This window comes from Mycobacterium sp. 852013-51886_SCH5428379, from assembly GCF_001665575.1.
GTDB lineage: Bacteria > Actinomycetota > Actinomycetes > Mycobacteriales > Mycobacteriaceae > Mycobacterium.
This window is the reverse complement of sequence record NZ_LZSU01000023.1, coordinates 1-55,626: the sequence shown is the minus strand read 5'-3', so window position 1 is coordinate 55,626 and position 55,626 is coordinate 1. Positions and strand designations below refer to the sequence as shown.

General features: G+C 69.2%; 59 protein-coding genes (1 of these 59 only partly in view). 35 read left to right on the top strand and 24 right to left on the bottom strand.

The window, feature by feature from the left end:
• On the top strand, window positions 1-492 hold the 3' portion of the coding sequence (locus A5757_RS11660) for a glycosyltransferase (RefSeq protein WP_066833576.1). Its footprint begins 744 nt before the window's first position; the window shows 492 of its 1,236 coding nt (coding positions 745-1,236); the start codon falls outside the window, past its left edge; its stop codon occupies window positions 490-492.
• A 5-nt stretch (window positions 493-497) separates the two neighbouring features.
• Here A5757_RS11660 and A5757_RS11655 read toward each other — a convergent pair whose 3' ends face one another.
• Window positions 498-1,379: a glycosyltransferase family 2 protein gene (locus tag A5757_RS11655; RefSeq protein ID WP_066833467.1), complete on the bottom strand. Its 882-nt coding sequence runs from the start codon at window positions 1,377-1,379 to the stop codon at window positions 498-500.
• A gap of 122 nt (window positions 1,380-1,501) precedes the next feature.
• Between A5757_RS11655 and A5757_RS11650 the strand changes: the two genes are divergently transcribed.
• From A5757_RS11650 to A5757_RS11620, 7 genes are read left to right on the top strand one after another with little or no spacing between them, the layout of a single operon-like run.
• Entirely contained in the window at window positions 1,502-3,160 is a 1,659-nt protein-coding gene (locus A5757_RS11650) for a carbamoyltransferase C-terminal domain-containing protein (protein ID WP_066833464.1), read from the top strand.
• The gene (locus tag A5757_RS11645; protein WP_082929423.1) at window positions 3,157-4,662 is read left to right on the top strand and encodes an HAD-IIIA family hydrolase; all 1,506 of its coding nucleotides are present in this window, start codon (window positions 3,157-3,159) and stop codon (window positions 4,660-4,662) included. The genes A5757_RS11650 and A5757_RS11645 overlap by 4 nt, the downstream gene beginning before the upstream one ends.
• A complete protein-coding gene (locus A5757_RS11640) occupies window positions 4,659-5,672 on the top strand; it encodes a glycosyltransferase family 9 protein (protein WP_066833461.1) in 1,014 nt (337 codons plus the stop codon). Before A5757_RS11645 ends, A5757_RS11640 begins: the two co-directional genes overlap by 4 nt.
• A gap of 4 nt (window positions 5,673-5,676) precedes the next feature.
• On the top strand, window positions 5,677-6,243 hold the full coding sequence (locus A5757_RS11635; RefSeq protein WP_066833457.1) for an SIS domain-containing protein: 567 nt from the start codon (window positions 5,677-5,679) through the stop codon (window positions 6,241-6,243).
• Complete coding sequence (locus tag A5757_RS11630; RefSeq protein ID WP_066833454.1) at window positions 6,236-7,645, top strand: PfkB family carbohydrate kinase; 1,410 nt, start codon at window positions 6,236-6,238, stop codon at window positions 7,643-7,645. Before A5757_RS11635 ends, A5757_RS11630 begins: the two co-directional genes overlap by 8 nt.
• Window positions 7,642-8,340, top strand: a complete 699-nt coding sequence (locus A5757_RS11625) for an SDR family oxidoreductase (RefSeq protein ID WP_066833451.1) — start codon at window positions 7,642-7,644, stop codon at window positions 8,338-8,340. The genes A5757_RS11630 and A5757_RS11625 overlap by 4 nt, the downstream gene beginning before the upstream one ends.
• Window positions 8,341-8,345: 5 nt before the next feature.
• On the top strand, window positions 8,346-9,266 hold the full coding sequence (locus A5757_RS11620) for a glycosyltransferase family 9 protein (protein ID WP_066833566.1): 921 nt from the start codon (window positions 8,346-8,348) through the stop codon (window positions 9,264-9,266).
• A 35-nt stretch (window positions 9,267-9,301) separates the two neighbouring features.
• Here A5757_RS11620 and A5757_RS11615 read toward each other — a convergent pair whose 3' ends face one another.
• Window positions 9,302-10,321: a DNA topoisomerase IB gene (locus A5757_RS11615; protein ID WP_066833448.1), complete on the bottom strand. Its 1,020-nt coding sequence runs from the start codon at window positions 10,319-10,321 to the stop codon at window positions 9,302-9,304.
• Window positions 10,322-10,538: 217 nt separating this feature from the next.
• On the opposite strand from A5757_RS11615, the gene A5757_RS11610 reads away from it, so the two are divergent.
• Together A5757_RS11610 and A5757_RS11605 are read left to right on the top strand one after the other, a co-directional pair.
• Window positions 10,539-10,973 (top strand): ATP-binding protein, encoded by a 435-nt coding sequence (locus tag A5757_RS11610; RefSeq protein ID WP_066833445.1) that lies wholly within the window; start codon window positions 10,539-10,541, stop codon window positions 10,971-10,973.
• Entirely contained in the window at window positions 10,970-11,761 is a 792-nt protein-coding gene (locus A5757_RS11605; RefSeq protein WP_066833442.1) for an RNA polymerase sigma factor SigF, read from the top strand. Before A5757_RS11610 ends, A5757_RS11605 begins: the two co-directional genes overlap by 4 nt.
• Window positions 11,762-11,773: 12 nt before the next feature.
• Here A5757_RS11605 and pucL read toward each other — a convergent pair whose 3' ends face one another.
• The 3 genes from pucL to uraD are packed head-to-tail and all read right to left on the bottom strand — an operon-like array spanning window position 11,774 to window position 13,475.
• Window positions 11,774-12,673: a factor-independent urate hydroxylase gene (gene pucL / locus A5757_RS11600; RefSeq protein ID WP_066833439.1), complete on the bottom strand. Its 900-nt coding sequence runs from the start codon at window positions 12,671-12,673 to the stop codon at window positions 11,774-11,776.
• A 2-nt stretch (window positions 12,674-12,675) separates the two neighbouring features.
• Window positions 12,676-12,999 (bottom strand): hydroxyisourate hydrolase, encoded by a 324-nt coding sequence (uraH, locus tag A5757_RS11595; protein ID WP_066833436.1) that lies wholly within the window; start codon window positions 12,997-12,999, stop codon window positions 12,676-12,678.
• Window positions 12,996-13,475, bottom strand: coding sequence for a 2-oxo-4-hydroxy-4-carboxy-5-ureidoimidazoline decarboxylase (uraD, locus tag A5757_RS11590; RefSeq protein ID WP_082929424.1), 480 nt, complete (start codon window positions 13,473-13,475; stop codon window positions 12,996-12,998). Before uraD ends, uraH begins: the two co-directional genes overlap by 4 nt.
• A 90-nt stretch (window positions 13,476-13,565) precedes the next feature.
• Between uraD and A5757_RS11585 the strand changes: the two genes are divergently transcribed.
• Window positions 13,566-14,114: an NTP transferase domain-containing protein gene (locus A5757_RS11585; protein ID WP_066833433.1), complete on the top strand. Its 549-nt coding sequence runs from the start codon at window positions 13,566-13,568 to the stop codon at window positions 14,112-14,114.
• A gap of 3 nt (window positions 14,115-14,117) precedes the next feature.
• Here the strand turns inward: A5757_RS11585 and A5757_RS11580 are convergent, their stop codons facing one another.
• Both A5757_RS11580 and A5757_RS11575 read right to left on the bottom strand, forming a co-directional pair.
• A complete protein-coding gene (locus A5757_RS11580) occupies window positions 14,118-14,447 on the bottom strand; it encodes a hypothetical protein (RefSeq protein WP_066833430.1) in 330 nt (109 codons plus the stop codon).
• Between the two features lie 85 nt (window positions 14,448-14,532).
• Window positions 14,533-14,880, bottom strand: a complete 348-nt coding sequence (locus A5757_RS11575) for a hypothetical protein (protein ID WP_066833546.1) — start codon at window positions 14,878-14,880, stop codon at window positions 14,533-14,535.
• An 84-nt stretch (window positions 14,881-14,964) separates the two neighbouring features.
• On the opposite strand from A5757_RS11575, the gene A5757_RS11570 reads away from it, so the two are divergent.
• Complete coding sequence (locus A5757_RS11570) at window positions 14,965-15,789, top strand: alpha/beta fold hydrolase (RefSeq protein ID WP_066833427.1); 825 nt, start codon at window positions 14,965-14,967, stop codon at window positions 15,787-15,789.
• 5 nt (window positions 15,790-15,794) lie between these two features.
• On the opposite strand, the gene A5757_RS11565 is transcribed toward A5757_RS11570, so the two are convergent.
• Entirely contained in the window at window positions 15,795-16,505 is a 711-nt protein-coding gene (locus A5757_RS11565; protein WP_066833424.1) for a GntR family transcriptional regulator, read from the bottom strand.
• Entirely contained in the window at window positions 16,502-17,023 is a 522-nt protein-coding gene (locus A5757_RS11560; RefSeq protein WP_066833421.1) for an HD family phosphohydrolase, read from the bottom strand. Before A5757_RS11560 ends, A5757_RS11565 begins: the two co-directional genes overlap by 4 nt.
• A 109-nt stretch (window positions 17,024-17,132) precedes the next feature.
• On the opposite strand from A5757_RS11560, the gene A5757_RS11555 reads away from it, so the two are divergent.
• From A5757_RS11555 to A5757_RS11530, 6 genes are all read left to right on the top strand, one after another.
• Entirely contained in the window at window positions 17,133-18,248 is a 1,116-nt protein-coding gene (locus A5757_RS11555; RefSeq protein ID WP_066833418.1) for a TIGR03364 family FAD-dependent oxidoreductase, read from the top strand.
• A 101-nt stretch (window positions 18,249-18,349) separates the two neighbouring features.
• Window positions 18,350-19,021, top strand: a complete 672-nt coding sequence (locus A5757_RS11550; protein ID WP_066833415.1) for a phosphonatase-like hydrolase — start codon at window positions 18,350-18,352, stop codon at window positions 19,019-19,021.
• A 32-nt stretch (window positions 19,022-19,053) separates the two neighbouring features.
• Window positions 19,054-20,031 carry a phosphate/phosphite/phosphonate ABC transporter substrate-binding protein gene (locus A5757_RS11545; RefSeq protein WP_066833413.1) on the top strand — a complete coding sequence of 326 codons (978 nt, stop codon included), beginning with the start codon at window positions 19,054-19,056 and terminating at the stop codon, window positions 20,029-20,031.
• 3 nt (window positions 20,032-20,034) lie between these two features.
• The gene (locus tag A5757_RS11540; RefSeq protein ID WP_066833411.1) at window positions 20,035-20,859 is read left to right on the top strand and encodes a phosphonate ABC transporter ATP-binding protein; all 825 of its coding nucleotides are present in this window, start codon (window positions 20,035-20,037) and stop codon (window positions 20,857-20,859) included.
• Window positions 20,860-20,936: 77 nt separating this feature from the next.
• On the top strand, window positions 20,937-22,457 hold the full coding sequence (phnE, locus tag A5757_RS11535; protein WP_156618327.1) for a phosphonate ABC transporter, permease protein PhnE: 1,521 nt from the start codon (window positions 20,937-20,939) through the stop codon (window positions 22,455-22,457).
• Window positions 22,433-23,446 carry a zinc-binding dehydrogenase gene (locus tag A5757_RS11530; RefSeq protein ID WP_066833407.1) on the top strand — a complete coding sequence of 338 codons (1,014 nt, stop codon included), beginning with the start codon at window positions 22,433-22,435 and terminating at the stop codon, window positions 23,444-23,446. Before phnE ends, A5757_RS11530 begins: the two co-directional genes overlap by 25 nt.
• A gap of 699 nt (window positions 23,447-24,145) precedes the next feature.
• Here A5757_RS11530 and A5757_RS11525 read toward each other — a convergent pair.
• The 6 genes from A5757_RS11525 to A5757_RS11500 all read right to left on the bottom strand — a co-directional run bounded on the left by A5757_RS11525 (window position 24,146) and on the right by A5757_RS11500 (window position 30,030).
• A complete protein-coding gene (locus A5757_RS11525; RefSeq protein ID WP_066833404.1) occupies window positions 24,146-25,945 on the bottom strand; it encodes an acetyl/propionyl/methylcrotonyl-CoA carboxylase subunit alpha in 1,800 nt (599 codons plus the stop codon).
• Window positions 25,946-26,071: 126 nt separating this feature from the next.
• Complete coding sequence (locus A5757_RS11520; RefSeq protein WP_066833402.1) at window positions 26,072-26,500, bottom strand: SufE family protein; 429 nt, start codon at window positions 26,498-26,500, stop codon at window positions 26,072-26,074.
• Complete coding sequence (locus A5757_RS11515) at window positions 26,497-27,393, bottom strand: sulfurtransferase (RefSeq protein WP_066833397.1); 897 nt, start codon at window positions 27,391-27,393, stop codon at window positions 26,497-26,499. Before A5757_RS11515 ends, A5757_RS11520 begins: the two co-directional genes overlap by 4 nt.
• A 22-nt stretch (window positions 27,394-27,415) precedes the next feature.
• A complete protein-coding gene (locus A5757_RS11510; protein ID WP_082929421.1) occupies window positions 27,416-28,057 on the bottom strand; it encodes a nucleoside triphosphate pyrophosphatase in 642 nt (213 codons plus the stop codon).
• Between the two features lie 28 nt (window positions 28,058-28,085).
• Entirely contained in the window at window positions 28,086-28,364 is a 279-nt protein-coding gene (locus tag A5757_RS11505) for an acyl-CoA carboxylase epsilon subunit (protein WP_066833394.1), read from the bottom strand.
• Between the two features lie 37 nt (window positions 28,365-28,401).
• Window positions 28,402-30,030 carry an acyl-CoA carboxylase subunit beta gene (locus A5757_RS11500; protein WP_066833392.1) on the bottom strand — a complete coding sequence of 543 codons (1,629 nt, stop codon included), beginning with the start codon at window positions 30,028-30,030 and terminating at the stop codon, window positions 28,402-28,404.
• A 123-nt stretch (window positions 30,031-30,153) separates the two neighbouring features.
• Between A5757_RS11500 and A5757_RS11495 the strand changes: the two genes are divergently transcribed.
• Window positions 30,154-30,672, top strand: a complete 519-nt coding sequence (locus tag A5757_RS11495) for a PH domain-containing protein (RefSeq protein WP_066833390.1) — start codon at window positions 30,154-30,156, stop codon at window positions 30,670-30,672.
• Here the strand turns inward: A5757_RS11495 and A5757_RS11490 are convergent.
• Window positions 30,627-31,316 (bottom strand): GtrA family protein, encoded by a 690-nt coding sequence (locus tag A5757_RS11490; RefSeq protein WP_066833389.1) that lies wholly within the window; start codon window positions 31,314-31,316, stop codon window positions 30,627-30,629. The genes A5757_RS11495 and A5757_RS11490 overlap by 46 nt on opposite strands.
• A 93-nt stretch (window positions 31,317-31,409) precedes the next feature.
• On the opposite strand from A5757_RS11490, the gene A5757_RS11485 reads away from it, so the two are divergent.
• The 4 genes from A5757_RS11485 to A5757_RS11470 are packed head-to-tail and all read left to right on the top strand — an operon-like array spanning window position 31,410 to window position 35,132.
• Window positions 31,410-32,600: a 5-(carboxyamino)imidazole ribonucleotide synthase gene (locus A5757_RS11485; protein WP_255360362.1), complete on the top strand. Its 1,191-nt coding sequence runs from the start codon at window positions 31,410-31,412 to the stop codon at window positions 32,598-32,600.
• A gap of 5 nt (window positions 32,601-32,605) precedes the next feature.
• Window positions 32,606-33,124 (top strand): 5-(carboxyamino)imidazole ribonucleotide mutase, encoded by a 519-nt coding sequence (purE, locus tag A5757_RS11480; protein WP_066833540.1) that lies wholly within the window; start codon window positions 32,606-32,608, stop codon window positions 33,122-33,124.
• Window positions 33,125-33,153: 29 nt separating this feature from the next.
• Entirely contained in the window at window positions 33,154-34,320 is a 1,167-nt protein-coding gene (locus tag A5757_RS11475) for an acyl-CoA dehydrogenase (protein WP_066833383.1), read from the top strand.
• Window positions 34,320-35,132 carry a biotin--[acetyl-CoA-carboxylase] ligase gene (locus A5757_RS11470; RefSeq protein WP_066833381.1) on the top strand — a complete coding sequence of 271 codons (813 nt, stop codon included), beginning with the start codon at window positions 34,320-34,322 and terminating at the stop codon, window positions 35,130-35,132. The genes A5757_RS11475 and A5757_RS11470 overlap by 1 nt, the downstream gene beginning before the upstream one ends.
• A gap of 6 nt (window positions 35,133-35,138) precedes the next feature.
• Here the strand turns inward: A5757_RS11470 and A5757_RS11465 are convergent, their stop codons facing one another.
• Window positions 35,139-35,864 (bottom strand): TIGR03089 family protein, encoded by a 726-nt coding sequence (locus A5757_RS11465; RefSeq protein WP_066833378.1) that lies wholly within the window; start codon window positions 35,862-35,864, stop codon window positions 35,139-35,141.
• Window positions 35,852-37,324 carry an LCP family protein gene (locus tag A5757_RS11460; RefSeq protein ID WP_066833375.1) on the bottom strand — a complete coding sequence of 491 codons (1,473 nt, stop codon included), beginning with the start codon at window positions 37,322-37,324 and terminating at the stop codon, window positions 35,852-35,854. The genes A5757_RS11465 and A5757_RS11460 overlap by 13 nt, the downstream gene beginning before the upstream one ends.
• A 90-nt stretch (window positions 37,325-37,414) precedes the next feature.
• Between A5757_RS11460 and A5757_RS11455 the strand changes: the two genes are divergently transcribed.
• Both A5757_RS11455 and A5757_RS11450 read left to right on the top strand, forming a co-directional pair.
• Entirely contained in the window at window positions 37,415-38,308 is an 894-nt protein-coding gene (locus A5757_RS11455; RefSeq protein ID WP_066833371.1) for a glycosyltransferase family 2 protein, read from the top strand.
• A 2-nt stretch (window positions 38,309-38,310) separates the two neighbouring features.
• Complete coding sequence (locus tag A5757_RS11450) at window positions 38,311-39,390, top strand: sugar phosphate nucleotidyltransferase (RefSeq protein ID WP_066833369.1); 1,080 nt, start codon at window positions 38,311-38,313, stop codon at window positions 39,388-39,390.
• Here the strand turns inward: A5757_RS11450 and A5757_RS11445 are convergent.
• The 3 genes from A5757_RS11445 to cofD form a co-directional block, all read right to left on the bottom strand.
• Entirely contained in the window at window positions 39,372-39,950 is a 579-nt protein-coding gene (locus A5757_RS11445) for an NUDIX hydrolase (RefSeq protein ID WP_066833366.1), read from the bottom strand. The two genes, A5757_RS11450 and A5757_RS11445, sit on opposite strands and share 19 nt — an antisense overlap.
• On the bottom strand, window positions 39,947-41,284 hold the full coding sequence (locus A5757_RS11440; RefSeq protein WP_197497320.1) for a coenzyme F420-0:L-glutamate ligase: 1,338 nt from the start codon (window positions 41,282-41,284) through the stop codon (window positions 39,947-39,949). The genes A5757_RS11445 and A5757_RS11440 overlap by 4 nt, the downstream gene beginning before the upstream one ends.
• Window positions 41,285-41,346: 62 nt before the next feature.
• Window positions 41,347-42,342 carry a 2-phospho-L-lactate transferase gene (cofD, locus tag A5757_RS11435; protein ID WP_066833534.1) on the bottom strand — a complete coding sequence of 332 codons (996 nt, stop codon included), beginning with the start codon at window positions 42,340-42,342 and terminating at the stop codon, window positions 41,347-41,349.
• Between the two features lie 472 nt (window positions 42,343-42,814).
• Here cofD and A5757_RS23425 point away from each other — a divergent pair, with 472 nt between their 5' ends.
• Complete coding sequence (locus tag A5757_RS23425; protein WP_197497319.1) at window positions 42,815-43,054, top strand: WhiB family transcriptional regulator; 240 nt, start codon at window positions 42,815-42,817, stop codon at window positions 43,052-43,054.
• A gap of 71 nt (window positions 43,055-43,125) precedes the next feature.
• On the opposite strand, the gene A5757_RS11425 is transcribed toward A5757_RS23425, so the two are convergent.
• Window positions 43,126-43,548 (bottom strand): metallopeptidase family protein, encoded by a 423-nt coding sequence (locus A5757_RS11425; protein WP_066833360.1) that lies wholly within the window; start codon window positions 43,546-43,548, stop codon window positions 43,126-43,128.
• Between the two features lie 132 nt (window positions 43,549-43,680).
• Here A5757_RS11425 and A5757_RS11420 point away from each other — a divergent pair, with 132 nt between their 5' ends.
• From A5757_RS11420 to manA, 4 genes are all read left to right on the top strand, one after another.
• Window positions 43,681-44,112, top strand: a complete 432-nt coding sequence (locus A5757_RS11420; protein WP_156618325.1) for a DUF3499 domain-containing protein — start codon at window positions 43,681-43,683, stop codon at window positions 44,110-44,112.
• 84 nt (window positions 44,113-44,196) lie between these two features.
• Window positions 44,197-45,582, top strand: a complete 1,386-nt coding sequence (locus tag A5757_RS11415) for a phosphomannomutase/phosphoglucomutase (RefSeq protein ID WP_066833348.1) — start codon at window positions 44,197-44,199, stop codon at window positions 45,580-45,582.
• Entirely contained in the window at window positions 45,582-46,688 is a 1,107-nt protein-coding gene (locus A5757_RS11410; protein ID WP_066833345.1) for a TobH protein, read from the top strand. Before A5757_RS11415 ends, A5757_RS11410 begins: the two co-directional genes overlap by 1 nt.
• 4 nt (window positions 46,689-46,692) lie before the next feature.
• Window positions 46,693-47,919, top strand: coding sequence for a mannose-6-phosphate isomerase, class I (gene manA / locus A5757_RS11405; protein ID WP_066833342.1), 1,227 nt, complete (start codon window positions 46,693-46,695; stop codon window positions 47,917-47,919).
• On the opposite strand, the gene A5757_RS11400 is transcribed toward manA, so the two are convergent.
• The gene (locus A5757_RS11400; protein ID WP_066833339.1) at window positions 47,903-49,297 is read right to left on the bottom strand and encodes an NAD(P)/FAD-dependent oxidoreductase; all 1,395 of its coding nucleotides are present in this window, start codon (window positions 49,295-49,297) and stop codon (window positions 47,903-47,905) included. The genes manA and A5757_RS11400 overlap by 17 nt on opposite strands.
• A gap of 78 nt (window positions 49,298-49,375) precedes the next feature.
• Between A5757_RS11400 and A5757_RS11395 the strand changes: the two genes are divergently transcribed.
• The 5 genes from A5757_RS11395 to ahcY all read left to right on the top strand — a co-directional run bounded on the left by A5757_RS11395 (window position 49,376) and on the right by ahcY (window position 54,647).
• Window positions 49,376-50,845 (top strand): APC family permease, encoded by a 1,470-nt coding sequence (locus A5757_RS11395; RefSeq protein WP_066833336.1) that lies wholly within the window; start codon window positions 49,376-49,378, stop codon window positions 50,843-50,845.
• 80 nt (window positions 50,846-50,925) lie between these two features.
• Window positions 50,926-52,140 carry an alkane 1-monooxygenase gene (locus tag A5757_RS11390; protein ID WP_231983957.1) on the top strand — a complete coding sequence of 405 codons (1,215 nt, stop codon included), beginning with the start codon at window positions 50,926-50,928 and terminating at the stop codon, window positions 52,138-52,140.
• Window positions 52,141-52,166: 26 nt separating this feature from the next.
• Window positions 52,167-52,349 (top strand): rubredoxin, encoded by a 183-nt coding sequence (locus A5757_RS11385; RefSeq protein ID WP_066833332.1) that lies wholly within the window; start codon window positions 52,167-52,169, stop codon window positions 52,347-52,349.
• A gap of 56 nt (window positions 52,350-52,405) precedes the next feature.
• Entirely contained in the window at window positions 52,406-53,041 is a 636-nt protein-coding gene (locus A5757_RS11380; protein WP_231983959.1) for a TetR family transcriptional regulator, read from the top strand.
• Between the two features lie 124 nt (window positions 53,042-53,165).
• A complete protein-coding gene (gene ahcY, locus A5757_RS11375) occupies window positions 53,166-54,647 on the top strand; it encodes an adenosylhomocysteinase (RefSeq protein ID WP_066833329.1) in 1,482 nt (493 codons plus the stop codon).
• 98 nt (window positions 54,648-54,745) lie between these two features.
• On the opposite strand, the gene A5757_RS11370 is transcribed toward ahcY, so the two are convergent.
• Window positions 54,746-55,426 carry a DUF899 domain-containing protein gene (locus A5757_RS11370; RefSeq protein WP_066833326.1) on the bottom strand — a complete coding sequence of 227 codons (681 nt, stop codon included), beginning with the start codon at window positions 55,424-55,426 and terminating at the stop codon, window positions 54,746-54,748.
• Window positions 55,427-55,626 lie beyond the last annotated feature (200 nt).

The following is a 55,626-nucleotide window of genomic DNA, read 5'->3' as shown; positions in this document are numbered from 1 at the left end:
TCCGTCGTGGAGGCCGATCCGGAGGCGCGGCGGCTACGGGCTCTCGCCGAGGAGCTCGGCGTCTCCGACCGTCTGGTGTTGCGCGGCGCCGTGGCGCGGGCGGACATGCCCGCACTGCTGCGCTCGGCCGACGTGGTCGCCTGCACACCGTGGTACGAGCCGTTCGGCATCGTCCCGCTGGAGGCCATGGCGTGCGGTGTCCCGGTCGTGGCAGCCGCCGTCGGCGGCATGCTCGACACGGTCGTGCACGACGTGACCGGCCGCCTGGTCACCGCGAAGCGGTCCGGCGAGGTCGCTGACGCGGTCAACATGCTGCTGCAGGACGCGTTCTTGCGCCAGAGCCTCGGCGCGGCCGGACGCGACCGCGCACGTGCCCGCTACTCGTGGGATCGGGTTGCGGCGGACACCCAGCGCATCTACGACCGGCTGGTCGCCACCCGATTCGAACAGCCGGCGCGGGCGGTTCACGCCACGACCGCGTCGTCGCGATGAGTTCCTCACGCGGACTCGAGTACGCCCAGCGCGCGTTCGACGTGCGAGGGGAGCCGGCGGCGCCCGGCCGCCACGGCGGGCAGCCGGAGCACGGCTTCCCCTGCGGCCCTGGCATGTTCGACATCCCGGACAGCGCCCGTGAGCAGGGCGCCCGTGGCGCGCAGGCAGTGCGCGGCCGGCCGGCGCAGCCAGGTGGTCAACACGTCGTTGCGCATCACCCGCGCCGCCTGGGTGGCCGTGGCGGCGCGCACCTGGGACGGCTGGTGGACGGCGACCAGGGCCGGCAGATAGCAGAGGTCCCAGCCGAACGCAGCCATGTCGACGGCGAGCAACATCTCCTCACCGCGGAAGTGCAGGATCTCCGAGAATCCGCCCGCCGCGGCGAACGCCGCCCTGCGCACCATCGCCGCGCACGACATGAAGCCGAGGATGGACGGTCCCGGCAGATGCGGCCGGCGCCCGAGCGGACTGTCTGCCAGCATCGCGGAGAAGACGTCCTCCTCATCGCGCGGCAGCACGAGGGTGCGGGCGGCCAGGAGACCGACCGAGGGATGGGCGTCGAACGTCTCCTCGGCGAGCTGCGGGGCGTCGGGTTGCCACCACGAATCGTCATCGCAGAACGCGATATACGGTGTCCGACTCGCCGCGACACCCGCGTTGCGGCCCGCGGCGCCGCGGTTGGTGTCGAGTTCTACGACGTGCACGCGGTCCGCTGCGTGGGAAGCGATGCGGTTGACGACCGCGACCGAATCGTCGCGGGAGGCGTTGTCGACGACCACCACCGGACAGTCGGTGGTGTCGAGCAGACGCTCGACCACACCGGCGAGTTCGGGGGCGCGATCTCGGCTGGCGATGACGAACGTCGTCCTCGGATTCCGTTGTCCCATGGTGGTCGTCCGTACCCGGGTGCCCGCCGCGCAAACAGCGTTTGCCGGATCGGCCGGGGGTTCCGGCGGCGTGACGCCAGAGTCGTTGCCCTGCAGTCACACTCGATACCCGAGGACTTCTGATGCGCATACTGGGAATCAACGCCGTCTTCCACGATCCCGCCGCCGCGCTGGTGGTCGACGGACAGATCGTGGCGGCCGCCGAGGAGGAACGGTTCTCCCGCCGGAAGCACGGTAAGCAGGCGGTCCCGTTCTCCACCTGGGAGCTTCCGGTGCAGGCGGCCCGCTGGTGTCTGGAGCAGGCGGGGCTGACGCCGGCCGACCTGGACGCCGTCGGGTACTCCTACGACCCGCGGCTGATGGACGCGACGACCGAGGGTATGGCTGGTCTGGACCGGGACTGGGAGTATCTGCGCACCCTCTACGCCGAACGGGCGCCCCGATTTCTGCAGAGTTCGCTGCCCGGGCTCGACCCGGGCATCGTGCGTCACGTCCGCCACCACGTCGCGCACGCCGCGTCGACCGGGCTGGCCTCACCGCGTCCCGACTGTGCGGTGCTGACGGTCGACGGCCGCGGGGAACGCACCTCGATGCTGGCAGGCACCTACCACGACCACAAGCTGGATGTTCTTGCCACCCAATCCCTTCCGCATTCGCTCGGTCTGTTCTACGAGGAGCTGACCGAACACCTCGGCTTCGCGAGGTCGAGCGACGAATACAAGGTGATGGCGATGGCGTCCTACGGCACGCCCCGCTACCTCGACCGATTTCGGGAACTCGTCTACGCCACCGGTGACGGCGGTTTCCGCACCGAACCGGTGGACTGGGAATCGTTCACCCCGAAGCGCAAGGCGGGCGCGGGCAAAGGCCACGCGCTGGACCGGCCAGACCCCGGGCACGCCGATCTGGCCTGCAGCGTGCAGGCGGTGGTCGAGGAGGTGCTGCTCGACCTGGTCGGTTGGTTGCGCGGTCGGACCGACACCGACAGCCTCTGCCTGGCCGGGGGAGTCGCACTGAACTGCGTCGCCAACTCGAAGATCTTCGCGGGCGGCGGATTCGACCGGGTGTGGGTGCAGCCGGCAGCGGGGGACTCCGGCACCGCGTTGGGCGCCGCGCTGTCCCTGGCCGGAGAAGCCGGCGAGCCGATCGTGCCGATGCCGTCGGCGGCGCTGGGCCGCGGCTGGTCCGACGACGAGATCGAGTCTGTGTTGCGAGAGGCGGCGGTGCCGTTCGAACGGCCCGCCGACTTCGCTGCGGCGGTGGGCGACGCGCTGGCCGACGACAAGCTGATCGGCTGGTTCCAGGGCCGCTCTGAGTTCGGCCCCCGCGCGTTGGGCAACCGCTCGCTGCTGGCCGACCCGCGCCGCATCGACAACCTCGAACGACTCAACAACGTCAAGGGCCGCGAACAGTTCCGGCCGGTCGCCCCGATGGTGCTCGCCGAACGGGCGGCCGAGATCTTCTCCGGTGGACCGATTCCCAGCCCGTACATGCTGTTCGTCCATGAGGTCGCCGAGCAGTGGCGGTCCCGGATTCCCGCCGTCACGCACGTCGACAACACCGCACGCATCCAGACCGTCGACCGCGCGCAGCTGCCGCTGCTGCACGCGACCATCAGCCGCTTCGCACAACGCACCGGCGTGCCGGTGGTGGTCAACACCAGCTTCAACACCGCCGGCCGACCGATGGTCGACAGCCCACGCGATGCGCTCGAGTGTTTCGGGAGCAGCCCGATCGACGTGCTGGCGATCGGTCCATTCCTGATCCGGAGGCCCGCGTGAGCGAGTCCCCAACCCCCGACTACACGATCGTCATTCCGACAATCGGGCGTCCGTCGATGCACCGACTGCTCGCCGAGATCGCCGGCCAGGACGGCCCGAAACCCGCCTCGGTGCTCGTCGTCGACGACCGCGCTCACCCCGAGCCACCCCTGATGACCGATGAGCCGTTATCGATCACGGTGTTGCGCAGCGGGGGCCGCGGACCCGCCGCCGCCCGCAACGTGGGGTGGCGCGCGGCAACCACGCGGTGGGTTGCGTTCCTCGACGACGACGTCCTGCCACAATCGGACTGGCGCTACCGGCTCGCCGACGACCTCGCCGTCGCGGAGGCCGAGGGCGCGGCCGGATCTCAGGCGGTCCTCGAGGTGCCCGCCAGCCCCGGGCGACGGGCGACCGACGACGAGAAGCGCACGCGGCGGCTCGCCGACGCCCGGTGGATCACCGCCGACATGGCCTACCTGCGCGCCGCCCTCGTCGAGGTCGGCGGGTTCGACGAACGGTTCCCGCGTGCGTACCGCGAGGATTCCGACATCGCTCTGCGGATCACAATGCGCGGCAACGTGATTACGCAGGGCACGCGCCGCTCGACCCATCCGGTCGCCGAGGCGACGCTGATGAGCAGCGTGCGCGCGCAGAAAGGCAACCGGGACAACGCACTCGTGCGCCGCAAGTTCGGCCGCGGCTGGCGCGCCGCCATCGGCGAAGGTCGCGGCCGGCTGCCCGCCCATACCGCGACCACGGCCGCTGTGGTCACTGCAGCGGTGTCGGCGGCCGCGGGCCGGCGAGGTGTCGCGCTGCGGGCCGCCGGGGTGTGGGCGGCGCTCACCGCCGAGTTCGCCGTCCGGCGTTTCCTGGCCGGCCCGCGGACAGCGGCAGAGGCAGGACGGATCCTGCTCACCAGCGCGCTGATCCCGCCGACCGCGGTGTACCACCGCCTGTACGGCGAATGGACGTTCCGCACCGCCCGTCGTGATCCACCGCTGGCGGTGCTGTTGGATCGCGACGACACGATCATCGTGAATTCGCCCTATCTCAACGATCCGGCCGGGGTGCGGCCGATGCCGGGTGCGGTCACCGCGCTGACCCGGTTGCGGAAGCGGGGGCTGCTACTGGCGGTGGTCACCAATCAATCCGGGGTGGCGAAGGATCTGATCACCGAAGACCAACTGGCAGCGGTGAATGCGCGGGTGGACACAGAACTCGGGCCGTTCGACACCTGGCAGATCTGCGTCCACGACGCCGGGGACGGCTGCGGTTGCCGGAAGCCGGCCCCCGGACTGGTGCAGGCTGCCGCCGACGCACTCGGTGTACCTCCCGAGCGGTGCGTGCTGATCGGCGACATCGGCGCGGACGTAAACGCGGCGCTGTCGGCCGGCGCCGAAGCCATCCTGGTCCCGACGAACCATACGCTGGCCGCGGAGGTCTCGGAGGCCCGCGAGCGTGCGCGGGTGGCAGAGACGTTCGAGGATGCGGTGGACCTCGTGCTGGGGAGATCCCGATGAGCAGGGCACTGGTGGCGCGGCTCGACAGCGCGGGGGACGTGCTGATCACCGGGCCCGCGGTGCGCGCGGTCGCCGCCGGGCACGACGAGGTGACGTTCCTGGCCGGACCCCGGGGCCGGGCCGCCGCCGAACTGTTACCGGGCGTCGACGAGATCGTGGAATGGCAGGCGCCGTGGGTGGATTTCGACTCGCCGGGGCTCACCGCGGGCCACGTCGATGACCTCGTCAAGCAACTCCGCGATCTGCGTCCCGACCGGGCGTTCATCTTCACGTCGTTTCACCAGTCGCCGCTACCGCTCGCGCTGATCTGCCGGATGGCGTCCGTGCCCTGGATCGGCGCGATCTGCGAGGACTATCCGGGCACGCTGCTGGACCTGCGCCACCACGTCGAACCCGGTGTGCCCGAACCGGAACGTGCTCTGTCGCTGGCGCTCGCCGGTGACTGCGAGCTCCCCGCCGGCGACGACGGGTCGCTGCGGGTGCGTCCGGCGCCGCCGCTGCCCGGTGACGTCGCCGCCCTCCTCGGCGCCGCTCCGTATGTGGTGTTCCACCCCGGTGCGGCGGTTCCCGCGCGACGGCCCAGCGCCGAGCGCGGCGCGGGCATGGTGGCCGCGCTGACGGCGGCCGGACACCGTGTCGTCGTCACCGGCGACGCGGCAGAGCAAGACCTGACCCGGGCGGTGGCCGGCGACGTCGCACTCGATCTGGGCGGGCGCACCGATCTGCCGACGCTCGCCGCCCTGTTCGAGCGCGCGCAGGCCGTCGTCGTGCCCAACACCGGCCCCGCTCATCTCGCCGCCGCTGTCGGCGCCCCGGTGGTCTCCCTGTTCGCGCCCGTCGTCCCCGCATCGCAGTGGAGCCCGTACGGCCGCACGGTCATCCGGCTGGGCGATCAGGACGCCGCCTGCCGGCTCACCCGCGCCCGGACCTGCCCGGTACCTGGCCACCCCTGTCTGGACGACATCACCGACACCGAACTGCTGGCCGCGGTCGAAGAGATTCGGAGATAGACCCATGATCGAGACCCACATCTCAGCACTGGCACACGCGCTCGAGCGCATCGGTGACGAGACACCCCGGCTGACAGCCTGGGGCAGACACCTCGCAGGCGTGCTCGGCTCGGGAGGCCGGCTGCTGGCGTGCGGCAACGGCGGCAGCGCGGCCGAGGCCCAGCACCTCACCGCCGAACTCGTCGGCAGATTCAAAGACGAACGTGTGCCGCTGTCGGCGATCTCGCTGCACGCGGACACCTCCGCGCTGACCGCGATCGCCAACGACTACGGCGTCGACGAGATGTTCGCCCGCGGCGTCCGGGCCCACGGCCGCCCCGGCGACGTGTTGATCGCGCTGTCTACCAGCGGCACCAGCCCCAACGTGCTGGCGGCGGTCAAGGCCGGTCACGAGATGTCCATGACGTCCTGGGCATTGACCGGTCCGGCGCCGAATCCGTTGGCGGCCATGTGCGACGACGCGATCTGCGTGGAGGCCGGCACCACGGCCACCGTGCAGGAGATCCACCTGCTGTGCGTGCACGCCCTGTGCATCGCGCTCGACGAGGTGCTCGGGGTCTCCCATGGTTGACGGGTCGCTGGTGATCGTCGGCGATTCGATGCTTGACGTCGACATCGAGGGCAGCGCAACGCGACTCAGCCCCGAGGCGCCGGTGCCGGTCGTCGACGCTGAACGGGTCTGGCACCGACCCGGCGGTGCGGGACTGGCAGCGGTGCTGGCCGCCCGCCTCGAGCGGGACGTCGTCCTGGTGACCGCGCTGGCCGACGACGACGACGGCCGGGCGCTGACCACACTTCTCACCGAGGCCGGGGTGCATGTGGTCGGCCTGCCGCTCACCGGGAGCACGGTGTGCAAGACCAGGATTCGCGCCGGCGGGCAGTCCATGCTTCGCCTCGACCGCGGTGACGGCAGCGCCGCGGGCGGTGCACTGCCCGGTGAGGTAACCGAAGTGCTGGAGCGCGCCCGCGCGATCTGCGTCGCCGACTATGGCCGCGGTGTCACCGCCCACACCGGTCTGCGAGATCTGCTGATCACGGTGGCCCCGCGGACGCCGGTGGTGTGGGATCCGCATCCCCGCGGCGCAGCACCGACGCCAGGCTGCCGGCTGGTCACACCGAATCAGTCCGAGGCCGCGAACTTCTCGGAACAGCGGGACAGCGAAGCCCATTCCGCCGAACGGCTACGCCGGCGGTGGGACGCCGAGGCGGTGTGCGTGACGCTCGGCGCCGCGGGCGCGGTGCTGGCCGCCGCTGCCGGCAGCGTGCACATCCCCGTCCCCACATCGGCCGGAACGGGCACCGGCCGGCGGGACACCTGCGGTGCCGGCGACCGGTTCGCTGTCGCCGCGACGCAGGCCTTCGGCGCCGGCGGTGACGCCGTCGCGGCCGTCACCGCCGCAGTGGAGGCGGCCAGCCGGTTCGTCAACACCGGCGGCGCCGTCGGGGTGTCGCGAAGCGTCGATATGGCCAACCGTTGGGCGGGTGGTGAATCCGTTGCACTGAGCGGCGACATCACCGAGGTCGGCGACCGCTTGCGTAGGAGGGGCGGGACAATGGTGGCCACCGGGGGCTGTTTCGATCTGCTGCACACCGGACATGTGCGGCTGCTCCGCCAGGCCCGTCAGCTGGGTGATGCGCTGGTCGTGCTGCTCAACTCCGACGACTCGGTCCGCGCGCTCAAGGGTCCGAGCAGGCCGGTGATGGCCGCCGAGGACCGCGCCAGGGTGCTGGCGGCACTGGCCTGCGTCGACGCGGTGGTGATCTTCGACGAGCACTCACCGGAACAGACGCTGGAGCGGCTGCGCCCCGACATCTGGGTCAAAGGCGGTGACTACGCCGAGAGCGACCTACCCGAAGCCGGCGTGGTGCGCCGGCACGGCGGCGAGGTGGTCCTGCTACCCACCGTCGCCGGCTATTCGTCATCGAATCTGATCGCCGCCGCGCGATCCCGACCGACAGGAGCTCTATCGTGACCACCCGACTCGGCAACGTGCTCATCACCGGCGGAGCCTCCGGCCTCGGCCTGGCGACGGCGAAAGCCGTTGCCGCACATGGCGGTACTCCGCTGGTGCTCGACGTGAACCCGCTGCCCGCCGACCTCGGTATCACCTACCTGCAGTGCGACCTCGCCGACACCGGTGCGGTCGACGCCGCGGTGCGCGGGCTCGCCGAGCAGGTCGATGGACAGCTGCACGGGGTGTTCACCGCCGGAGGCACCGACGCCTGCGGCAAGCTCGAGGACGTCGCGGTGAAGGACTGGGAGCGGGTCATTCACGTCAACCTGCTGGGTACCGCCGCGGTGGTGCGCTCGGCGCTGCCGTACCTCAAGGCGACCGGCGGCCGTATCGTCACGTGCGCGTCGACGCTGGGTGTCAAGGCCGTCAGCGACGCCACCGCGTACTGCGCGTCGAAGTTCGGTGTGGTCGGCTTCAGCCGGGCGCTGGCCGCGGAACTGGCCGGTGAGGTCGGCGTGACGACGCTCATCCCCGGCGGCATGCACACCGCGTTCTTCGACAACCGCCTCGACCAGTACAAGCCGCCGCCGGATGCGAAGCTCAACCGACCCGAGAACGTCGCGGAGACAGTCGTGTTCGCGTTGTCACAGCCGGTCGGCTGTGAAGTGCGGGAGCTTGTGGTCTGTGCACCGACCGAGTCCTCGTGGCCGTGACCGAGATGGTCCTGGTGCTGCGGGCGCTGGGGCTGGGCGATCTGCTCACCGGGGTGCCCGCGCTGCGGGCGCTGCGCCGGGCTCGTCCCGGCGCCGAGATCGTGCTGGCCACCCCTGAGCGGTTCAGCGAACTGGCCATGCTCACCGGCGCCGTGGACCGGGTGCAACCGACCGCTGGGCTGGGGCGGCTGCGGCCGCCGGACCAGCCGCCCGCACTCGCGGTGAACCTGCACGGGAGCGGACCCGAGAGCATCGCCGATCTGCAGGCCATCCGGCCGCGGTCGCTGCTCACGCACCGCCATGCGGCCTACCCGGATGTGCCGGGTCCGTCCTGGCGCGCCGACATCCACGAGGTCGACCGGTGGTGTGCGTTACTCGAGACTGCCGACATCAGCTGCGACCCGGAGGATCTGCGGATCGAACCTCCGGTGGGTTCCGAGCGTCCCGGCGCGGTGGTCATCCATCCCGGCGCGGCGTCGCAGGCCCGCCGGTGGCCCGCCGACCGGTTCGCCTCGGTCGCGGCCGTCCTTCGCGAGGCCGGGCGCGACGTGGTGATCACGGGCGACTCCGGGGAGACGGAACTCGCGCACACCGTCGCCCGGCAGGCGGGATTGCCCGAATCCGCCGTGCTGGCCGGACGTCTCGAACTCGTCGAACTCGTCGCACTGATCGCCGAATCCGCAATGCTGATCTGCGGGGACACCGGCGTTGCGCACATCGCCACCGCCGCCGGGGCGCCCTCGGTACTGCTGTTCGGACCCACTCCGCCGAGTCGCTGGGGGCCGCGCTCATCGGGACCGCACACCGTGCTGTGGGCGGGGGACAGCGGCGATCCGCACGCCGCCGAACCCCATCCCGGGTTGCTGCGCATCGCCGTCGACGACGTCCTGGACGCGGTGAATTCGCTCGATCGGGAACCCGTATGAGGGGGATGAACTCGCGGTGACGAATCACCCCGCCGTTAATGACTTTTCGCGACCTTGCGGATGAGGTTCGCCGTGCTGCGCTCCAGAATCGCCTGCCGCTCGTCCGGACGCTTGGCCCGTTGCGCGCGGCGGGCGCCCGCGGCGATCGTCATGCCCTGTTCGTATCCGGTGACCACCCGCGGATCGACGTAGGAGGAGCGCGCGACGGCCGGGGTGTTGCCGAGCGCCTCGGACACCTCCTTCATCACCGCCGACTCGACCCGCTTGATCACCTTCTTGTCCACCGGCGGATCGGCGTCGACGAACGCCGCGGCGGCCAGCACGGTGCCGTGCCAGGTGCGCAGATCCTTGACCGAGTACTCGTCGCCGACCAGTTCCTTGAAGCGGGTGTTGAGGTCGTCGGAGTGCAGTTCAGCCCAGTCGGGACCGTTGCGGCACGACAGGAAACGGCCGGTCTTGTCCGGTCTGCGCAGCAGTGCCCGCACCGAACGCACCACTTCCGGATCGTCGATGACCAGCGTGCGACGCACCCCGCTCTTGGCCGGGTAGTCGAACTCGACGGCCTGACGCTGCAGGGAGACGTGTTCACAGAGCAGCGTGGAGATCCCGTACGAGTTGTTCTCCTCGGCGTACACGTCCCCGCCGGCGCGGAAGTACCCGAGGTCCAGCAGGTGCAGCGCCACGGCCAGCACCCGGTCCCGGCCGAGCCCGCGCCGGCGCAGATCGGTGGCGAGGCGCTGACGCATCTCGGGCAGCCCCCGCGACATCTGCAGCACTCGGTCGAACTTCTCCTCGTTGCGTTCCTCCTGCCACTGCTGGTGGTAGAGGTACTGGCGCCGGCCCGCCGCGTCGGTGCCCACAGCTTGGATGTGGCCGTTCGCGTGCGGAGAGATCCACACCTTCTTCCACGCCGGCGGGATCACCAGATCGTTGATGCGAGTCAGCACCTTCTCGTCGGTGACGGGGTCGCCGTTGTGGTCGCGGTAGGAGAAGCCCTTGCCGCGCCGCACCCGGGTCAGGCCCGGGCCGGTGACTACGCTGCGCCGCAGCCGCATGCTCGCCCGCTCGGCTCGACATTCGGGGGTTTCACACCGGCTCGCGCCGGGGTATGGGAGGCAGACCATGGTGAGCAGCGGTCGGCAACCTGTTTCATGAACCGGTGTTACCCGGTCGAAAGTGCAGTTACACGCAATCACCTGCGACTTCCCCGAGTGCCGATGTCAGGCGCGATCCGGGCTGGGGTAGTCTCGCTTCGATATGTCGGGAGGTCAGATGGCCGAGGTCGGTAACTCGCGCGACGGACAGGCGGACGCCGAGCGGTCCGTGGAGCTCAGGGTCGCAGCGAAGCTCGAGAACCTTGCGGTGCTGCGCACGCTGGTCGCCGCGGTCGGCACGTTCGAGGATTTGGACTTCGATGCGGTGTCGGACCTGCGCCTCGCGGTCGACGAGGCGTGCACCCGGCTGATCCGTTCCGCGGTCCCGGGATCCACCCTCGTGGTCATCGTCCACCCGCGGGATTCCGAGGTCGTCGTCGACGCTTCGACGACATGTCAGAACTCCGACATCCTCGCGCCGGGCAGCTTCAGCTGGCACGTGCTCAGTTCGCTCACCGACGAGGTCCGCACGTTCGACAACGGAACCGGTCCGGGCGACGACTCCGTATTCGGTATCTCGATGACGACGAGGCGAGCGAGTTCGCTGCGGTGACACCGTCGTCCTCCCAGGGTTCGTCGCCGCGACAGAACTCTGAATATTCGGACGTGGCCGCCATGTTCCGCGAGTTGCAGGGGCTGCAGCCGGACACGCCGCAATTCCAGCGCCAGCGCGACCGCATCGTCGAACGCTGCCTGCCGCTGGCCGATCACATCGCCCGCCGCTTCGACGGTCGTGGCGAGCCGCGCGACGACCTCGTCCAGGTCGCCCGCGTCGGCCTGGTCAACGCCGTGATCCGCTTCAACGTCGACGCCGGCTCCGACTTCGTGTCCTTCGCCGTGCCCACCATCATGGGTGAGGTCCGCAGGCATTTCCGGGACAACAGCTGGTCGGTCAAGGTCCCGCGCCGCCTCAAGGAATTGCACCTGCGGTTGGGGGCGGCCACCGCCGAGCTGTCCCAGCGGCTGGGCCGCGCACCGACGCCGTCGGAGTTGGCCGCCGAACTCGACATGGACCGCGACGAAGTCGTCGAAGGCCTGATCGCAGGCAGCTCCTACAACACCCTGTCGATCGACAGCGGCGGCAACAGCGGCAACGAGGACGCTCCGGCGATCGCCGACACCCTCGGCGACATGGACGCCGGACTCGACCAGATCGAGAACCGCGAGGCGCTGCGCCCCCTACTGGCGTCGCTGCCCGAGCGGGAACGCACGGTGCTGCTCCTGCGTTTCTTCGAGAACCTCACCCAGACGCAGATCGCCGAGCGGGTGGGCATCTCGCAGATGCACGTCTCCCGCCTCCTGGCGAAGTCGCTGACCAAACTCCGCGATCAACTGCAGTAGGCCCGCGGGCGGCTACAGCCAACTGCGCTGGGCGTCCCACGCCGGGCCGGCGGCGGGCGCATCGTCCAGAGTCACCGTCGCTTGGATCAGGCCGTAGGGACGGTCGTCGGCGTGAAACACCTCGTTGTCGTTGGCCAACCCGAAGCGCTCGAGGTCGTAGCGGAAATGGTGTTTGTTGGGTGCCGACAGTCGCACCTCGACGATCTCGGGATGGTGGGCGAGCACAGCGCGGCCCATCTCGTAGAGAGTCTGCTGCAGCGCCAGTGACTGTATCTCGGCGAACTGCCGGATCAGCTGGGTCTTGACGCCGGTGTACACCGCGTCCCAGTCGAGGCCGGTCGTCGACCGGAAGCGCCACTGCGCCACCAGCGACGTCGCCATCACCCGGTCGTGGGTGGGTTCGAGGACCGTGTAAGGGTCGGTCAGGAAGCCGGAGAACTCCGACCCCGTCGACTTCAGAATCGTCAGATCCCTCAGCCCACCGATCACCCACTCGCCGGTGCCGTCGACGGTGACCGCGGCGGTGCGGATCTCCTGGCCGCTGCGGATCCAGGTGTGGTCGTGTTCGGTGCCGTCCACGACCACGCGCTGCCACGCGTGTTCGTCGATCTCGATCCGCGCGGTCTCGACGGGCCCGATGTCAGCGACGAAATGCCGTGCCAGGGCCAGGCCGTACTCCTCGATACCGCCGAGGCCGGGCTGTTTGGCGTAGGCGTAGACGGTCTGCTTCTGGCTGTCGGTCGGCAGCACCTTCGATTGATCACCGGATAAGTGGGCGCCGTCGAAATCCCCACGCAGACAGGTGGATACGATGACATCGCGGATCTCGTGGCGCGGGGTGTCGCGATGGATCCGGACCAGGTGGATCTCTGCCTTGCCGTACTGGTGGGGGCCCAGGATGATCTCCGACACGCTCAACTCCCTCGGTAGGTCGAATAGGCGTAGGGCGAGAGCAGAAGTGGCACGTGATAGCGACCGTCGGGATCGGTGACCTCGAACGCGACGACCACCTCCGGATAGAACGCCGGCACCTCGCAGGCCGCGAAGTACGTGGCAGTGTCGAAGCGCAGCCGGAACAGCCCGGACACAGTCCCGGTGAACAGCGCGCCGATCCGGCCGTCGTCATCGGTGACGCCCTCGGCGACCGTCGCCCCTTCCGCGTCGGTGAGTGCCACGGGTACCCCCGCGGCCGGCCGGCCGCTCACCGCGTCGAGGACGTGGGTGCTCACATGTGTCATGGGTCCTCCGCTCCGCTCAACAGGCGTTGCAGCCGCAGCCTGTTGATCTCTCCCAGCTCGGTGCGCACGATCCGGCGCTCGGTCTCGGCGTCGTTGCCCAGCCGGTCGGTGAGTATCGCCAGCAGCTCCTCAGCCGACCGGCCGCTCGCACAGACCAGATACACGTGGCCGAAACGCTGTTCGTAGCAACGGTTCCCGTCGGTCAGGCGGGTCTTCATCTCGGCGTCGGCACCCGCCACCGCCGACTGTTCGCGTGCGGACGCCGCATTGTCGGGGCGGTCGCCGATGCGGGGGTGTCCCTCGAGTGCGGCATCGATCTCGTCGTCGGGGAGCGCGGCGAGCACCCGGTCCGCGCGCGCGAGCAGCGCGGTGGCGTCCTCGAACGGCGCCCCTGCGAGCAGGCCGTGCACCCAACCCGGTGACGCGCACACCGTCGACAGCAACGCGATGCGCTCGGCGTCGGACAGGGCCGCCAACCGGGCATTGAAGCGTTCAGTCGCGCACTTGCCCTGCGACTCGTCCGGGGGCGTCACCGTTCCAGCATCCGGCAGGTCCACACTGGTCGCATGTCGACGGGAGTGACGGCGGCCGGGGTGCTGCTCGCGGCCGGCGCGGGGACGCGCTTCGGGATGCCGAAGGTGCTTGCCGGCGAAGGGGAGTGGCTGCGGATCGCGGTCCGGGCCCTCGCAGACGGCGGCTGTGACGACGTCATCGTGGTGCTGGGCGCCGCGGTCGTCGAGGTACCCGCACCCGCGCGAGCGGTGGTGGCCGACGACTGGGCGGACGGGCTGAGCGCCTCGGTGCGGGCGGGAATCCTGGCCGCCGGGGACGCCGACGTCGCTGTGCTGCACACCGTCGACACCCCTGACATCGGGGCGGCCGCGGTGCGCCGCGTGCTGGACGCGGCCGCCGGCGGAGTCGCACGCGCCGTGTACGGCGGCCGACCCGGCCACCCCGTGGCGATCGCCCGTCGGCACTGGCCGGCACTGCTGGACTCGCTGCACGGCGACCACGGAGCGCGACCGTTCCTGCGTGAACGTGACGACGTCATGCGTGTCGAGTGCGGCGACCTCTCCTCCGGGGAGGACGTCGACACCGCAGACCTCAGCGGGTGAGCGTCACCAGCAGGAGGTGTTGGGGCGGCGCAGTCCGAGCGAGACCTTGCTGTCGAGCGTGATCGACGAGCCGACCGAGGGGTTCTGGTAGCAGACGATCCAGTACGTCGCGTTGGTGATCTGCTGCGGGGCACCCGTGGTGTTGAAGACGTTCAGCGTGAGCGGCGCGCCGTCGGTCACCGCGGCGACTTCGTCGACGGCACCCTGCAGCGTCATGCCGCGGAAGTCGGGCATATCCCATTCGTCCTGGGCGGCGGCCGGACCGGCCAGCCCCACTGCGAGCGCCGGCAGCATCATCGCCGCACCGAAAATCGCCCCTACCCGCTTGCTCATGTATCTCAATTCCCCTCGAGTGCCATACCCCGGCCGCCGACGTTACTACGGCGACGACCGGAAATCCGGGATAGTCGCCGGATCGTCACCCATCCTGCCCGACGTCCGCGACGGCGATCCCGAGGGCGCCGGAAGCGAATCTGCGCACCGCGGCGGCGCCGGTGGCCGCCGCGTCGGCGTGCCCCGGGCGGGTGCGGGTGCGCAGTGTCGCGGTCGCCGGGTCGACGGTCACCTCGGCGAGCAGTTCCCCGGTGGTGGGCTCACACACCGCCCACGAATAGCAGGTGTCCGAAGACCACTGGGCGGTACGGCGGGTCACGTGGTCGGGGTCGTGCTCACCGAGCTCGGCGAGCGCGGGTCGGTCGTCCATCAGGGCGTCGGCCCGCAGCGCCCTCAGGTACCAGGCGCCGGCGTTGATCTCGACGGGTTGCATGCAGGTGAACTCTAATCCCGTGCACATCCGCTGCAGCGGTCGACGAGGCACGATTGATCATCAACCCCGACGACAGGATTGCCCATGCCGACCATCACCACGGACGACGGTGTCGAGATCTTCTACAAAGACTGGGGCTCCGGCCAGCCCATCGTGTTCAGCCACGGGTGGCCGCTGTCCGCGGACGACTGGGACACCCAGCTGCTCTACTTCCTCGCGCAGGGCTACCGCGTCATCGCCCACGACCGCCGCGGCCACGGCCGTTCCACGCAGGTCGCCGACGGGCACGACATGGACCATTACGCCGACGACCTCGCCGCCGTCGTCCGGCATCTCGATCTGCGCGACGCGATCCACGTCGGCCATTCGACCGGGGGTGGGGAGGTGGTGCGCTACCTCGCCCGCCACGGCGAAGACCGGGCGGCCAAGGCGGCGTTGCTGTGCGCGGTGCCGCCGCTGATGGTCAAGACCGACGCGAACCCCGAAGGTCTGCCCAAGGACGTCTTCGACGACCTGCAGGCGCAGCTGGCCGCCAACCGCTCGGAGTTCTACCGCGCGCTGCCGTCCGGGCCGTTCTACGGGTTCAACCGCTCCGGCGTGGAGCCGTCCGAGGCGGTCATCGAGAACTGGTGGCGTCAGGGCATGATGGGCGGCGCCAAGGCGCACTACGACGGAATCGTCGCCTTCTCGCAGACCGACTTCACCGAGGATCTGAAGAAGATCACCCTGCCGGTGCTGGTGGTACACAGCGAAGACGATCAGATCGTGCCCTACGTCGCGGCCGGCCCGAAGTCCGCCGACCTGCTGGTCAACGGAACCCTCAAGACCTACAAGGATCTGCCGCACGGTCTGCCGACCACCCACGCCGACGTGGTGAATCCGGAGTTGCTGGCGTTCTTCCGGTCCTGACGCGCTCAGCGATCGGTGAGCAGCGCCTCGAACGCCACGCGGTCACCGCGGTAGAGCGCCCGGACGACCTCGATCGGATCGTCGGCCGCGTCCACCGTGCGCCGGTTGAGCATCAGCACCGGCATCGCGGTGGACACGCCCAGCAGCGTCGCCTCCCTGGGGGAGGGCAATGCGGTCTCCACCCGCTCCAGCGCGGCGCCGAACCGGACGCCCGAGCCCCGGATCGCCGCATAGAGCGACGTGGTGGGATCGAACGTCTCCCGCAACCAGCCGAACCGCTGCACCGACAGATACGTGCTCTCCAGGCCGATCCGCTCACCGTCGGCAAGCAGCACCCGTTCCAGTTGCATCACCGCGGAGCCGGGCTCGATGTCCAGGGCCGCTGCCAGGTCCGCGTCGGCCGCGACATCCTCCCAGATCACCAGTAACCGCCCCGGGGTCCGGCCCATCCGGACGGCGCCCTCGGTGTAGCTGCGCAGCGACAGCGGCTGGACGAGTTTGGGTCGCGACACCACGGTGCCGCGGCCGCGGCGTTCGATGCGACCCTCGACGAGCAGCTCGTGCAGTGCGTTGCGGACCGTCTCCCGGGCGACGCCGAAGCGCACCGCCAATTCCCGCTCGGCCGGCACGGCGTCGCCGACCTGCAGTTCGGCCAGCATCAGGTCGAGTGCCGCGCGGATCTGATGGACCTTGCGTGGAGACCCCGTGGAGGTCATCGCGCCGACCGCGTGGCCACCCGTTCGGCCAGCGCGACTACGGTCGCCGGCTCCACACCGCGGGCGGACGGATCCTTTGCGGCGTCGTCGTAGCGGCGCAACCGGAGTGCATCCTGCCACCAAGGATGCATGGTGAACTCGAGATCGGCTGCCGCACCGCCCTGTTCGCGCAGCGACGCGATCGAGACGGCGGACAGTTCACCGGCGTACCCAGGCTCGGTGGCGGCGAGAAACCGTTTGGCGGCAACATGGGCACCGGCCAACCAGCCGACCCGCGAACCGAATCGCGGAGTGAGCCAATCCCGTGCCACCCGGTCGTGCGCTGCGGACGCCCCGGCCAGCAGTGGGCTGTGCCCGATGTCGTGAAGGGCGGCGGCGAGCACCAGTTCGTCGTCGGCGTCATCGGCGATGGCGCGGGCCGCGGACTGCAGCGCGTGGTCGAGTTCGTCGACGTCCTCTTCATCCCAGACGCCGCGGAGGGACGCGAGGATTTCGGCTGTCTCCACTCGGATCGACATGCCCGCAGCGTAGCAAGAATTGGTCTATACCAATCGTTCACCCGCCCGTGGCGCCGCGGTCATCTTCGCGTCGAAGCGCCGTTGTCCGACGGCGGCAGGGTCGCCGCCCATGCGGGTCATCATCATCGGCGGCGGAATCCTCGGCACCACCCATGCGCTGGAGGCGGTGCAGCGCGGACACCACGTCGTGCACCTCGAACGCGAGGCCGAGGCCCGCGGCGCGACGGTGCGCAATTTCGGGCTCGTCTGGGTGTCCGGGCGTACCGCCGCCGAACTCGACGCCGCACTTCGTGCCCGTGACCTGTGGCAGCGGCTCGGGGCGGTCGTCCCGGGCGTCGGCTTCCGGCCTGCCGGATCGCTGACGGTGCTGCGCACCCCTGGTGAGGTTGCGGTGGCCGAGGAGGCCATCGGGCGCATCGATGCAGACCGGCGTGGGTTCACCCTGCTCGACGCGGACGAGGCTGGCCGGCTGAACCCCGCGCTGCGGGGGAAATTCATTGCAGCACTGCATTGTTCGACCGATGCGGTCGTGGAGTCTCGGCAGGCGCTGCCGGCGATCCGCGAGCACCTCGCGGCGAGCGGACGCTACACCTTCCTGGCCGGTACCGAGGGCCGCGCGGTCGAGGGCCGCACCGTCCGTGACGACCGTGGGCGCCGGCACGACGGCGACCTGGTGATCGTCTGCGCGGGCGCCGCGCACGGCGGGCTGGTCCGTGAGCTCGCCGGCGAGCTGCCGGTCCGCCGCGTCCGCCTGCAGATGATGCAGACCGCTCCCCTGGGCGAAGCGCTCACCACCGCGATCGCCGACGGCGACAGCATGCGGTATTACCCGGGATTCGCCGGCGCCGCGCTAGACGAGCTGCACGGCGCGCAGTCGCAGGATCCGACCGCCGAAGCGCACCACATGCAATTGCTGTGTGTGCAACGGCTGCACGGCGGCCTCACCATCGGCGACACCCACGAATACGCCGAACCCTTCGCGTTCGACGTCTCCGAGGACCCGTACGACTACCTGGCCGGCGTCGTCGAAGAAGTGCTCGGCCGCGCGCTGCCTCCCGTGGTGCGGCGGTGGGCGGGTGTCTACAGCCAGAGCGTCGATCCGGGCGAACTGGTCTGCCGCCGCACCCCGGCCGACGGTGTTGTCGTGGTGACCGGCCCCGGCGGACGCGGGATGACGCTGGCCCCGGCTGTCGCAGAACGGACCGCGGAACTGGCGGGCCTGTGACTTCATCCCCGATTGGTCCAGACCACTCTCGACTGCAGTTGTTCACCCGATGTTCGGCCGGGCGGCACCCTTTGGTCTGGACCACCTCCGAAAGTAGGCGCATGCGAATCGAATTGGCCGTACTGGACATGGCGGGCACGACCGTCCAGGACGACGGTTTGGTGATCCGGGCCTTCGACGAGGCCGCGACCGCAATTGGGTTGTCAGCCGACGGCCCTGAGCGCGACGCCGCCCGCCGCTACGTCCTCGACACCATGGGACAGTCCAAGATCGAGGTGTTCCGCGCTCTGTTCGGCTCCGAGGACAGCGCCCACGCGGCCAACATCGCGTTCGAGAAGGCCTACGAACAGTTCGTCGACGACGGAGTCAGCCCCATCGACGGTGCGGCCGAGGCGATCTCGCGCCTGCGTGCTGCGGGCGTCAAGGTCGCATTGACCACGGGCTTCAGCGCGTCCACCCAGCAGCGGATCATCGATGCGCTCGGTTGGGGCGACATCGCCGACCTGGTCCTGGCCCCCGGGCCCGGCGTGCGCGGCCGGCCTTACCCCGACCTCGTGTTCAGCGCGCTGATGCGCGCCGGGATGGACGACGTCCGCAAGGTCGCCGTCGCAGGTGACACCGCCAGCGACATCCGGTGCGGCCTGAGCGCCGGTGCAGCGGTGGCCGCCGGAGTGCTCACCGGCACCCACGACCGCGCAGCATTCGCCGTCGCGGGCGCCACACACGTGCTCGATTCGATCGCCGAGTTACCCGACATCGTACTCGCTCGTTGAACCCCGACATTTCACGAAAAGGACTCTCACCGATGATGATTCGCCGCACCCGACATGCCCGCATGGCCGCCGTGGCCGCTGCGGGCGCCGCACTGGTGCTCGCCGGTTGCTCGGGATCGGACTCCGGTTCCGGCGCAACCAACGACAAGGGCTTTCCCGAAACCCTCACCCTGGCCGCGGTACCCGCCGAGAACTCCGCCGACATGCGCGCCAGCTACGACCCCCTGATCAAGCTGCTGGAGAAGGAGACCGGCTCGAAAGTCGAGTTCGTGCAGGCCTCCGACTACGCCGGCGTCGTCGAGGGGATGATCGCCGACAACGTCGACCTGGCCTTCTTCGGGCCGTTCGCCTACGTCGTCGCCGGCCTCAACGGAGCGAAGATCACCCCACTCGGCGCGGTGATCGAGCAGGAGGGCGCCGAACCCGGGTACCAGTCCTACGGCCTGGCCCGCGCCGACAACGCGGCCGTCAACGGCCTGGCCGACTTCGCCGGCAAGAAGGTCTGTTTCGTCGATCCCAGCTCGACCTCCGGTTTCCTCTACCCGTCCGCCGGGCTGATCGAGGCCGGGGTCATCACGTCGGGTTCCGAAGCCGATATCTCGGCGGCCATGACCCCGATCTACGCCGGCGGTCACGACGCGTCGGCGCTGTCGATCAAGAACGGCGACTGTGACGCAGGATTCGCCTTCGACAGCATGGTCGACGAGACCATGGTGCAGAAGGGTGATCTGGCACCGGGCGACCTCAAGACGGTGTGGAAGTCGGAGATGATCGCCGGATCGGTCTTCGCCGCCAACGACAAGCTCGGTCCCGACGCCATCGGGCAGCTCAGGACCATCTTCACCGAGAAGGCCAACGCCGAGGTGATGGAGGCGGAGGGCCTCTGCGAGGGCGACGCGTGCCTGATCACCGACGAACGGGCGTGGGGCGTGGTCCCGATCGAAGACTCCGCCTACGACGGCGTGCGCAAGGTCTGCGACGTCACCGGTTCCGAGAAGTGCAAGAGCTGACCGGTGTCGGACGATCCGGTGGCAGGTGACGACGTCGTCGTCTCCTGCCGCAACATCACCAAGCGATTCGGCGACACTCTGGCGCTCGACGACGTCACCATCGAGGTATGCCGTAGTGAACTGCTTGTGCTGCTGGGGCGTTCGGGCTCAGGAAAATCGACACTGCTGCGCTGCCTGAACGGTCTGCAGCCCGTGACCAGCGGCCAGATCAACGTCGGAGGCACCCGCGTCGACACCGCGTCACGGGCGCAGCTGCGCGGATTGCGCCGCCGCGTCGGATTCGTCTTCCAGGACTTCAACCTCGTCGGCCGCCTCAGTTGTCTGGAGAACGTGCTGATCGGCGGACTCGGCCGGCTCACCGTTCCTCGGTACGGCGCGCTGACGTATCCGAAGTCGATGCGCGACGAAGCGATGGCTCAGCTCGACCGGGTGGGTCTATGCGATTTCGCGGCCCGCCGTGCCGACACGCTCTCCGGCGGACAGCAGCAGCGGGTCGCCATCGCGCGCACGCTGCTGCAACGGCCCGCGCTGCTGCTCGCCGACGAGCCGGTCGCCTCCCTCGATCCCGAAAACGCCGGCATCGTCATGGATCTGCTGTTCCGGGTGTGCATCGAGGAGAAGCTGACCGTGGTGTGCACGTTGCACCAGGTCGACCTCGCGCTGGGATGGGCACATCGGCTCGTCGGGCTGCGCAACGGACGCAAGGTTCTCGACCGGCCCGCCGTCGGGATGAACCGCGAGGACGTACTCGACATCTACCAGCGGGTCGAACCCGCCAGTCCTGATCGGGCCAATGCCGATCCGGCCGCCAGGGGCCGCGCCACGTGACCGCCTCGCCGCTCACGGCATCGCCCCGTCCGTCGGTTCCGCCGAAGCCGCGGAACCGTCGGCCCCTGCCGGGCCTGATGCACCTGCTCCTCGCCGCTGCCCTGATCGTGACCCTCCTCTCGGCCTGGTTCATCGAATTCGCCCCTGCCGCACTGTTCGACGGCGCCGACGAGGTGGCAGCACTGATCGAACGGATGCTGCCGCCCCGGCTCGACGACCCCGGCCGTATCGGCATGCTGGCGATCGAGACGTTGCTCATGGCGGTGCTCGGAACGGTGCTGGCCGCGGTGGCCTCTGTCCCGCTGGCGTTCCTCGCCGCCCGCAACACCACACCGCATCCGGCGGTCTATGCGGTGGCACGCGCCGTGATCACCTTCTGCCGCGCGATGCCCGATCTGTTGTTCGCGGTGCTGTTCGTCCGGGCGCTGGGCATCGGCGTGCTGCCCGGCATCCTGGCGCTGGCGTTGCACTCGATCGGGATGTTGGGCAAGCTGTTCGCCGACGCGATCGAACAGAGTGACGTCGGCCCGCGCGAAGCCGTCCGCAGCGCCGGCGCCGGATACTTCCGCGAGATGATCAATGCCGTTGTCCCGCAGGTTGTCCCGGCGTGGATCGGCGTGTTCGTCTACCGCATCGACATCAACCTACGCATGTCGGTGGTGCTGGGCTTCGTCGGGGCCGGCGGTATCGGATTCGCGCTGCAGGACGCGCTGCGTGGTCTGATCTATCCCCGCGCCCTCGGCATCGTGCTGGTGATCCTGGTGATCATCGCCGCGATGGAACTGGTCGCGATCGGCATCCGCCGGGTGCTGTTGACCCCGTCCACGTCGGACCCCCGCCGCGACCGTGCGGCGCGAACGGTGTTGTCGGGGGCGCTGATCGGCGTCACCCTCGCGTCGTTCGTCGTCCTTCAGATCAATCCGCTCTCGCTGTTCACCTGGATCGGACCGTCGCTCGAGGTGTTCACCCGGCTGATCCCGCCTGATTTCGATGCGCTGGGGGCAGACCTGTTCGAGGCGGCCCTGCAGACCGTCGCGATCGGTGTGGTGTCGACGGCCATCGGTGTCGTGCTGTCGATTCCGGTCGGCATCCTCGCCGCGGGCAACGTGTCGCCGAATACCGCGTGCTACTGGCTGGCGCGGGCATGGATCCTCCTGGTTCGGGCGGTTCCCGAACTGATCCTGGCCGTCGTGTTCGTCGCGGCGCTGGGCCTCGGGCCGATTGCAGGCACCTGTGCGCTGGCGATCGGATCGGTGGGCTTTCTCGGCAAGCTGGTCGCCGACGCGATCGAGGAGATCGACCCGGGGCCGTTGGAAGCGGTGCGCTCCGTGGGTGGCGGCTGGTGGCATTCGTTGTTCTCGGCGGTATTACCCCAGGCGATGCCGGCGGTGGTGGGGTCGAGCCTCTACATGTTCGATGTCAACGTGCGCACCTCGACGGTGCTGGGCATCGTCGGGGCGGGCGGAATCGGCTACCTGCTGTTCGAATCGATCCGCACCCTGAACTTCGAGGTCGCCGGAGCGATCGTGCTCGTCATCTTCGTGATCGTGTACGCCATCGAAAGGCTGTCGGGGTGGATCCGGTCGCGCCTGGTGTGACGAGGGCCGCGGTCTGGACCGGCGATGGGGTGCAACTGCGGACGGTCCCGCTGCCGACTCGCAGCGACGGTTCTGCCCTGGTGCGCGTGCGGCTGGCGACCGTCTGCGGCAGCGATCTGCACACGGTCGAGGGGCGTCGCGCCGGTCCGGCCCCCTCGGTGCTCGGACACGAGGCCGTCGGCGACGTCGTTGACCCCGGTGCCCACCCGGGTCTGGCGATCGGGCACCGGGTGGTGTGGTCGGTGACCGCGTCGTGCGGGAGCTGCGCCCGCTGCCGAGCGGGACGCAGCGCCAAGTGCGAGGTGGTGCGCAAGGCCGGCCATGAGCCGTTCGAGGGCGCCTGGCCGCTGTCGGGCGCTTACGCCCAGCACGTCGTGCTTCCCACGGGGGTGGCGGTCGAACGCGTCCCGGACGGCCTGGACGACCGGGTGGCCGCGCCTGCGGGGTGCGCCACCGCGACCGTCATGGCGACTTTGGAGGCGGCGGGACCGCTGACCGGCCGCCGGGTGCTGATCTGCGGGGCGGGGATGCTCGGTGTCACAGCGGCTGCGGCGTGTGCCGCGGCCGGCGCAGACGTGTGGATCAGTGATCCGGACGCGGTGCGGGTCGGCACGGCCACGCGGTTCGGGGCGATCGCCGATAGCGGGGGCGCGGTGGACGTCGCCATCGATTTCTCGGGAGCCACGGTCGCCGTGGCCGGCGCATTGGGACGGCTGGACGTCGGCGGGGTGCTGGTGCTGGCGGGGTCGGTGCTGCCCTGTCCGTCTCTGATCGTCGACCCGGAGACGATGGTGCGCCGCTGGTTGACGATCACCGGTGTGCACAATTACGAGCCGCGTCATCTCCGGGAGGCACTCATGTTCCTCAACCGCACCCGAGGCGAGTACCCGTGGCGTGATGTGGTGTCCGATCCGGTTCCGCTCGAGGCGATCTACGAGGCGCTGGCAGTGCCACCGGCCGGCATCCTGCGCGCCGCAGTTGCGCCCTGACCCTGAAAATGAGGTGGCCCCGCCCTCCGGCTTGGCCGGAGGGCGGGGCCGCTCCCCCCAAAGGCGAGGCGATTTGTCCCTTTCGCGCCTCCGGCCTTTCACTCTGTGCAGCAAACTGTACATGAGAAAAAGCTGAGCAACAACTGACCAAACTTAGATATTAACACTAGCGTCAAGACGTGGACTTATGCCGAGGCGGGGCCCAGCAATGGACTTCGCTGGCGCGATTTCGTATTGACGCGGGTGTTGATCTGGCAAACAACCGGTCGAACCGGCGCGCGGTCCGGGCACGGCTTCACGGACTGCGTCGACCGCTGGCGCGGATGCCCCGCCGGTGCGTCACACGCGCCTTGAAAGACCTAGTGGGCACTGCCGCGGCGTCGATGATCGGCATGGGGGCGTGGCGCGACGGATTGTGGGACACCACTCCCATCCGTGGGCAACCGCGTCGGTATGGCAACAATTGACACGTGTAAACCCGACGTCGGGGCACTTCGCGTAATTCGGCTTTGCTGACGCGAGCCGGATTCGGGTGGCTCAGACGGACTCGAGTCGGGCCGCCCAATCGTCGACCGGGACCGGTCAGGGGTGAACCTGAGAGACGCAGCAACGTCGTCGGCGGCCGGCCGCCACGGGGTGGGCACAATAGAATCCGGCGCAGCCCCGAGGGGCTGCGCCGGATCATCGGTTCGTTCGGGATCAGTCCTTGATCTCGGCCAGCACGGTGCCCTGCGTGATCGCCGCACCCGCCTCGACCGCGAGTCCGGTGATCGTGCCTGCCTTGTGCGCGGTCACCGGGTTCTCCATCTTCATGGCCTCCAGCACGACGACCAGATCGCCCGCGGCGACCTCCTGGCCCTCCTCGACCGCGACCTTGACGACCGTGCCCTGCATCGGGGCGGTGACCGCGTCGCCGGAGGCGGCCGCACCGCCCTGGGCGCCGCGCTTGCGCGGCTTCGGCTTCTTGCGGACCACACCGGCGGGGGCGCCACCGCCGCCGTTGCCGAGCACCAGATCGCCGGGCAGCGACACCTCGAGACGTCGGCCACCGACCTCCACCACCACCGTCTGCCGCGGGATGGTGTCCTCTTCCTCGATCGGATCGCCGCCGGTGAAGGGTTCGACCGTGTTGTCCCACTCGGTCTCGATCCAGCGGGTGTGCACGGTGAAGCCGGTGTCGTCACCGATGAACGCGGGATCCGATACGACGGCCCGGTGGAACGGGATCACCGTCGCCAGACCTTCGACGTTGAACTCCGCCAGTGCGCGGCGGGACCGCTCGAGGGCCTCCTCGCGGGTGGCGCCGGTGACGATCAGCTTGGCCAGCATCGAGTCGAACTGACCGCCGATGACCGATCCGGTCTCGACGCCGGAATCCAGGCGCACGCCCGGCCCGGTGGGCGGCTCGAACTTGGTGACCGGGCCCGGAGCGGGCAGGAAGCCGCGGCCGGCGTCCTCGCCGTTGATGCGGAACTCGAACGAATGGCCGCGCGGGGTGGGGTCCTCGGTGATGTCGAGGGGCTCACCGTTGGCGATGCGGAACTGCTGACGCACCAGATCGATGCCGGACGTCTCCTCGGTGACCGGATGCTCCACCTGCAGGCGGGTGTTGACCTCGAGGAAGCTGATCAGGCCGTCCTGGCCCACCAGATACTCGACGGTGCCCGCGCCGTAGTAGCCGGCCTCCTTGCAGATCCGCTTGGCGGACTCGTGGATCTCCTTGCGCTGCGCGTCGGTCAGGAACGGCGCGGGCGCCTCCTCCACCAGCTTCTGGAAGCGGCGCTGCAGCGAGCAGTCGCGGGTGCCTGCGACGACGACGTTGCCGTGCTGGTCGGCGATGACCTGAGCCTCGACGTGACGCGGCTTGTCCAGGTAGCGCTCGACGAAGCATTCGCCGCGGCCGAAAGCGGCGACGGCCTCGCGCGTGGCGGACTCGAACAGCTCGGGGATCTCCTCGATGCTGCGGGCCACCTTCATACCGCGGCCACCGCCGCCGAACGCGGCCTTGATCGCGACCGGGACGCCGTACTCCTCGGCGAATGCGACGACCTCGTCGGCGTCCTTGACCGGATCCGGCGTGCCGGGCACGAGGGGGGCCTCGGCGCGGGCGGCGATGTGACGCGCGGTCACCTTGTCACCGAGATCGCGGATCGACTGCGGGCTGGGTCCGATCCAGATCAGGCCGGCGTCGAGCACCGCCTGGGCGAAGTCGGCGTTCTCCGACAGGAAGCCGTAGCCGGGGTGGATTGCGTTGGCGCCGGACTTCGCCGCCGCGTCGAGCAGCTTCTCGAACACCAGGTAGGACTCGGCCGAGGTCTGACCGCCGAGTGCGAAAGCCTCGTCGGCGAGCCGGACATGGGGTGCGTCGGCGTCCGGCTCCGCGTACACCGCCACGCTCTGCAGCCCCGCGTCTTTGGCCGCTCGGATGACTCTCACCGCGATCTCACCGCGATTGGCGACAAGCACCTTCGAGATCTTCGAGCTGGCGTGACTGGCCACTTCGCCTCCTGCTGATATGCCGTCGGGGCATTCTCTTAAGAACGTCTTGAGAAACTTATCGGGGAGTTTATGCGGCAGGCCCCGACACCCCGTGAACCGGTGCCGGTTACCGGTGAGTAGGTTCGGTCAGTCGTCGCGCAGGTGCCGTTTGATGCGGGTCAACATCGCCGACATCCCGCGCAGGCGCAGGGGACTGATGAGCGCTCCGAGGCCCAGTGCGGTGTAGAAGTCGTCGGGCACCGCGAGGATGTCGGCCGCCGGCTGACTGTCCAGTCCCGTGGCGAGGATCGCGGCGAAACCGCGCGTGGTCGGCGCCTGGACCGGGGCGCTGAAGTACAGCCGCACCTGTTCGCGATCGCTGTCGTCGACGCGCAGGAACAGCGGCGACTGGCACTCCGGCACGGGTTCCATCGCCGCCTCTTCGAGATCGGCTGGGAGCGCGGGCAATTCGTCGGCGAACTCGAGGAGTAGCCGGAGCTTGTCCTGTCCGTCCACCTCCTGGAACTCGGACACGACCTCAGCCAGCGGCTCAGGGAGCGACGGGGCCATGCTCATGCGGAGCCGGGGGCCTCACCCGGATCGGGGCCGACGGTGACGGGCACCCGGACCGCGTTGCCCCACTCTGTCCAGGAGCCGTCGTAGTTGCGTACACCCGGCAGGCCGAGCAGATGCGTCAGCACGAACCAGGTGTGGCTGGAGCGCTCGCCGATGCGGCAGTAGACGACGGTGCGGTCGTCGGGGGACAGGAAGCCGTAGAGCTCCTCGAGCTCGGCGCGGGTGCGGAACTGTCCGTTGTCGCGGGCGGCCTTACCCCACGGGATCGAGCGGGCGGTCGGGATGTGGCCGCCCCGCAGTGCGCCCTCTTCCGGATAGTCGGGCATGTGCGTGCGCTCGCCGGTGTACTCCGCCGGTGACCGCACGTCGATGAGCGGTTGGGTGCCGAGGACCTTCAGCACGTCCTCACGGAAGGCGCGAATCGGCGCGTCGTCGCGCTGCACCACGGGGTAGCCGCTGGACGTCTTGCTCGGCACGTCGAGTGTGGTGTCGCGGCCGTCGGAAATCCACAGATCGCGGCCGCCGTCGAGCAGTCGGACGTCCGGATGGCCGAACAGGGTGAACACCCACAGGGCGTACGCCGCCCACCAGTTGCTCTTGTCGCCGTAGATGACGACGGTGTCGTCGCGCGAGATGCCCTTGCGGTCCATCAGCTCGGCGAACTGCTCACCGGTGATGTAGTCGCGCACGTTCGGGTCGTTGAGGTCGACGTGCCAGTCGATCTTGACCGCACCGGGAATGTGGCCGGTGTCGTAGAGCAGGACGTCCTCGTCGGATTCCACGATGGCCAGACCGGGGCGGCCCAGATTGCTGGCCAGCCAATCGGATGTCACCAGCCGTTCGGGGTGGGCGTATTCCTGGAGTTTCGGGCTGGGATCTGGTGGCAGCGACACACTGCAGAGCCTACCGCCCAGTTCAGGGCGCAGGCGGCGAAGGCGACCACAGCCGCGGCACCGCAATGTCCGCCCGGGCCAGCATCCGTCGTACCAGGGGCAGACTCAGGCCGATGACGTTCGACGGATCACCGTCGATGCCGTCGACGAACCAGCCGCCCAGACCGTCGAGAGTGAATGCGCCTGCCACACCGAGAGGTTCGCCACTGTCGATGTAGTCGCTGAGGTCGTCGGCCGTCGGTTCGCCGAATCGCACCCGGGTGACCGCCGACTCGAGTTCCCGTCGCACGGCGACCCCGTCGCGCACACGGACGACGGCATGGCCGGTGTACAGCTCGCCGGTGCGGCCGGCCATCACCTGCCACTGCGCCCGCGCGGCGGTCGGCGTGCCCGGCTTACCGCTCAACCGGCCGTCCAGCCACAACATCGAATCGCAGCCGATGATCACGCAGTCCGCCGCCACGTCGGCAGGCAACCGGTCGACCACGTCGGCCGCCTTTGCGGCGGCGAGCGCGCCCACCACCTGATCGGGCTGCGCATCGGCCCCCAGCGCAGCGATGATCGCGTCCTCGTCGACCCCCGACACGATCACCAGGGGGTCGGCCCCGGCATGCCGGAGCACCCGCAGCCGACCGGACGACGCGGAGGCCAGGACCAGCCTCATCAACCGATGTTCTTCGCGCAAGCGCTCATCAACGCCTCAGGTGGGTCCGCTCCATCAGCGTCACCCGCTGCCAGCTCGTCACGTCATAGCGCAGCTTGTCTACTGGGTGACCCCAGGGGTTGAACTCCTGCGGACCCGGTTCGCCGCGGCCCCCGCCGGCGCCCGCCAGCACGGCGGCCAGGGCCGCCACCTCCTCATCGGTGGGCGCGCCCTTGACGATGTGGATGTGCGGGTCCGGCGGAGCCGGCAGATCGATGGTCAGCTGACGGTGGTCACTGACCTCGGTGATGTCGGTGTCCTGCGACATGTGCGTGGTGCTCCTTAGCCGACGGAAGTACGGGGCATTACAGGGGGATGTTGCCGTGCTTCTTCGGCGGCGTCTGGGTGATCTTGCGCTCGAGCAACCGGAGCGCGGTCGCGATGTAGCCGCGGGTGTGCGACGGCGGGATCACCGCGTCCACATAGCCGCGCTCGGCGGCGATGTACGGGTTCACCAGCGTGTCCTCGTACTCCTGCTGCAGCTGCAGGCGCAGGGCGTCCACGTCCTTGCCCTCCTGCGCCGCCTCCTTGAGCTGCTGGCGGTAGACGAAGCCGACGGCGCCCGAGGCGCCCATGACCGCGATCTGGGCCGACGGCCACGCCACGTTCACGTCGCAGCCCATGTCCTTGGACCCCATGACGCAGTACGCGCCGCCGTACGCCTTGCGGGTGATGACCGTGATCTTCGCGACCGTGGCCTCGCCGTAGGCGTACAGCAGCTTGGCGCCGCGGCGGATGATGCCGTTGTACTCCTGCTCGGTGCCCGGCAGGAAGCCCGGAACGTCGACGAGCATGACGATCGGGATGTTGAAGCAGTCGCAGGTGCGCACGAAGCGCGCGGCCTTCTCCGAGGCGTTGATGTCGAGGCAGCCCGCGAACTGGGTCGGCTGGTTGGCCACGATGCCGACGGGCCTGCCGTCGATGCGGCCGAAGCCGACCAGGATGTTGGCCGCGTAACCCTGCTGGACCTCGAGGAATTCGTCGTCGTCGAGGATCCGGGTGATGACCTCATGCATGTCGTACGGCTGATTCGGCGAGTCCGGGATCAGCGTGTCCAGCTCGAGGTCCTCTTCGGTGAGGGTTTCCTCGATGGGACCGACCGGCGACGTCGACGGATACCGCGGCGGATCGGCGTAGTTGTTCGGCGGCAGATAGGACAGCAGATCGCGGACGTAGTCGAAGGCGTCCTGTTCGCCGGAGGCGACGTAGTGCGCCAGACCCGACTTGGCCATGTGGGTGTGCCCGCCGCCGAGCTCTTCCATGGTCACCTCTTCACCGGTGACCGTCTTGATGACGTCGGGGCCGGTGATGAACATCTGGCTGGTCTTGTCGACCATGATCACGAAGTCGGTGAGCGCGGGGGAGTAGACGTGCCCGCCCGCGGCCGCGCCCATGATGAGCGAGATCTGCGGGATGACGCCCGAGGCCTTGATGTTGTTGTGGAAGATCCGGCTGTACAGGCCGAGGGAGACCACGCCCTCCTGGATGCGGGCGCCGGCGCCGTCGTTGATGCCGATGAGCGGCCGGCCCGTCTTGATGGCCAGCTCCTGCACCTTGACGATCTTCTCGCCGTACACCTCGCCCAGGCTGCCGCCGAACACGGTGGCGTCCTGACTGAAGATGCAGACCTCGCGGCCGTCGATGGTGCCGTAACCGGTCACCACGCCGTCACCCGGCGGCCGGTTGGCCTGCAGCCCGAAGTTGGTGCTGCGGTGGCGGGCCAGGGCGTCGAGTTCGACGAACGAATCCTCGTCGAGCAGGGCCAGGATGCGCTCCCGAGCGGTGAGCTTGCCCTTGGCATGCACCTTCTCGACCGCGGCTTCGCCGACCGGATGCTTGGCCTCCTCGGTCCGCTTACGCAGATCGGCCAGTTTGCCTGCAGTGGTGTGGATGTCCACCTCGGCGGCTTCTGATGGCTCCTTGACGCTCGTCATGGTCGTCGATGCTATCGACAACCCGCCGGGGCCATATGCACTGCCCGGTCTGTTGACGTGTCACCGGTGTCGAGAACCGCTCAAGATCACCACTTCGGCCGGTCTGCTCAGTAGAGTGCTGCCGTGGGATATCCGGAGAACGTGCTGGCCAGGGGCGAACAGGTGGTGTTGCACCGCCACCCCCACTGGGGTCGGTTGACGGGTCCGATTCTGGTGCTGCTGCTGGCGAGCGCGGCCGCCGCGTTCGTCGCGGGCTACGTCAACACGCTCGCCTGGGAGACCGGCGCGAAGAACGTCGTCTTCCTCGTCGTCGTCGTGATTTGGCTGGTGCTCGTGGGCTGGCTGGCGGTGTGGCCGTTCCTCAACTGGTGGACCACCCATTTCGTGCTCACCGACCGGCGGGTGATGTACCGGCACGGGCTGGTCACGCGCGCAGGTATCGACATTCCGCTGGCACGGATCAACAGCGTGGAGTTCCGGCACGGACTCGTGGACCGAATCCTGCGCACCGGCACTCTGATCATTGAATCGGCGGCACAGGATCCGCTGGAGTTCGACGACATTCCGCAGGTGGAACGCGTGCACTCACTGCTGTATCACGAAGTCTTCGACACCCTGGGGTCGGAGGAATCGCCCAGCTGAGCCGGTTCGGCGCGTCGTTCGGGCCGGTGCAGGGGAGTGACGGTGCCGGAGCCGCGGTCTTGGTCCTGATCGTGGGCGTGCAGTTCGACGTGATCCTCCATCGCCTCGGCGAAACCGCCGCTGGTCAGCGTCGATTCGAGCGCCTTGTCCGGGTTGCGGGCGAACTCGTCGGGGAAGACCCAGCGCCGGAACGCCCAGAACCGGAACGCCATCTGCAGCAGGTTGCCGATGATGTACGCCGAGATGAAGTCCGCGATGTTCTCCACGGTCAGTGACACCTCGGGTACGCGCAGACCGAGGACGTAACTGGAGAAGTACAGCGGGGCCATGCTCAGCAGCACGCCGACTCCGCTGACCCCGAAGAACAGCAACGCCTCATGGTGGCGTTCCCGGCCGCCGCGGTCGCGGAAGCTCCACTCGCGGTTGAGGATGTAGGACGCGATGACCGCGACGATGCCGGCGATGATCTTCGCCGTCACCGGCTTGGGCTCGAGAATCGTCAGCTTCAGGGTGAAGAAAATGGCCGAGTCGATGATGAACGTGGTCGCCCCGACGATGGCGAACTTGATCAATTCATGGTGCTGCTCGGCGTACGGCCGGATGAACCGGGGCAGCCGTTTGATCGTCGCATCGGCAAAGGACACAAAGAAGAAGTCTACGGAACCGCGGGGGTCGATGTCCCATCGCGGCGTACGCGCTGGTCAAGAGGGCGCGCGAGTCATGACACCATAGGCGTCGTGACGAGTCGTCCCACCACACCACCCGTCGTCGCCATGATCGGCGGCGGCCAGTTGGCCCGCATGACCCATCAGGCCGCCGTCGCGCTCGGCCAGACCCTGCGCGTGCTGGCCACCAATGCCGATGAACCCGCCGCCCGGGTCACCCCGGACGTCGTGATCGGTTCGCACACCGACCTCGAGGCGCTGCGCCGCGCTGCCGAAGGAGCCACGGCGCTGACGTTCGATCACGAGCACGTGCCGGGTGAGCTGCTCGAGGCGTTGGTGGCCGAGGGCGTCAACGTCGCGCCACCGCCGGAGGCGCTGCTGCACGCCCAGGACAAGTTGACGATGCGCAGGCGGCTCGAGGCGATGGGCGCCCCGGTCCCGCGGTACACCGCGATCGACTCGGTCGACGACGTGGTGGCGTTCTCCGACGCCGTCGGCGGTCCCGTGGTCATCAAGACCGTGCGCGGCGGATACGACGGGCGTGGCGTGGTCATGGTGCCGGACCGGGACCAGGCCCGCGACGTGGTCGCGGGCTATCTGGCCGACGGCGTGGCCGTGATGGCCGAGGAACGGGTGGCGATGCACCGCGAACTCGCCGCGCTGGTGGCCCGCTCGCCGTTCGGGCAGGGCGCGGCGTGGCCGGTGGTGGAGACGGTCCAGCAGGACGGCATCTGTGTGACGGTGGTGGCGCCCGCGCAGGATCTGCCCGATCGGATCGGCGCCGCCGCCCAGGAACTCGCGCTACGGCTGGCCGATGAGCTCGGGGTGGTGGGCCTGCTGGCCGTCGAGCTCTTCGAGACCGCCGACGGCGGGTTGCTCGTCAACGAGCTGGCCATGCGCCCGCACAACTCCGGGCACTGGACCATGGACGGGTCGGTGACCGGTCAGTTCGAACAGCATCTGCGTGCTGTGCTGGACTATCCGCTCGGCGACACCGCGCTGCTGGCTCCGGTGACGGTCATGGCCAACGTGCTGGGCGCACCGCACACCCCGCAGATGTCGACCGACGAACGGCTGCACCACCTATTCGGGCGGATCCCCGACGCCAAGGTGCATCTGTACGGCAAGTCCGAACGGCCCGGTCGCAAGATCGGCCACGTCAACGTCACCGGTGACGACGTGGCAACGGTGCGGGAGCGCGCCGAGCGGGCGGCACACTGGTTGTCCCACGCGGAGTGGACCGACGGATGGGAAGGGCACTGAACTTCATGGCTGGAACACCCAGAGTCGGCCTGATCATGGGCAGCGACAGCGACTGGTCGGTGATGAGTGACGCCGCCGAGGCGCTCGCTGAATTCGAGGTGCCGTTCGAGGTCGGTGTGGTGTCGGCCCACCGCACCCCGGCCCGCATGCTCGACTACGCCCAGACCGCCGCGGACCGGGGTATCGAGGTGATCGTCGCCGGGGCGGGCGGTGCGGCACATCTGCCCGGCATGGTGGCGTCGGCGACACCGTTGCCGGTGATCGGGGTGCCGGTCCCGCTGGCACGTCTCGACGGCCTGGACTCGCTGCTGTCCATCGTGCAGATGCCGGCCGGCGTTCCGGTCGCGACCGTGTCGATCGGCGGCGCCCGCAACGCCGGACTGCTCGCCGTGCGAATCCTGGGCGCGGCCGATCGGGCGTTGCGCGAGAAGATGAGCCGGTTCCAGGCCGATCTGGAACAGATGGTGCTGGACAAGGACGCCGCGTTGCGGGACCGACTGCTCGGCGCTGCGGACGGCGAGTAAAGTTACCGGCGAGTAGCTAGGAGGGCATCATGGCTGGTTGGGCCGGAGATCCATCGTTCGACGTCTTCAAATTGCCGGAGGAGCACGAGGAGCTCCGCGGCGCGATCCGGGCGCTGGCCGAAAAGGAGATCGCCCCGCACGCCGCGGACGTCGACGAGCAGTCGCGCTTTCCGGAGGAAGCCCTGCAGGCGCTGAACGCGTCGGGCTTCAACGCCGTGCACATCCCCGAGGAGTTCGGCGGTCAGGGCGCCGATTCGGTGGCGGCGTGCATCGTGATCGAAGAGGTCGCCCGCGTCGACGCATCGGCGTCGCTGATCCCCGCGGTCAACAAACTCGGCACCATGGGCCTGATCCTGCGCGGGTCCGACGACCTGAAGGAGAAGGTGCTGCCCGACCTCGTCGACGGGAAGCTGGCGTCCTACGCCCTGTCCGAGCGGGAGGCCGGCAGCGACGCGGCGTCCATGCGCACCCGCGCCAAGGCCGACGGCGACGGCTGGATCCTCAACGGAACCAAGGCCTGGATCACCAACGGCGGCAAGTCGAGTTGGTACACCGTGATGGCCGTGACCGATCCCGACAAGGGCGCCAACGGCATCTCGGCGTTCATGGTCCACATCGACGACGAGGGTTTCACCGTCGGACCCAAGGAGCGCAAGCTCGGCATCAAGGGTTCGCCGACGACGGAGCTCTACTTCGAGAACTGCCGCATCCCCGGCGACCGGATGATCGGTGATCCCGGCACCGGCTTCAAGACCGCACTGGCGACGCTGGACCACACCCGCCCGACGATCGGCGCGCAGGCCGTCGGCATCGCCCAGGGTGCGGTCGACGCGGCGCTGGCATACACCAAGGAGCGCAAGCAGTTCGGCAAGACGATCAGCGATTTCCAGGGTGTGCAGTTCATGCTCGCCGACATGGCGATGAAGGTCGAGGCCGCCCGCCTGATGGTGTACTCGGCCGCCGCCCGCGCCGAGCGGGGTGAGTCGAATCTCGGCTTCATCTCCGCGGCATCCAAGTGTTTCGCCTCCGACGTCGCGATGGAGGTGACCACCGATGCGGTCCAGCTGTTCGGCGGCGCCGGCTACACCATCGACTTCCCGGTCGAGCGGATGATGCGCGACGCCAAGATCACCCAGATCTACGAGGGCACCAACCAGATCCAGCGTGTCGTCATGTCGCGCGCCCTGCTCCGTTGATGGATTCCGCAGCACTGCGAGCCGACATCGACGTGGCTGCGCTGCGTGATCGCACCGGCACCGGTCCGTGGCGCCGGGTCGACGTGGTCGGCGAAACCGGTTCCACCAACGCCGATCTCGTCGACCGTGCCCGCCGCGGCGAGGCCGTCGACGGAGCTGTCCTGGTCGCGGACTACCAGAACCAGGGCCGCGGCCGGCACGGCCGGACCTGGTCGGCACCCGCGGGATCGCAGCTGTCGGTGTCGGTTGGTGTCGACGTCTCCGCGGTCCCGGTCGAGGGCTGGGGCTGGCTGCCGCTGCTGTGCGGGGTCGCGGTGACCGACGTGCTGCACGGTCTCACCGGTATCGACGCGAAACTGAAGTGGCCCAACGATGTTCTGGTCGGCGGTCGCAAACTCGCCGGCATTCTGGCCGAGGTCGCCACCCCGGCGACCGCGGTGGTCGTCGGCATCGGGCTCAACGTGACGCTGACCGACGACGAGTTGCCCGTCCCGACCGCGACGTCGCTGCTGCTACTGGATTCCCCGGTGCTGGATCGGACGGTGCTGCTGACGAGTCTGCTGCAGGCGCTGGCCACCCGGATCGGCGGCTGGCAGGCCGCCCACGGTGTGGATGCCACCCTGGTCGAGGATTACCGCCGGTGTAGCGCCACGCTGGGGCAGCGGGTCCGGGTCGATCTGCCCGGCGGGGATGAGATGGTCGGGCGGGCAATCGATCTCGACGAGTCCGGCCGGTTGATCATCGACGTCGGCGACCGCTGTGTGCCGCTCGCCGCCGGTGACGTCACCCACCTCCGGCCCGCGGATTCCTGACCGGTTCTAACCGCGCGTGACCTTCTCCGTCACGCGCCGTCGCTCCAGGGCGGCAGCGTCGGGATGGGCCACCTGCACCAGCGAACCGCCGACGGTGAACACCGCCAGCAGATGCTCCACGATGTCGTCGGCGGAGGTCCAGTCGGCGGTGTCCAGCACGCGGTCGCCGGAGGTGAGTCCGGCGGTCTCGGCGGCCCGGCGCGCCGCGTCGAGCACCTCGTCGACCGAGCGGCCGTTCAGCGCGGGCCCCGGCGCCCGCTCGGGCACGATCTGATCGCCGTGCACGCGGATCGAGGTGGCGTAGTCGGTCACCCCGAACGGCACGTCAGGGGCGGGTTTCCCGAACGGATCCAGGGACAGCACCGCGACCTCGCCGCCCTCTGCGGCGGCATCGGCCGCGTCCAGCGCGTCGGTCGTGCAGAATGCGACATGTGCTGTGCCGTCGGTGATCTCGTCTCCGATCACCACTTCGGCGCCGATCCACCAGATGCCGAACAGCACCGCGGCGGTCTGCCAGTGCGCCGGCAGCAGGACGGCCACCCGGCTGCCCGGCCCGGCGCCCATCTCGTCGCGCAACAGGTTGGCGGTCTTGGCCGCCCAGTTGGCGAGGGTGACGGCCGAGAGCTCGATGCGCTCGCCGGTGGCGTCGTCGTAGTAGGTGATGCGCGGACCCACGGGGTCCGCATCGAGCAGCGGACCGAGCAGCGCGCCGGTGACGGTCAGTTCACACACTCCGGGTCGTCGGAGCCGGCCGTGATGATCTGCGGCGGCGGTGGGGCGGCGGCCTGGTCGACGACGTCGGCGCTCGGCGCGTCCGCGGTCAGCATGGTGGGATCGGTGCCGTCCAGGCCCGATCCCGGTCCGGTGTACTCCGCGGACAGCACGACGCGCACGGTGTCCGCGGCCACCGCGGGGTCCTCGACGACTGGCAGACCGCCGAGGTCCTTGGCGACGGCCTGGGCGCCGAGATCGTCCTTGTTCGCCGCAAGCACCTGGCTCTCGGTGACGGGGCCGTCCTCGTGGTTGCCGGTCGGGCCGGGGTTGAAGCCCTTGTTGACCAGCACGGCCGACACCGCGGCCGCGAGCCCGTTGATATCGCTGCCGTTGACCACCTCGACGGTCGTCATGTCCGGGGTGTAGGCCAGTTCCTCGGTCTTACCCTCGTCCTGTTCGTTGAGCAGGCTGGTGACCCACTCCTGCACCGCGGCCGGATCGACCCGGACCACGCTCTGCATACCGTCGTCGCTCCACCCGTCCTCGCGAAGCACCGGGATGGTCGAGAACGCGATGTTGCCGCCGGCCAGCTTCTGCAGCTGGTCGACGAAGCCCATGATGTCCCAGCCGTCGGAGAGCACCACCGAACGCTGCACGGCCGCCTCGAGGCGGCTGAGCGTCGCCGGACTCGACAGCGTCTTGCTGGAGACCACCTCGTGGGCCAGCGAGGCCATCACCGCCTGCTGGCGGGTGACGCGGTCGAGGTCGCCACGCGGCAGGTTGTGGCGCTGACGCACGAAGCTCAACGCCTGCGGACCGTTGAGCTTCTGCCACCCCGCCGGGAAATCCGCTCCTGAAAGCGGCTCGTAGACAGGCTCTTTGAGGCAGACGTCGACGCCGCCGAGGGCGTCGGTGATCAGCGCGAACCCGAGCAGGCCGATCTCGGCGTAGTGGTCGACGGTGACGCCGGTCAGCTTGGCAACGGTCTTGATGAGCGCTTCTCGGCCGTCCTCCTTGGCCTCTTTTTCGGCGACGGTGGGGTCGACGCCCTGCTCTTCGACCAGTTCCTTCATCTTCTCCAGGTGCACGGACCCGTAGACGCCGTTGATCTTCATCTTCCCGAGGCCCGGCGCCTCGACATAGGAGTCGCGCGGAATCGAGATCGCCGTCGCCGACTTCCCGTTGTTCGGGATGCGGATCAGGATGATCGTGTCGGTGTTGGTGGAGACGTCGTTGCCGGCGCGCAGCGTGGCCAACTCGTCCTGCGACAGCGGGTTGCCGTGCGCGTCGGTGCGGCTGTCGGAGCCGACGAGAAGGATGTCGATCGCGCCGTCCTCGCCGCCCTCACCGAGGGCCGGGGAGCTGATGTGGTTGATGCCGGACTCGAACGAGCGGATGCGGCTCCACGCCACCCCTGTTCCCAGCACCACGGCGAGCGCCATCGTCACAGCGATGGCACGGAGGGCTCGAGCGGGCATCAGCCCAGGTTACTTGCGAGTCGCTCGGACGCCGGGTAGCGATCCCCGGCGTGGCAGGCCGGATCTCCGGCTCGCTGTACCCTCTACGCCGTGAGTGACGAACTGGTCGTAGTGACGGTCACCTACTCACCGGGTGGGCACCTCGACCGCTTCCTCGCCTCGCTGGCCCACGCCACCGACCGTCCGGTCACCGTCGTGATGGCCGACAACGGCTCGACCGACGGCGCGCCCGAAGAGGCGTTGGAGCGTTATCCCAACACCCGGCTGGTGCGCACCGGCGGAAACCTCGGGTACGGCAGCGCGGTCAACCGCGCCGTCGCCTCGGTCGAACGGAATCTGGAGGGTGTCGCCGTCGATCCCGAGTTCATCGTGGTCGCGAACCCGGATGTGCAGTGGGGGCCGAATTCCATCGACGCGCTGCTCGAGGCCGCAGGCCGCTGGCCGCAGGCCGGTGCGCTGGGCCCCCTGGTCCGCGATCCGGACGGCGCGGTGTATCCGTCGGCGCGGCATCTGCCCAGCCTGGTACGCGGCGGGATGCACGCGGTGGTGGGGCCGTTCTGGAAGACGAATCCGTGGACCACGGCCTACCGGCAGGACCGGGAGGATCCCAGCGAACGGCCCGTCGGCTGGTTGTCGGGCAGCTGTCTGCTGCTGCGCCGGGCGGCGTTCGACCAGATCGGCGGATTCGACGAGCGCTACTTCATGTACATGGAGGACGTCGACCTCGGTGACCGTCTCGGTGCGGCGGGCTGGCTGAACGTCTACGTGCCGTCGGCGGAGATCCTGCACCTGAAAGGCCACTCGACCGGGCGGGACCCGGCCCGCAACCTCGCCGCCCATCACGTCAGTACCTATACCTATCTATCCGACCGCTATCCGCGCCGGTGGCAGGCACCTCTGCGGGGGGCGATCAAAGTCGCGCTCTCCGCGCGTGCAAAGGCGGTGATCTGGAAAGCTGGCCGGAAATCGGAGCGAGGGGGATGAGCATGGTCAATCCGGCGGAGGTCGACGCGGTCGTCCTGGTGGGCGGTCAGGGCACCCGGCTGCGACCGCTCACCCTGTCTGCGCCCAAGCCGATGCTGCCGACCGCGGGGCTGGCTTTTCTGACCCATCTGCTCTCGCGCATCGCCGCGGCGGGCGTCAAACACGTGATCCTCGGCACCTCCTACAAGGCGGATGTCTTCGAGGCGGCATTCGGTGACGGCTCGAAGCTCGGCTTGGAGATCGAGTACGTCTTCGAACCCGAACCGATGGGCACCGGCGGCGGTATCGCCAACGTCTCCGAGAAGCTGCGCCACGACACGGTGATGGTCTTCAACGGCGACGTGCTCTCGGGCTGCGATCTCGGTGCGCTGCTGGAAACCCACGCGAGCAAGGACGCCGACGTCACGCTGCATCTGGTCCGGGTCGGGGATCCGCGCGCCTTCGGCTGCGTGCCGACCGACAGCGACGGTGTGGTCACCGCGTTCCTGGAGAAGACCCAGGATCCGCCGACCGATCAGATCAACGCCGGTTGCTACGTCTTCAAGAGGTCGGTCATCGACCGCATCCCGCGCGACCGCCCGGTGTCGGTGGAGCGGGAGGTGTTCCCCGGTCTGCTGTCGGACGGGCTGCGGGTGTGCGGCTACGTCGACGCCACGTACTGGCGCGATATGGGCACCCCCGAGGACTTCGTCCGCGGATCGGCCGATCTGGTGCGCGGGATCGCCCCGTCGCCGGCACTTCCCGGCCACCGCGGTGAATCCCTGGTCCACGACGGTGCGGGGGTGGCACCCGGTGCGCTGCTCATCGGCGGCACGGTGGTCGGCCGGGGCGCCGAGATCGGCGCGGGCGCGCGCCTCGACGGTGCGGTCATCTTCGACGGGGCGACCGTCGCCGCCGGCGCCGTCATCGAGCGGTCCATCATCGGCTTCGGTGCCCGCATCGGTCCACGGGCGCTGATCCGGGATGCGGTGATCGGCGACGGCGCCGACATCGGCGCCCGCTGCGAGCTGTTGCGCGGCGCCCGCGTGTGGCCGGGCGTGGTGATTCCGGACGGCGGAATCCGCTACTCCACCGACATCTGACGACGTCGCGCCGCGGGAGTCCGATTGCGGCGGAGCGCCGCGGCCACCAGTTGGCGCAGGCCGAAATCGGTGTCCGCCGGCAGCGCATCCAGCGGCCACCAGCGCAGGTCGGTGGATTCGTCGGAGCGGGCGATCCGCGCGTCCGGCGGAGCATGGACGACGAACTGGATGTCGAGGTGGCGCGTCGGCACCCCGAGGGAGCACGTGATCGGGTGCACGTGCAGCGCGGCGGGCACGGGGTCGACCCACAGGCCCGCGATGCCCGACTCCTCGGTGGCCTCACGGAGCGCGGCGGCGACGACGTCGGCGTCGCCGGTCTCGCAGTGCCCGCCGAGCTGCAGCCACCGCCCCACCCGCGGATGCAGCGTCAGCACCGCCCGCCGGCCGGTGTGGTCGAGCACCAGTGCGGATGCGGTGATGTGGCCCGGCACGCAGCTGCGCAGGCAGCCGTCGGGTCGCGCGGCGAGGAACGACAGCACGGCGTGCCGCAGCGCATCCTGCGCCGGATCGGGCGCCGCCCAGTCACCCAGCAGGGCCACGGCCGACGCGTGCAGGCTCACCGCCGGACCAGCAGCCCGTCGGTGGGACCGGGTTCGCGTGGCGTCACCGGGTCCGGCGGATAGCCGACCGCCACGGCGCCCAGCGGTTCCCAGTCGGCGGGCAGATCCAGTTCGTCGCGCACGACATCGGCGGCGAAGATCGTCGACCCGATCCAACAACTTCCGACCCCCCGTACCGCCAACGCCACCAGCAGCGCCTGCACGGCCGCACCGCCGGCGACCGTGAACATCGTGCGCTCGGCCGCCGTGCGGGCGGCGTCGGGATAGTCGTGCGCGCCGTCGGCGACCAGGAACGGGATCACGAGTTCCGGTGCGTCGTAGAGGATTTGGCCGCGCTCGACGCGACGCTCGACGGCATCGGCGGGGCGGCCGTCGCCGGTGAGGTCGGCGCGCCAGCGGTCCTTCATCCGGTCCAGCGTGCGTTGGCGGACGGCCCGGTCCTGCACCCAGACGAAGCGCACCGGACGGGTGTGATGCGGTGCCGGGGCGGTCAGCGCCTCGGCGACCGCACCCTCGATCAGATCGGCGGGTACGGGTTCGGGGGCGAACGTGCGGATCGACCGCCGGAGCAGTTGAGCTTCGCGCCTGCCCCGGGCGATCGACTCCTCGGTGCCGAGCCAGAACAGGTCGTCCTCGCCGGAGCGCAGAAGGTCGCGTGCGGTGGAACCGTTGTCCGGCAACGGGAGTCCGCGCACCACGGCCACCGGAATGCCGGTGAGCTTGCCCTTGACCAGATCGGCGGCCGCGGCGATCTCGTCGGCGACCGCCACCTCGGTCACCACGAGTTCGTTGCCGTGCCTGTCCTGTGCGCCGGCGTAGCCGTACAGCACCGAGAGGCCGGCCGAGCCGATCGCGGCGTCGATCTGACCGTTACGCCAGGCGCGGCCCATGGTGTCGGTGATGACGACACCCACGGTGACGCCCAGCCGCTCGGCCAGTCCCGAGCGCACCCGCGCCGCACTTCCGTCGGGATCGACCGGAAGCAGCGCGAGTTCGGTCGTGTCGACGTTGGATCCATCGACACCGGCGGCGGCCTGGATCAGTCCGATGGCGTTCTCGGTGATGAGGGTGCGCCCCTTGCGGGCCAGCACCCGGACCGCCTCGGCATCGATGAGTTTGCGCCGCAACGCGTCCCGCTCATCGGGATCTGTCGGCGCGGTGACGATGCGGCCCTCGCATTTGGACACCACCTTGCTGGTGACCACCACGATGTCGCCGTCGCGCAGCCAGGGCGCGGCCGCGGCGAGCGCGGCGGCGAGGTCGTCGCCGGGACGGAACTCCGGCAGACCTGGGACGGGCAGCAGTTCGATCGTCCCGGCCGCACCGTGTTCGATGTGGCTGGTGCCGTGCTCGATAGGCCCGGTGTCGTGCTCGATCGGCCCGGCGCCGGACTCGGTCACGGCCGCACCCCGGCCACGTCCAGTCCCGCGCGCACCATCTGTGCCGTCGCCGCCGGATCGGTCATCAACAGCGGTGCCGCACGGACGTCCACGCCGTCGATCGTCGCGTCGTCACCGTCGTGCACCAGCCACCCGTCCAGGATCCCGGTGCTCGACCGGGCGCCGTAGTGGCGACCCACTGCTTCGGAGGTGCTCTCGACGCCGATGACCGACAGGCATTCGTCGGCCATGCCGCGCAACGGTTTTCCGGCGACGATGGGGGAGTAGCCGATCACCGGCGCCGAGGTGGAGCGCAGCGCACCGCGGATACCGGGGACAGCCAGGATGGCGCCGATGCTGACGACGGGGTTCGACGGCGCCAGCAGTACGGCGTCCGCCCCGCCGATGGCGTCGAGGACACCGGGGGCCGTCGTCGCCTTGTCGGCGCCGACGAACGCGAAGCTGTGGGTCGGCACCTTCGCCCGGTGTCGCACCCACCACTCCTGGAAGTGGATGGCGCCCCGATCGTCGGTGTCGGGATCGGTGATGACGACGTGGGTCTCGCTGCGGTCGTCGGTGACGGGCAGCAGCCGCGCACCCGGCGACCACCGGGCGCAGAGCGCCTCGGTCACCTGGGACAGGGGATAGCCGGCGCGCAGCATCTGGCTGCGCACCAAATGGGTGGCCAGGTCGCGGTCGCCCAGGCCGAACCAGTCGGGCTGTACGCCGTAGGCGGCGAGTTCCTCCTTGGCGTGCCAGGTTTCGTTGCGATGACCCCAACCGCGCTCCGGGTCGATACCGCCGCCGAGGGTGTACATGCAGGTGTCCAGGTCCGGGCAGATCCGGACGCCGAACATCCAGGCGTCGTCGCCGACGTTGACCACCGCGGTCAGCTCGTGTTCCGCGGTGTCGGCGGCGTCCTGCGGCGCGAACTGGCCGAGTCCGAGCAGGTGCTGGACGCCGAGCAGAAAGCGGGCGCCACCCACGCCGCCGACCAAGACCGTGACCTTCACAGCGACCGACACTAGGCGGTCGCCGAAAGTGCGGCAGCACCCCTCCACCGCTCGCGGTGGTCACGAGCCGGACACGCCGGGATTTCCGACGCGCCGCATCTTTATCACGAGGTGGTATGAATTCCTGTTCAAGCGCTTGACCCGGGCAGCTAACGCGTGTGTAATCACACCAGTGTCATTCCCGGTACGCCTCCCGAAGCTGGTGTCGCAGACCGAGATTCGATCACTTGTTCGAATTGAATCGGTCGCGTGAGTTATGCGCGGGACCAGCAGTGGAACGACGACACAACATCAGGAGGGCGGGGAAATGTCTTTTGAGCCAAGCGATTTCGATCGAGTCGTCCGGTTTGACAACCGGATGCTCGGCTCGTACGGCAGCACGCCGTACACCGGCGCGCAGCCTGCGCCGGTCAGTCCGATGGGACGGCCGCAACTGAGCGTGGTCCCGGACCGGGTCGAGTTCGACCCGGCAATCACCGAGGACGACGCGGACGCGGATCTCTGGCAGGAGCGCGCACTGTGCGCCCAGACCGATCCCGAGGCGTTCTTCCCCGAGAAGGGCGGCTCGACCCGCGAGGCGAAGCGGATCTGCATGGGCTGCGAGGTCCGTGACGAATGCCTCGACTACGCGCTGGCCCACGATGAGCGCTTCGGCATCTGGGGCGGGCTCTCGGAGCGCGAGCGCCGTCGCCTCAAACGCGGCATCATCTGACGGGATCCCACGGCTCCCACTTGACCCAACAGTTAGTACCCCGCGGGCGCCCCGGCGCCTGCCCCGCTAGGTCACTCGTCGTCGATCGTCGGGTCGATGACCGAGGGCTCGACGCCCAGATATGTGGCGACTTGAGCGACCAGCACCTCATGTAACAGATCCGCGAGTTCGTCGGAGTCCTTCGCCCGGCGCTCGATCGGCCTCCTGAACAACACGATTCTCGCCCGCGTGGAGTTTCCGCGGACATCCACCCCAGCCGGGATCAGCCGGGCCAAGGCGATCGGCCCGTCGGCGACCACCTCCGGCGGCCACTGCACGCTCTCCGGATCCTTCGGCGCCATCCGCGGGATCTCGTCGACGGCGACATCCAGTGTCGAGACGCGGTCCTGCCATCGGCGCTCGATCGGTTCGTAGGCCTCGAGCACCGCCATGTCGAAACGTTCGGCGCGGCTGCGCCAGCCCGGCACCGTCGGCGGTAGCAGCGGACCGCGCATCCCGCGACCGCGTCGCGAACTCCAGCGGCTGCGCTCGGACACGGACCAGATCGTAACGGTTGGCTATCGGCCGGCCCGCCGGTGCGCGTGTCCGGCGCCGCGGGGAGTTTGTCCCGCGATAGCCTTCCGTTCGTGAATGTTCCCCGTCGCTGCTGCCGGCCCGGGTGCCCCCACTATGCGGTGGCGACGCTGACGTTCGTCTACTCCGATTCCACCGCTGTCGTCGGTCCGCTGGCCATCGTCTCCGAGCCGCACTCCTGGGACCTCTGCGTCGGCCACGCCAGCCGCATCACCGCACCCCGGGGCTGGGAACTGGTGCGGCACGCCGGTCCGCTGCCGACGCACCCCGACGATGACGACCTGGTCGCGCTGGCCGACGCCGTGCGCGAAGGCCGTCAACCCGCGCAGAACGGCGGTGTGGTGGCCGGATTCTCCGATCCGGCAGGCGCCGGGGCCGGCACCGCCGGCGGCACCCTCGTCACGGCACAGGCGCAGGCGCGCCGACCCGAGGCCAGCGGCCGGCGCCGCGGGCACCTGCGCGTCCTGCCCGATCCGAGTGAGTGACCCGGTCGGACACTGACTGTCGAGGCCGGCCGATGCTGCGGCGACTAGGCTGGCGGCAACGTTTCTCCTCGACCTAGGAGTCCTATGTCTCGGCCGGCTGCGACGGTGGATCGCGTCATCAAGGCGTACGACGTCCGCGGTCTCGTCGGCGAGGAACTCGACGAGCAGTTCGTAGCCGACGTGGGCGGGGCCTTCGCGCGCCTGGTCGGCGACGGTGCGCGGCAGGTGGTCATCGGCTACGACATGCGGGCGAGTTCGCCTGCGCTGGCCGAGGCGTTCGCCGAGGGGGTCATGGCCCAGGGCCTCGACGTCGTGCGGATCGGACTCGCCTCCACCGATCAACTCTATTTCGCGTCCGGACTGCTCGACTGCCCCGGCGCGATGTTCACCGCCAGCCACAATCCCGCCGCGTACAACGGCATCAAGCTGTGCCGGGCCGGCGCGAAGCCGGTGGGCCGCGATACGGGTCTGGCGCAGATCGCGGCGGAGGTGACCACGGGCGTACCCGCGCACGACGGACCCCGCGGCACCGTCTCCGACCGCGACGTGCTGGCCGACTACGGCGACTTCCTGCGCTCGCTGGTCGATCTGGCCGAGCTGCGTCCGCTGCGGGTCGCCGTCGACGCCGGCAACGGGATGGCCGGCCACACCGCCCCCGCCGTGCTCGGGCCGATCGCCGCGGTGGACCTGTCGCCGCTGTACTTCGAACTCGACGGCACGTTCCCCAACCACGAGGCCAACCCGCTCGACCCCGCCAACCTGGTGGATCTGCAGGAATTCGTGCTCGAGACCCGAGCCGATATCGGGTTGGCCTTCGACGGCGACGCAGACCGCTGCTTCGTCGTCGACGAACGCGGCAGGCCGGTGTCGCCGTCCGCGGTGACGGCGCTGGTCGCCGCCCGCGAGCTGCAGCGCGAGATCGGCGCCACGGTGATTCACAACCTCATCACCTCCCGTGCGGTGCCCGAACTGGTCACCGAACGCGGCGGCACCCCGGTGCGCTCGCGGGTCGGTCACTCCTACATCAAGGGGTTGATGGCCGAGACCGGGGCGATCTTCGGCGGCGAACACTCCGCGCACTACTACTTCCGCGACTTCTGGGGTGCGGACTCCGGGATGCTCGCCGCCCTGCACGTCCTGGCCGCGCTCGGCGAACAGGACCGTCCGCTGTCGGAGCTGATGGCCGACTACGACCGGTACGAGGCGTCAGGGGAGATCAACTTCACCGTCAGCGATGCGTCGGCCTGCGTCGAGGCGGTGCTGACGTCGTTCGGCAGCGGTATCCAGTCGATCGACCACCTCGACGGGGTGACCGTCGACCTCGGCGAGGGCTGCTGGTTCAATCTGCGCACCTCGAATACCGAACCGCTGCTGCGCCTGAACGTCGAAGCGCGGACCACCGAGGAGGTCGCGGACGTCGTCAACCGGGTGGCCGCGGTGATCACCGACCGCGACGGGTCGTCTCCGTGATGGCCAGTCCGCCGTCGGCCGCCGTGGTCGATCTCGACGACGCCGACGGCCTGGTGGCCGCCGACCGCGACGGGCTGCTGCGCGCGGCGGCAATGGCCGGTGCGCAGGTCAGGGCCACCGCCGCCGCTCTCGACGAGGGACTGCTCGAACCGCTGCGTTCACCGCATCCGCCGCGCACGGTGATCTGGGTGGCCGGGCGGGGCACCGCCCAGACGGCCGGTGCGGTGCTGGCGGCAGCGTTCGGCGCGTCGGTCGGCGCACCCGTCGTGGTGGTGGCCGATCCGCCGCCGTGGGTCGGTGCGCTCGACGTGATGATCGTCGCCGGCGACGATCCCGCCGAACCGCTGCTGGTCAACGCCGCCGCCATCGCGGTTCGCCGCGGGGCACGCGTCGTTGTCGCCGCCCCGTACGAAGGCCCGCTGCGCGATGTGACCGCGGGCCGCGCCGTGCCGCTGGCGCCGCGGGTGTGGGTGCCCGACGACTTCGGACTCGTGCGCTATCTGGCGGCGGGGCTGGCCGTGCTCCAGGTGGTCGACCCCGGTCTGCGCGTCGACCTCGGCGAACTCGCCGACGAACTCGATGCTGAGGCGCTGCGCAACAGCCCGGGCCGTGATCTGTTCACCAACCCCGCCAAAGCACTCGCCGAACGCATCACCGGACGCGACGTGGTGCTCGCCGGCGACGAGGCGGCGACGCTCGCCCTGGCCCGCCACGGCGCGGCGGTCCTGTTGCGGGTCGCACAGGAGACCGTCGCCGCGGTCGGGCTGCCGGATGTGCTGGTCGCGCTGCGCGCCGGCTTCGGCCGGTCCGGCTCGACTGGTTTTGAAGGGGGCTCCGCCCTGTCGATCTTCCACGACGAGGAACTCGACGGTCCGTTACCGCAGCGGATGCGCACGCTGGTGCTGACCACCGGACGGGATCGGGCCGCCGTGGCGGCCCGGGTCAGCGGCTACGACGACCTGGACATCGTCGATCCGGACGACGTGCCGGACGCCGCCACCGCAGGCCCGCCCGGACCCGATGCCGGACGCGTGGAACAACAACTGGCAAAGTTGGCCGTGCGGTTGGAGATGACCGCGGTCTATCTGCGACTGGTTCGAGGTTAAGCGAGTGCATCTGCTACGGGGGGCGGTGCGGACCTATGCGTGGGGTTCGCGGACGGCGATCGCTGAATTCACTGGAAGACCAAGTCCCACAGCGCATCCCGAGGCGGAACTGTGGTTCGGCGCGCATCCCGGCGATCCGGCCTACCTGCAGGACGGCGACAGCGAGGTGTCCCTGCTCGACGCCGTCCGCGCCGACCCCGACGGTCAGCTCGGCCCGGCGACGGTACACCGTTTCGGCGAGACCCTGCCGTTTCTGGTGAAGGTCCTCGCCGCCGACGAACCGCTGTCCCTGCAAGCCCACCCCAGCGCCCAGCAGGCCGCCGAGGGTTACGCCCGCGAGGAACAGTTGGGCATCCCGATCTCGGCGCCGATGCGCAACTACCGCGACCGCAGCCACAAACCCGAGCTGCTGGTGGCGCTCGACCGGTTCGACGCGCTGGCCGGATTCCGGCCCGCCGCCGCGACGGTCGAACTACTGCGGGCGCTGAACGTGCCGCAACTCGATTCGTCGATCAACCTGCTGTCCGGGCAGTCCGAGTCCGACGGGCTGCGCGCGCTGTTCACCACCTGGATCACCGCACCGCAGCCGCACCTCGACGAATTGGTGCCCGCCGTCCTCGACGGGGCGATCAACTATGTCCGCGACGGGCACACGACGTTCGCCGCGGAGGCCAGGACCGTGCTCGAACTCGGTGAGCGCTATCCCGGTGACGCCGGTGTGCTGGCCGCGCTGCTGCTCAACCGCATCACCCTGCGGCCGGGCGAAGGGATCTATCTGCCCGCTGGGAACCTCCACGCCTACCTGCACGGCATCGGTGTCGAGGTGATGGCCAACTCGGACAACGTGCTGCGCGGGGGACTGACCCCCAAGCACGTCGACGTTCCCGAGCTGTTGCGCGTCCTGGACTTCACCCCGACGCCGGATCTCGTGCTGCGGCCCGAAACGGGCCGTCAGGCAACGGAGTTGGTGTACCGGACGCCCGCGCCGGAATTCGCGGTGTCGGTGGTCGAACTCGGCGGCGACCACCTCGGCCACGAAGTCGACGCACCGGCCGATCATGACGGCCCCCAGGTGCTGCTGTGCACCGACGGCGCGGTCACGGCGCACGCCAAGGCGACGACGTTGACGATGCAGCGGGGTTCGGCGGCGTGGGTGGCGGCCGACGACGGGCCGATCCGGCTGCACGCAGAGGTCCCGACCAAACTGTTCCGGGTCACCGTCGGGTCGTGACGAGGTCTCCTGTGCGGGCGCGGCGCGCGGAGCGTTTCTCGGCCAGCCACAGCCCCAGGTTGTGGCGTACGGTCCGGCCGACCATGCGTGCCGACGGCACCATGTAGAGGCTGTCGAGCAGACTGAACCGGCGCAGGAACCACTCGGCGAGAACGGGATCGGTTTCGGCCGCACCCAGGAACTGATCGAACAGTCCACCGACCGGCGCGTACCACCAGGGCACCGGATCCGGTGAGGTGGCGCGGTGCAACGTCAGATCGCCGACCGCGTTCATCTGCCACACCGGGAAGGTCGTCTTGGCCGTCGCCGTGTTCAACGTGCCCGCCAGCTCGTGGTCGGGCTGCTGCAGTGCGCGACGCAGATGGCCGGCCTGCAGCGACGTCATCGTCATCCCCTGGCCGAAGGTCGGGTTGAAGCTGACGACCGCGTCGCCGAACGGCACGATGCCCAGCGGGAACCGGTCGAGCTTGTCGTAGCGTCGCCACCGGCTGGTCGGGTACTTGTGAAAGGCCATCTCGCCCAGAGGTTTTCCCGCGCGCAGCGCCGTCGCGACGTGGGCGGGCAGGATTCGGTCGGCCAGCTCGCAGATCTCGGCGAAATTCTGCGGCGGCGGAACCCGCCCCACGCCGAACGTGGTCACGTTCCAGTTGCCGTCCTCGTAGAACAGCATGCCCAGCCCGAGCGGCTCCTCGTCGGACGCTCCCGCGACCACCACCTTCTCGGCCAGCGCACGCTCCGGGATGTGCACCTGGTGGGTGGCGTAGGCGATGCCGACGTCCACGGTGTCCTCCCGCGGCCGCTCGAAACCCCACTGTTCCAGCCACACCGGCAGCCGGGTGCCGCGTCCGGTGGCGTCGACCACCAGATCCGCCTGCACCGTCTCGGTGGCGTCGCCGTCACGAACCGCCACCCCCGTGACCCGTCCGGACCGCGCGTCGTACACCGGCTCGTCGACCGAGCGGTGCTCGATGGTGACGTTCGGGATCTGCGCGGTGCGCTGTCGGATCTGCCATTCGAGCTGTGGCCGGCTGGGCACGTAGGCGGTGAACTCGTCGCGCAGCGTATGCCCGGTGCCCAGGACATGCCCGGCGGCGCCGAAGTGGATACAGTCCGGCCGGTTCTCCAGCACCGGCACCCCGGCCGCCACCATGTCGGCCAGCAGTCCGGGATACAGGCCTTCGAACTCCTGCGCACCGCGGGCCATCAGCAGGTGGACGTGGCGGCCCTGGGGGACCGCCGCCCGGTTGACCGGGCTGTCCGGCAGCTCGTCGCGTTCGTAGACCGTCACCGTGCCGTAGACGTCGGACAGCACCCGTGCCGCGCACATCCCCGCGATGCTGCCGCCGATCACGACGGCGTGTTTAGTATCCCGCCCCATCGGTGCACAGTAGCTCGGTACATTGCCCAGACTCGGTGGATCGACGACATGCTCGAGAGGGATCGGAAAGGATCTGTCATGGCCGGTAGATGGCGCACGAAATCCGTCGAGCAGTCGATCTCCGACACCGACGAACCCGGGACCCGGCTCCGCAAGGACCTGAGCTGGTGGGACCTGACCGTCTTCGGCGTCTCGGTGGTGATCGGCGCCGGCATCTTCACCATCACCGCGTCTACGGCAGGCAACCTGACCGGCCCCGCGATCTCGATCTCCTTCATCCTCGCGGCGATCGCGTGCGGCCTGGCCGCACTGTGCTACGCGGAGTTCGCGTCCACGGTGCCGGTCGCCGGCAGCGCGTACACGTTCGCGTACGCGACGTTCGGTGAGTTCGTCGCCTGGATCATCGGCTGGGACCTGATCCTGGAGTTCGCCGTCGCGGCGGCCGTGGTGGCCAAGGGCTGGTCGAGCTATCTGGGCACGGTGTTCAACTTCGGCGGCGGCGTGACCGAGGTCGGCGGGTTCACCGTGGACTGGGGTGCGCTGCTGATCGTCGCGTTCGTGACCGCCCTGCTGGTCCGCGGCACCAAGCTCTCGGCCAAGGTCAGCCTTGTGATCACCGTCATCAAAGTGGCGGTGGTGTTGCTCGTGGTGATCGTCGGCGCCTTCTACATCAAGACCGCCAACTACACCCCCTTCATCCCGCCCGCGGAGTCCGGACACGGCGGATCGGGCACCGAGCAATCGCTGTTCTCGCTGATCACCGGTGCGGAGGGCAGCGCGTACGGCTGGTACGGCCTGCTGGCGGGTGCGTCGATCGTGTTCTTCGCGTTCATCGGCTTCGACATCGTGGCCACCACCGCCGAGGAGACCAAGAATCCGCAGCGCGACGTGTCGCGGGGGATCATCGCCTCGCTGGCGATCGTCACCGTCCTCTACGTGGCAGTGGCAGTCGTGCTGTCCGGGATGGTGTCCTACACCGAGCTGCGCGACGCGGGTGCGGGGGCGAACCTGGCGACCGCGTTCGAGGCCAACGGCGTGACGTGGGCGGCGACCGTCATCTCCATCGGGGCGCTGGCCGGCCTGACCACCGTGGTGATCGTGCTGATGCTGGGCCAGAGCCGCGTGCTGTTCGCCATGTCCCGTGACGGGCTGGTGCCTCGCCAGTTGGCCAGGACCGGTGACCGCGGCACCCCGGTGCGGATCACGCTGCTCGTCGGCGCTGCCGTGGCCGTCACCGCGACCGTCTTCCCGATCGGGAAGCTCGAAGAGATGGTCAACATCGGGACGTTGTTTGCGTTCGTGCTGGTGTCGGCCGGCGTGATCGTGCTGCGCCGCACCCGTCCCGACCTGAAGCGGGGCTTCAAGGCGCCGTTGGTGCCGTGGCTGCCGATCGCTGCGATCATCGCCTGCGTATGGCTGATGCTGAACCTCACGGGTCTGACCTGGATCCGCTTCCTGATCTGGATGGCCATCGGCGTGGTCATCTACTTCCTCTACGGCCGCCGTCGCTCCGTCCTGCGCGAGCGGGAGCTTGCCGAACTCAACTAGGCGCCGCGCGGTTCCGGCTCGCTTTACAAAACACCGGTTCGTGTCTAGACAGGCGACAAATTGCGTCATATAGTCCAGTCATGACTATGACAACCGACGCGGCGCAGTGGCAGGACCGCAAGCGCCGCCTGTGGCTGATGGGCCTCATCGTCCCCACGGCGCTGTTCGTGATGCTGCCGGTCGTGTGGGCACTGAACGAGGCGGGCTGGCACGCCGCTGCGCAGGCGCCGTTCTGGATCGGACCGATCCTGCTGTACCTGGTGCTGCCGGCGCTGGATCTGCGCTTCGGCGCGGACGGCCAGAACCCGCCCGAGGAGGCGATGGAGCGGCTCGAGAACGACCGCTACTACCGCATCTGCACCTACCTGTTCATCCCGTTCCAGTACGCGAGCGTGGTACTCGGTGCCTACCTGTTCACCGCCTCGGAGCTGGGCTGGCTCGGTTTCGACGGAGGCCTGGGCTGGCCTGCCAAGATCGGGCTCGCGCTGTCGGTCGGGATGCTCGGCGGGGTGGGCATCAACACCGCACACGAGCTCGGCCACAAGAAGGGTGCACTCGAGCGGTGGCTGAGCAAGATCACCCTCGCGCAGACCTGGTACGGCCACTTCTACGTCGAACACAACCGCGGCCATCACGTGCGCGTCGCGACCCCGGAGGATCCCGCGTCGGCGCGGTTCGGCGAGACGTTCTGGGAGTTCCTGCCCCGGAGTATCTGGGGGAGCCTGCGCTCGTCGTGGGAGCTGGAGGCCAAGAGGTTGCGTCGGCAGGACAAGAGCGTCTGGCATCCGTCCAACGACGTGCTGAACGCCTGGGTGATGTCGGTGGTGCTCTGGGGCGCGCTGACCGCGGTGTTCGGTTGGGCGGTGCTGCCGTTCATGATCGTCCAGGCCGTCTTCGGATTCACGCTGCTGGAGACCGTCAACTATCTCGAGCACTACGGCCTGTTGCGGCAGAAGACCCCGAGCGGCCGCTACGAGCGCTGCACCCCGGAGCACAGCTGGAACTCCGACCACCTGGTGACCAACCTGTTCCTGTACCACCTGCAGCGCCACAGCGACCACCATGCGAACCCGACGCGGCGCTACCAGACCCTGCGCAGCATGGACGGCGCACCCAATCTGCCCAGCGGTTACGCCACGATGATCGCCCTGACCTACCTGCCGCCGGTGTGGCGTCGCGTCATGGATCACCGGGTGCTCGCCCACTACGACGGCGACATCACCCGGGTGAACATCCACCCGCGGGTGCGCGAGCGGGTGCTCGCCCGCTACGCCACCGATCACGCCGGCGCCTGACCGTCGACCGGAGGAAAGGAAGCGACATGGACGATTACAAACTGTTCGTCTGCCTGCAGTGCGGATTCGAGTACGACGAGGCCAAGGGTTGGCCGGAGGACGGTATCGCCCCCGGCACGCGGTGGGCCGACATCCCGGAGGACTGGAGCTGCCCGGACTGCGGCGCGGCCAAGACGGATTTCGACATGGTCGAGATCGCCCGCCCGTGACCGTGACCCTGGCGCGGGGATATGTGGCCGCGGCGCCTGCGTCGGCCGGAGGCTATATCGTCGCGCGTGTGAACGAGCGCCGCACCGGGCAGCGCATTCCGTACGCCGAGGCGTCGAGGGTGCTGCTGCACGACTCGATCCTCGACGGCATGCGTGAACTGCTCAGCACGCGCGACTGGGCGGCCATCACGCTGTCGGACGTCGCCAAGGCGGCCGGGGTGAGCCGCCAGACCATCTACAACGAGTTCGGGTCCCGCCATGGCCTCGCGCAGGGGTATGCCCTGCGCCTGGCCGACCGGCTCGTCGACGCGGTCGACGAGGCCATCGACACCAACGTGGGCGACGTGCACGCGGCGTTCCAGCAGGGCTTCCGGGCATTCTTCACCGAGTCGGCGGCCGACCCGCTGGTGATCTCCCTGCTCTCCGGCGACAGCAAACCGGATCTGCTGCAGATCATCACCACCGGCAGCGGCCCGATCATCACCCGGTGTTCGGACCGCCTCACCTCGACCTTCCAGGACAGCTGGGTCAAGGCGAGCGACGAGGACGCGGGCATCCTGGCTCGCGCCATCGTGCGGCTGGCCATGAGCTACGTGTCGATGCCGCCGGAGGCCGACCATGACGTGGCCGGTGACCTGGCCAGATTGATGACGCCGTTCGCCGAACGCTACGGTGTGGTGGATACCCCTTAGCCGGCAGAGCGCCCCGCTGTTCGAAATCGCACGCGCCTGTCCCGCGAGCCCGCAGGCCAAGGGTGTCCGTGGCGCAGCTGTGCGCTCATATGCAACAGACGATCGATAAAGGGGCTCTACACACATGACTACGACCGAACAGCGGCTGTCGGCCGACGTTCTCAACGGCATCGACTTCAAGGTCGCCGACCTGTCGCTGGCCGAGTACGGCCGCAAGGAGATCCGCCTCGCCGAGCACGAGATGCCCGGCCTGATGGCCCTGCGCCGCGAATACCACGATGTGCAGCCGCTCGAGGGTGCCCGGATCTCCGGCTCGCTGCACATGACGGTGCAGACCGCGGTGCTGATCGAGACCTTGACCGCGCTCGGTGCCGAGGTGCGCTGGGCTTCCTGCAACATCTTCTCCACCCAGGACCACGCGGCCGCGGCCGTCGTCGTCGGGCCCCACGGCACTCCGGAGGAGCCGCAGGGCGTCCCGGTGTTCGCGTGGAAGGGCGAGTCGCTCGAGGAGTACTGGTGGGCCGCCGAGCAGATGCTGACCTGGCCCGGTGAGCCGGCGAACATGATCCTCGACGACGGCGGCGACGCCACCATGCTGGTGCTTCGCGGCGCCGAGTTCGAGAAGGCCGGCGTCGTGCCTCCCACCGAGGACGACGACCCGGCCGAATGGAAGGTCTTCCTGGCGCTGGTCCGTGCAGGGTTCACGCCCGCCTCGGAGGGTGAAGGCAAGTGGACCAAGATCGCCGCGTCGGTCAAGGGCGTCACCGAGGAGACCACGACGGGCGTGCTGCGGCTCACCCAGTTCGCGGCGGCGGGCACCCTGGCGTTCCCGGCCATCAACGTCAACGACTCGGTCACCAAGAGCAAGTTCGACAACAAGTACGGCACCCGGCACTCGCTGATCGACGGCATCAACCGCGGCACCGACGCCCTGATCGGCGGCAAGAAGGTGCTGATCTGCGGCTACGGCGACGTCGGCAAGGGCTGCGCGGAGTCGCTGGCCGGCCAGGGTGCCCGCGTGCAGGTCACCGAGATCGACCCGATCAACGCGCTGCAGGCGCTGATGGACGGCTACGACGTGGTGACCGTCGAGCAGGCGATCGCTGACGCCGACATCGTGATCACGTCGACCGGTAACAAGGACATCATCACCCTCGAGCACATGAAGGCGATGAAGGATCACTCGATCCTGGGCAACATCGGCCACTTCGACAACGAGATCGACATCGCGGCCCTCGAGCGGTCCGGTGCCACGCGGATCAACATCAAGCCGCAGGTCGACGAGTGGACCTTCGGGGACAGTGGTAAGTCCATCATCCTGCTGTCCGAGGGCCGTCTGCTCAACCTCGGCAACGCCACCGGCCACCCGTCGTTCGTGATGAGCAACAGCTTCTCGAACCAGGTCATCGCCCAGATCGAGCTGTGGACCAAGAACGACGAATACGACAACGAGGTCTACCGGCTCGCCAAGCACCTCGACGAGAAGGTCGCCAAGATCCACGTGGAGGCGCTCGGCGGCACGCTGACCCGCCTCACCAAGGAGCAGGCGGAGTACATCAACGTCGACGTCGAGGGTCCGTACAAGCCGGAGCACTACCGGTACTGATCCCGTAGGACATGCACGGCCCTCGGCGCATCGCGCCGAGGGCCGTGTGCATTTGGGCTGCAAGACAACCCGTCGACGCGGAACTGACGCGCTGGTTGCTACCCGGGATACTCGTCGCGTTTGCGCGGCCAATCGGAGAAGTCCTCGCCGCGGCCTTTGGGCGCGCGGTCCAGCAGCTGCCACGTCGCATTCAGCGCTTCGGTGCCGCGATCGTAGGTCGAGTAGGTGTGGTAGACGACGCCGTCTTCCAACGCGAAGCAGCTGAGCGCCATCAGTTCCATCACATCGAGCATGCTGCCGCTGCCCGAGCCGAGGTCGCGGCGCGGCGTCGGAACGTGCATGTAGCTGAAGAAGTCGGCGTCGAAGTCGGTGCCCCCGGACGACACCCACTCGACGTCCCAGCCCATTCGCTGCTTGTAGGCGGTCAACACCGGCAATGGCGAGCGCGACGACAGGATGAACGTGACGTCCCGGTGCGCCAGATGTGGTACCGCGCCGACCAGGTTGTCGGTCTCGAACGTGCACCCCGGGCAGCCCTCCGGGGTGTTGGGCCCGTGCATGAAGTGGCGCACGATCAGCTGCGAGCGGCCGTCGAACAGTTCCGCCAACGTGCGACGGCCGGCCTCGGTGTCGAACTCGTACGTCTTGTCGACAGGCACCCAGGGCATCGCCTGCCGCTCCCCGGCCAGCTCGGTGGCCCGGCGGGTCAGCTCCTTCTCCTTGGCCAGCTGCCGCTCATAGGCGGCACGCCATTCTTCGCGCGTCGCGACCGTGACCACGTCTACCTCCTCGTCATGGAATGGATCCTTTGAAAGAGACCTGCCCCGGCGCTCGAACTCATCGTCGCGTACCGCTGACGGCTGTCGGTATCCCGACGACGCTGCTGCCCTTGTTAGGGTCACCTCAGTGTCAGGGTGGGGTGCCGCGTATTGCGGTGGTTGGATTCCTGATCACCTGGTGTCTGGCTCGTAGGGTCTCT

Bases quoted from the DNA above. Each gene is read 5' to 3' on its own strand.
- ahcY (WP_066833329.1), top strand. From the start codon at position 53,166: ATGACTACGACCGAACAGCGGCTGTCGGCCGACGTTCTCAACGGCATC.
- A5757_RS11390 (WP_231983957.1), top strand. From the start codon at position 50,926: ATGACTATGACAACCGACGCGGCGCAGTGGCAGGACCGCAAGCGCCGC.
- A5757_RS11560 (WP_066833421.1), bottom strand. From the start codon at position 17,023: ATGTCGATCCGAGTGGAGACAGCCGAAATCCTCGCGTCCCTCCGCGGC.
- A5757_RS11385 (WP_066833332.1), top strand. From the start codon at position 52,167: ATGGACGATTACAAACTGTTCGTCTGCCTGCAGTGCGGATTCGAGTAC.
- A5757_RS11550 (WP_066833415.1), top strand. From the start codon at position 18,350: ATGCGAATCGAATTGGCCGTACTGGACATGGCGGGCACGACCGTCCAG.
- A5757_RS11400 (WP_066833339.1), bottom strand. From the start codon at position 49,297: ATGGGGCGGGATACTAAACACGCCGTCGTGATCGGCGGCAGCATCGCG.
- A5757_RS11415 (WP_066833348.1), top strand. From the start codon at position 44,197: ATGTCTCGGCCGGCTGCGACGGTGGATCGCGTCATCAAGGCGTACGAC.
- A5757_RS11635 (WP_066833457.1), top strand. From the start codon at position 5,677: ATGATCGAGACCCACATCTCAGCACTGGCACACGCGCTCGAGCGCATC.
- A5757_RS11580 (WP_066833430.1), bottom strand. From the start codon at position 14,447: ATGAGCAAGCGGGTAGGGGCGATTTTCGGTGCGGCGATGATGCTGCCG.
- A5757_RS11575 (WP_066833546.1), bottom strand. From the start codon at position 14,880: ATGCAACCCGTCGAGATCAACGCCGGCGCCTGGTACCTGAGGGCGCTG.
- A5757_RS11545 (WP_066833413.1), top strand. From the start codon at position 19,054: ATGATGATTCGCCGCACCCGACATGCCCGCATGGCCGCCGTGGCCGCT.
- A5757_RS11585 (WP_066833433.1), top strand. From the start codon at position 13,566: ATGTCGACGGGAGTGACGGCGGCCGGGGTGCTGCTCGCGGCCGGCGCG.
- A5757_RS11610 (WP_066833445.1), top strand. From the start codon at position 10,539: ATGGCCGAGGTCGGTAACTCGCGCGACGGACAGGCGGACGCCGAGCGG.
- A5757_RS11570 (WP_066833427.1), top strand. From the start codon at position 14,965: ATGCCGACCATCACCACGGACGACGGTGTCGAGATCTTCTACAAAGAC.
- A5757_RS11500 (WP_066833392.1), bottom strand. From the start codon at position 30,030: ATGACGAGCGTCAAGGAGCCATCAGAAGCCGCCGAGGTGGACATCCAC.
- A5757_RS11460 (WP_066833375.1), bottom strand. From the start codon at position 37,324: ATGCCCGCTCGAGCCCTCCGTGCCATCGCTGTGACGATGGCGCTCGCC.
- A5757_RS11470 (WP_066833381.1), top strand. From the start codon at position 34,320: ATGGATTCCGCAGCACTGCGAGCCGACATCGACGTGGCTGCGCTGCGT.
- A5757_RS11410 (WP_066833345.1), top strand. From the start codon at position 45,582: ATGGCCAGTCCGCCGTCGGCCGCCGTGGTCGATCTCGACGACGCCGAC.
- A5757_RS11620 (WP_066833566.1), top strand. From the start codon at position 8,346: ATGGTCCTGGTGCTGCGGGCGCTGGGGCTGGGCGATCTGCTCACCGGG.
- A5757_RS11505 (WP_066833394.1), bottom strand. From the start codon at position 28,364: ATGTCGCAGGACACCGACATCACCGAGGTCAGTGACCACCGTCAGCTG.
- phnE (WP_156618327.1), top strand. From the start codon at position 20,937: ATGCACCTGCTCCTCGCCGCTGCCCTGATCGTGACCCTCCTCTCGGCC.
- uraH (WP_066833436.1), bottom strand. From the start codon at position 12,999: ATGACACATGTGAGCACCCACGTCCTCGACGCGGTGAGCGGCCGGCCG.
- A5757_RS11565 (WP_066833424.1), bottom strand. From the start codon at position 16,505: ATGACCTCCACGGGGTCTCCACGCAAGGTCCATCAGATCCGCGCGGCA.
- A5757_RS11395 (WP_066833336.1), top strand. From the start codon at position 49,376: ATGGCCGGTAGATGGCGCACGAAATCCGTCGAGCAGTCGATCTCCGAC.
- A5757_RS11425 (WP_066833360.1), bottom strand. From the start codon at position 43,548: ATGCGCGGTCCGCTGCTACCGCCGACGGTGCCGGGCTGGCGCAGCCGC.
- A5757_RS11510 (WP_082929421.1), bottom strand. From the start codon at position 28,057: ATGAGGCTGGTCCTGGCCTCCGCGTCGTCCGGTCGGCTGCGGGTGCTC.
- A5757_RS11630 (WP_066833454.1), top strand. From the start codon at position 6,236: ATGGTTGACGGGTCGCTGGTGATCGTCGGCGATTCGATGCTTGACGTC.
- A5757_RS11450 (WP_066833369.1), top strand. From the start codon at position 38,311: ATGGTCAATCCGGCGGAGGTCGACGCGGTCGTCCTGGTGGGCGGTCAG.
- A5757_RS11655 (WP_066833467.1), bottom strand. From the start codon at position 1,379: ATGGGACAACGGAATCCGAGGACGACGTTCGTCATCGCCAGCCGAGAT.
- purE (WP_066833540.1), top strand. From the start codon at position 32,606: ATGGCTGGAACACCCAGAGTCGGCCTGATCATGGGCAGCGACAGCGAC.
- A5757_RS11615 (WP_066833448.1), bottom strand. From the start codon at position 10,321: ATGCGGCTGCGGCGCAGCGTAGTCACCGGCCCGGGCCTGACCCGGGTG.
- A5757_RS11650 (WP_066833464.1), top strand. From the start codon at position 1,502: ATGCGCATACTGGGAATCAACGCCGTCTTCCACGATCCCGCCGCCGCG.
- A5757_RS11555 (WP_066833418.1), top strand. From the start codon at position 17,133: ATGCGGGTCATCATCATCGGCGGCGGAATCCTCGGCACCACCCATGCG.
- A5757_RS11640 (WP_066833461.1), top strand. From the start codon at position 4,659: ATGAGCAGGGCACTGGTGGCGCGGCTCGACAGCGCGGGGGACGTGCTG.
- A5757_RS11520 (WP_066833402.1), bottom strand. From the start codon at position 26,500: ATGAGCATGGCCCCGTCGCTCCCTGAGCCGCTGGCTGAGGTCGTGTCC.
- A5757_RS11475 (WP_066833383.1), top strand. From the start codon at position 33,154: ATGGCTGGTTGGGCCGGAGATCCATCGTTCGACGTCTTCAAATTGCCG.